Origin of the sequence: Arcicella aquatica (assembly GCF_034928825.1) — a bacterium.
In the GTDB taxonomy this organism is placed as follows: domain Bacteria; phylum Bacteroidota; class Bacteroidia; order Cytophagales; family Spirosomataceae; genus Arcicella; species Arcicella aquatica.
In genome coordinates this window covers 115,343-173,013 of record NZ_JAYFUL010000003.1, presented here as the reverse complement: position 1 = coordinate 173,013, position 57,671 = coordinate 115,343, and the positions used below count along the sequence as shown (strand labels likewise).

The window sequence follows — 57,671 nt, the reverse complement described above, 5'->3', positions numbered from 1 at the left end:
ATAATTATCTTTGGACGATTTCGACATTACAACAAGTTGGGAATATTTTCTGGGCGATGCTTTTGTTTTATAGTGTTTGCTTTTTCTCACCAAAATACTTTTGGATTTCCATAATATTAGTCTTAGTCTTGACATTTACACATGGGAATGGCTTGTTTAGTTTTCCCGTAGTTGCCTTAATACTTCTTTTTCAAAAAAGATTTAAGCAATTAATTATTTGGATATGCCTAATGATTTTTGTCGCAATGATTTACTTTTGGGGCTATCAGAACGGACAGAACTCAAATCTAGCAGGTAGTTTAAGCGACCCAACGAGGTTAGCCTTATGTTTTGGTGGTTTTTGGGGAAGTTTTGTTTCTATTATTTCACACAGATTAGAAACATATTATCAAGCAATCACACTTGGGTTTATTGTATTTGTCACCTTGCTATTTTTTAACCTAAGATTGACCTATCACGAAACGTTAACTTTATTCAACAAAAAACACTCAACTATTCAAGCAAAGGAATCATCAGTAAATGGTCATTTTTTGTTAGCATATTTTATATTCTTTACCATCACAGCACTTTTGGTCACTTTGAGTAGGTCGTGGTCGGGACTGGAATCTAGTTTTGCTAATAGGTATTTACATAACTCATTTATTCTTTTTGTGTTATTCTACTGTACCTTATTGTATTACTTACCTACCTTTAAAAGATCAATTGTTGGTAGTTTTTTAATCTTAGGGATAGTCTTTAATGCTTTCTCTTGGTATCAAAATTTCGACAGAATCATCTATATAAAGTATTTAAATCAAGCTGAAGCATTCAATTATCAACACGATAAAATCACAGTAGAAAACGCAGCATCATTTAATAGAAATATCAGAGATGTTTTGGCACAATCTTTCCAAAATGGTGTAAGTGTTTTTCCCGACAACTTTTTACAACCAAGCATTTTCAATGCTGCTAACCAAATACCAGATTTTTCAAGTCAATATAACCTTGTGATATCAAAAGATTCGTTATTAATGTTAGATGCTAAAGAATCGCATTACTTACCAAGAGTAATGTTAAAAAATACTACTCTACCCTATGACGGTCAGGCTTTTGTGGTCTTCAAATCTTCCAAAAATACGTATATTTATCCTGTCCTTCATCAAAAGTCTGGCAGACGAAGATTCATGCAATTGGAACCTTACTTCACAAAAGGGTTTAGTACTTCTGTCTTGCTCGATTCTTTTGAAAAAAACACTTATCAAATAGGTATTATTCAAAAAATAAATAATCAACTGGTTTGTCATTTTACCCCTCAATCTATTAATGTTCGGTAATTTTCATCATTAAATCTAGGTTTCTTAGCTTATTCCAGCACAATTAGGCGGTAATATTTATCATCTGTTATAACCTTTCACTTATATTAATTCATTGATGTTATCAGTATCAGATGCTTTTTCTTAGCTTTTTTTATGTAAATTAGGGTTTTGAAATACCACAAAATACGTAGAGAAGTAAAATAAGTGTCAATGGAAAACGAAAGTCTGCCTGAAAATTTAGAAGAGAACACAAACGATAATCCCCAAGACGATGCCCTTCATCAGCAAGTCGCTGTAGCAGGATTGTATGAAAACTGGTTTTTAGAATATGCTTCTTATGTAATTTTAGAAAGAGCTGTACCTGCAATTGAGGATGGATTAAAACCTGTTCAGCGCCGTATATTACACGCCCTAAAAGAAATGGACGATGGTCGTTTCAACAAAGTGGCAAACGTAATTGGACAAACGATGCAATATCACCCTCATGGTGATGCTTCTATTAATGAAGCCATGGTTAACCTAGGTCAGAAAGATTTAGTATTTGATTGTCAAGGAAACTGGGGAGACTACCGCACTGGCGATGGTGCTGCTGCTGCTCGTTATATCGAAGTTAGGCTCTCAAAATTTGCCCTTGATGTAATCTTTAACCCTCAGACGACCGACTGGCAACTTTCTTATGATGGTCGTAAACGTGAGCCAGTTGCCCTTCCGGTAAAATTCCCTTTACTTTTAGCACATGGCGTTGAAGGTATTGCTGTTGGGCTTTCAACCAAAATTATGCCTCATAATTTTGTTGAATTGATTGAAGCCTCCATAGCGATTCTAAAAAACAAACCTTTTGAAATATACCCTGACTTCTTGACAGGCGGGTCAATAGATGTTTCCAATTATCAGGATGGTCATCGTGGTGGGAAAATTAGGGTAAGAGCCAAAATTGAAGAATTTGATAAGAAAACCTTAGTCATTAAGGATATTCCGTTCTCTACTACTACCACCAATTTGATTGAGTCTATCATCAAAGCGAATGATGCGGGGAAAATAAAAATCAAAAAAGTAATTGATAACACTGCCAAAGAGGTAGAAATACAAGTACAGCTTGCACCAGGGGTTTCACCAGATGTCACGATTGATGCTTTGTATGCTTTTACCGATTGTGAGATTTCAATCTCTCCGAATGCCTGTGTAATCATTGCCGATAAACCTCACTTTGTGGGGGTTTCTGAAGTGTTAAAAGTTTGTACCCAACAAACTGTAAAGCTGTTAGAACGTGAGTTAGAAATACGTAGAGATGAATTGATGGAGAAGTTATTATTTAGCTCTCTTGAGAAAATCTTCATTGAAAATCGTATTTATCGCCAAATTGAAGAATGCGAGACATTTGAAGATGTAATTGCTACAGTTGATAAAGCGTTGGACCCTTACAAACCCGAATTTTACAGAGAAATAGTTGAAGAGGATATTTTAAGATTATTAGAAATCCGTATCAAACGTATATCTAAATATGATGGTTTCAAGGCAGACGAAGCCATGAAACGCTTGCAAGAAGAATTGGCGGAGGTATTGGATAACCTTGCGAACATCATTCGCTACTCCATTGATTATTTCAAAAATATCCTGAAAAAACACGGTAAAGGTCGTGAGCGTAGAACTGAAATCAGAAACTTTAATACCATTTCAGCGGCAGTTGTGGCAGCAGCCAACCAGAAACTATATGTTGACCGTGTCGGTGGGTTTATTGGTTATGGTTTGAAGAAAGAAGAGTATGTGATGGATTGTTCGGATATTGATGATATCATCGTTTTCAGACAAGACGGACGCTGTATGGTGACCAAAGTACAAGAAAAGGTATTTGTTGGAAAAGACATTATTTATGTATCTGTTTTCAAAAAGAATGATGATAGAAAAGTATATAATTTAGTCTATTTTGATGGAAAAACAGGGATTTCGTATGTAAAACGCTTCAAGGTTACGGCTGTTACGCGTGACCGTGAATATGATTTAACGGCAGGTAATCCTAAGTCAAAAATTCTATACTTCACAGCCAATGAAAATGGAGAGGCAGAAACCATTCAAATAAATTTGACGGCCTCTAGTACTGCTAGAGTCAAGCAATTTGAATATGATTTCAAAGAGTTGCTTATCAAAGGGCGTGATTCGATGGGTAATTTATTAACGAAATATCCTATCAGAAAAATCACCTTAAAATCTGCTGGGCTTTCCACTTTAGGTGGCGTAGATATCTACTACGACGAAAATGTAGGGCGACTCAATCGAGATGAGCATGGTAAATATTTAGGTAATTTTGATGCCAAAGATAATATCTTGGTTATCTACAAAGATGGGCAATATGAATTGACAAATTTTGAGCTAACAAACCGCTATGAGTCAAAAGATATTGTTTCGTTGACCAAATTTATTCCAGATGGTATTATTACGGCTCTTTACTATGATGGTGGGTCTAAATTGTATTATGTAAAACGTTTCAGGATAGAGACAACCACGATTGATAAAAAATTCTTGTTTATTTCGGATGAAAAAGGTTCTAAGCTGACTTTTGCTAGTGTTGACGTATATCCACGCATCGAAATGTCTTATAAAAAAGATAATCAATCTGGAATTATTAAAGAAGAAGTCAATCTGGATGAAATAGCAGAAGTAAGAGGTTGGAAAGCCATGGGAAGTAAATTATCTACTTTTAAAGTTCAGCATATTACACCTTTGGCACCCAAAATTGTAGAAACGCCTGTGAAACAATTGGATGAACCTTCGGCTAATAAAGACGCTAGCACACAACCGCCGAAGCTGATAGCGCCAGAAGAAATTGATTTTCCAGAATCTGGTGACGGCACAACAGGGGAGCAATTAGGATTATTTTAACATTTGAAAAAAACCTAAATTTTCATTTTTCCATAAAAAATACAACAATTACTGATTATAAATACATTAAAAATAGTTTTTGGATATTTTATTTTGTTAAAAGTGATTTTAACGAACCACTTATTTTTAAATCTACAAATTAGTTAATATATTTATAATCAGTAACTTCCACAATAAATGATTATTACTACTGAAAAATACCTATGAAATATCATTGACAGAGCCATTCGATTTCACTACATCAGTAAAATGGTTCTTTAAAGGAATCATCGCATTGATTTTCTTTGCGTTGATTGGTATTTTAGTGTGTAATATTTGGATTGTCTATTCTACTGAAGATAGAAACTTTTACAGTCTCGACAAACTTCCCTCAAATGACATTGGATTGGTATTGGGTACCAGCAAAGCCGTACAAGGTGGCAAAGCAAATTTATTCTATAAATATAGAATGGAAGCCGCAGCCCGTTTGTATAAAGAAGGAAAAGTAAAGTTTTTGATTTTGAGTGGTAATCACGATTCAATTTTCTATAATGAACCAAACGACATGAAAAAGTCTTTGATGCGTTTAGGTGTTCCAGAAAATGTGTTGATACTTGATTATGCAGGCTTTCGTACTTACGATTCTATCATTCGTTGCAAAGACGTATTCAGTCAACGTAAATTCACGATTATATCTCAGCCTACCCATAATGCCAGAGCATTATTTTTAGCTAATCACTTAGGGGTTGATGCTGTGGCCTTTGCGGCACAAGATGTACAGTCGGGCTATAAAACTTATCTAAGAGAGTATTTGGCTCGCCCAAAAGCCATTCTTGACGTATATATTTTTGAAAGAGCTAAATACCAAGAATCAGCGGGGGAATAGTATTGATAATATAATTTTCAAAATCCTTTCTTTTCTTTCTATTAGGGGGTGGTCACCCCCTAATAGAAAGAAAAGAAAGGATTTTAATTTAAAGGGCATTTTCACGAATGAACTCAATGTTTTTCTATAACAAAGCTCTATCTAAATGCGTATAGCCACCGTCAACATAAATTAATTGACCTGTTGTATGGCTTGAACGTTTTGACATTAAAAATGCTACCATGTTCGCAATCTCCTCTGCGGTAGTCATACGCTTTCCTAAAGGTATTTTATCTGTAATTTTTGCTAACGTCTCTTCCGGATTAGGCAATGTCTTAATCCAACGGTCATACAATGGTGTATAACATTCTGCTACGATGACAGCATTAACACGAATACCATAAGGCAATAATTCAACCGCCCATTCACGTGTAAGGGCATTTCTACCTCCGTTTGATGCTGCATAAGCAGAAGTACCACCTTGTCCTGTCTCAGCAGTTTTTGAACCTATATTTACGATTGCTCCCTTAGATTCTTTCAAGTATGGCAAAGCGTGTTGTGCTAACAAATAATAGTGAATTAAATTGCTATGCAATGAAACAACAAAGCGTTCGTAGTTACCACTTTCTAGTCCAACGCCATCATTTACACCTGCATTGTTTACAAGTCCATCAATTCGTCCAAATTTAGCTACAACCTCATCTACAGCTTTTTTACATTCTTCAGGCTTCGATAATTCAGCTACAAACGACCATGCTTGTCCGCCTGCTGCCTGAATTTTCTCAATTGCTTTCTGATTATCAGCATCATTTCTACCTACGATAGCAACATACGCTCCTTCAGTAGCTAATACGCCAGAAATACCTTCACCAATTCCTTTTGCACCGCCCGAAACGATGATTACTTTTTCTTTGAGTCCTAAGTTCATATTAAATTTTTACACAAAGCAATAATTACATAGAGCTGAGGTAAGGTTTAAATATTATAAAATTTGAGAGCGTTTCCTCCCATTATCTTTTTCTTTTCTAAGGTCGAAAATGTAGAAAAATACTCATTTACAATCCCTAATTGTTCTTCATATTCAGCAGCAACTAAGCAAACTGGCCAATCAGAGCCGTACATTAGGCGTTCGGTGCCAAATGCTTTTACTACCGTATCCAAGTATATTTTAAAATCGGACACTTTCCAATCGTTCCATTCGCCCTCAGTAACCATTCCTGATAATTTACAATATACATTTTGATGTAAGGCTAGTTTCTTGATATTGGTTTGCCATTGGGTATATTCGCCAGATTTTATATCGGGTTTGGCGATATGGTCTAAGACAAACTTTTGGTCGGGGAACAACTTTGCCAATTGAATGGCTTGGTCTAGCTGATAATGATAAATCAAAATATCGTAAGTGAAATCAAATGCTCCTAAGGCTGTAATTCCAGCCTTGAATTTTGGTCTAAGCATAAATTCAGTATCCGCTTCTCCTTGCACTACGTGCCTAAAACCTTTTACAATAGGCAATTCAGCATAATGTTCTAAAATATCATCAACATCGTCTGCACGTAAATCTACCCAACCAACTACGGCTTTTATAAAAGCATTTTTGTTGGCTAATTCAATCAAAAAATCAGTTTCTGCTAAAGTTTGGTCAGCTTGCACGGCTACACAACCCGAAATGTTATTTTTTGCTAAAATTGGAGCAAGATCCTCAGGCAAGAAATCTCGCTGAATTACCTTCATTTCATCTGAAATCCAATCATGTCGTTGTGCATCGTACTGCCAAAAATGTTGATGTGCATCTATGGTCATAAGGTTTGTTTTTCTTTAAAAATTGAAAATAGTTTGAAAATTTGAAAAGAGGTAAGTATTAAATTACCTAAAGATAAGACACAGCTCGCAAAAAAACTGACTGTGCCTTTCTCAATTTCAAATTTCCAAACTACATAACTCATTTTTAAATAAAAAATTATGCTTTCCAGTTTTTAGCCGTTTGCTTTTGTGTACCCAAACCTTCGATACCCAATTCAACTACGTCTCCTTCTTTCAAGAAAACTGGAGGGTTAAAGCCTAAACCAACACCTGGAGGCGTACCCGTAGAAATGACGTCGCCTGGTAATAAAGTCATGAATTGACTTAAATAAGAAACCAAGGTAGGTATTTTAAAAATCAATTGGTCGGTATTACTATTTTGTACGGTCTTTCCATTGACAGAAAGCCACATTTTTAAATCGTTCTCATCTTCAATCTCTTCTGTAGTCGCTAAGAATGGTCCAAGTGGTGCAAATGAATCACAGCCTTTTCCCTTGCTCCAGTTTCCTCCTCTTTCAATTTGGAATTCTCTTTCTGAAACATCATTGTGTAAGCAGTAGCCTGCTACATAGTTCAGCGCATCAGCTTCGTCTACATACTGTGCTTTTTTACCAATGACAAATGCTAATTCTACTTCCCAGTCAGTTTTTACTGAATTTCTAGGAATAATAATATCATCATTTGGTCCAGAAAGTGCCGTAGTTGACTTAAAGAAAATAATAGGTTCCGGTGGAATGGCTGCGCCTGTTTCACGAGCGTGATCGGCAAAGTTCAACCCAATACAAACAATTTTAGAAGGACGAGCCACACATGAAGCAATACGGACACCTGTAGGAATCTCTTGCAATTCATTTTGTTTTTCAACCAATAATAAACTTAGTTTATCTAAGCCATCATTCTCAAAAAAAGATTCGTTATAATCTTGAATATAAGCCGAAACATCTAGCCATTTTTCTTCTAAGATTACACCAGGTTTTTCATTACCTACTTCGCCAAATCTAAATAATTTCATAACAATTTATTTTGTAATTAAAGGGAATAATTTATCGGCAACAAACTGATTTCCAAGCTCATTCAAATGAACTCTATCGGTAGTTAATATGCCTTTATCTTTATTTTCAGGATTATTATTCAAATTATGCGCTAAGAACTCTTTTCGTAAATCACACAAAGGAATATTATTCTTTGTCGCCAAATTTCTGATAAAAGTACTGTATTGATTCATATCACCATCCTGTTGATTACTGAAATCGGTTTTTTCTCCGATAGTAGCAGGTGTACATAAAATCAATTTTGCACCACTTGCTTGAATCTTGTTGATTAAAGCTTGATAGAATCTAATGAATTTATCAGGGTCAGTACCAGTACCTGATGTTGCTTTGTGCCAAACGTCGTTGACACCAACATAAATCACTACCAAATCAGGCTTTTTGCTCAATACGTCATCTTCTAAGCGTAAGTATAAATCATAAACTTTATTCCCTCCAATCCCTGCACCAATCAATTCATATTTAGCTTTATCGCCTTTCTTGTCAATCATCTCTTGCAACTGCGAGATATATCCTTTTGGTTGTACGCCAGCTTGGGTGATAGAGTCACCGAAGAAAATAATTTTTTTAGGTTTTCCCTCTTGAATAAATGAGGTCATCGTCCAGAATAATACAGAAAACAGGACTATTTTTTTCATAAGTATTGTTTAAAATTTAGTTGTTTAATCTAATAAATCCACCATCAATTGGGTAATCAGAGCCAGTAACGAAGCCAGCTTCATCCGAACATAAATATAGTGCAAGAAAAGCAATTTCTGATGGTTTAGCCATTCTTCCTATGGGCTGAGTAGCCGAAAGTTTCTCAAACATTTCCTCAATATTATTCGGATAGTTCTTTGCTAAAAAGCCATCTACAAAAGGAGTATGAACACGGGCAGGAGAAATGCAGTTACAACGTATATTCTCTTTGATGTAATCTTTGGCAATAGATAATGTCATGGTAAGAATGGCACCTTTCGACATTGAATAAGCAAAACGATCGGCAATGCCTACAGATGACGCTACAGAAGCCATGTTTAATATTACCCCTCCTTTGTTTTCCTTCATCATCGGAACGGCAACGTATAAACAATTGTAAGCTCCTTTTACATTTACATTATAAATTCTATCGAAATCTTCTTCTGAAGTTTTTTCGAGGTTACCCACATGTGCAATACCAGCGTTGTTTATCAAAATATCAACGCGACCGATACTCGCAAAAACTGTTTTAACAGCCTCTTGACTCGTTACATTACAAGCATAAGCATTAGCTTTTCCTCCTTCTGCACGAATTTCGTCAACAGTCTCTTGCGCAGCTGTTTCATTGAGTTCTAAAATATTTACTTCTGCTCCTTGTTTAGCAAATAATAATGAGATTGCGCGACCAATTCCTGAACCTCCACCTGTTATTACGACTGACTTGTTAATTAATGAAAACATTGTTTTGATTTTTTTCTTGATTGTTTAGTCCTTTGTATGAAAAAAGTAATCAGGATATATAAGTAGTTTATTAAGGAAACATACCCTAAATTTTTAAAAATATTATTCATAAAATAAAAATAGACGGCAGAAATAGCCGTCTATCTATGTTAAAACCCTAATTGACAAATCAAATTGTATCAATTAGGTTAAAATTATTTAATATTTTTTTCATTTTAATTTCCTCCACTCTTTACGCTACTCTTGTTCTCTTCCGTTGGCGTTTTTCTGATAGTTGGATAGGTAATTCCTAACTGTTCCATGTATGTTTTATATTTCGATGGGTCGTAATATAATTTCTTCATTTCTGGTCTAAACTTAGCCATTATCTGCTGATTAAGATTAATAGCAGGCTTATCGTTTGGTGAAATCAATGGTTCATATTTTACATCCTTCGTTTGCTCGTTTTTATAATAATCCCATGCTTTGGTTAATAAATCAGGTTTTACTAACATATCTAACAAAGTTAATGCTTCTACTTTCGCACCTGCCGTTACACCCTTGTGTGCAATCGGTGTAGCCATGCTAATAGCATTTGCCCAATGATGCCCCGGTAATCCAGGAATATTAGAAGGATAACGCAAGACTACAGTCGGCAAATTCCATGAAATATCAGCAATATCATCCGAACCACCACCCATACTTACCAAGACAGGCTCGATGGTAGTATCTATTTTCATCGCTAAACCTTTTTTCTCGGGCGACTTTAATTCTGCTTGTAATGAAGTCGCTAACAATTGGTCTTCCTCACTCCATTTAGGTAAACCTACTTTTTTGATGTGTTCAAAAACATTTTCTGCAATAGGTTTATTAAAGTGTCCGGGCCAAGCACTACCCAATACCTCGTAAGTCATCGTAGTACCCGTCATCATCGTTGCTCCTTTGGCAATTGCTACGCCTGCTTCATACAACTCCTTAATTTTCGGATATGTTCTTTCACGGAAGTAATACCATACAGATGCTTTTGAAGGCACAACATTGGGTTGGTCTCCCCCATCTACAATGACATAATGCGAGCGTTGAGAAGGATATAAATGTTCTCTTTTGAAATTCCATCCAATATTCATTAATTCAACTGCATCCAAAGCACTTTTCCCTCTCCAAGGTGCACCCGCTGCATGAGCAGCCTCACCTTCAAAATTGAATTTTACAGAAACCAATCCATTATTTCCTGCATCACCCCATTGTACGCCTAAATTATTCGCTACGTGCGTAAATATACAAGCATCAATATCTTTGAAATGACCATCACGTACAAAAATAGCTTTCGTTCCCACTAATTCTTCTGCCACACCCGGCCATAGCACTAATGTACCTGCGATTTTCTCACGCTCCATAATTTTTTTAATCACCAAAGCGGCAGTGATATTAAGTGCCTGACCAGAATTATGACCTTCACCATGTCCGGGAGCACCATCAATAATTGGGTCATGATATGCTACTCCAGGCTTTTGAGAGGCCTTAGGAATACAGTCAATATCAGAGCCTAAAGCAATCACAGGCTTACCACTCCCCCATTTGGCAATCCATGCCGTTGGAATACCCGAAACACCCTTTTCGATGGTAAATCCTTCTTTTTCAAGAATGCTTGTTATATAATTAGAAGTTTCATATTCTTGGAAGCCAAGCTCGCCAAAACTGAAAATCATATCGACCATCTGCTGAGAAAACACTTGTTTCTTATCAATTTCCTCAATAATTTCTTTTTGTAATTTTTCTATTTTCTTGGCATCAATCAGTGTTGTTTCTAGTTTAGCTGCTACTTTTTTGGACTGAGCAACCACAGAAATTTGACTCACTAACAACAATAAAAGAAGGAAAGGTAAACAGTAAAAGGTTTTTTTCATGTTATTGATATTAAGATAGTTTAGTTGAATGAATTGTATTATCTAATTTGTTCAAATTTTCATTTCAAACAAAATATGAGCTTACTTATTTGTCAATAAAAATGATAACACCTAATAAAATAAGTACTCTTTAGCAACATTATAAGTAATTATAGCTAGAATGAACGACTATCAATGTTTAAAAGTAGCTGTTTTTTATTTCTCAAATATCTTCAGTTATTCTACTTGCCACTCTTAATCCTATATAACCAACCAAATTAATATTCTTATCAGCCTTCTCTTTTAGGCGTCAAAGTTTGTAACTTTGACATTCTTTTGAACACTAAACAGTTTTTATGGATTTTTTGCATCAGATTTTTGGAAATGATTTAGGGGCAGCAGCCTTAATAGTTGGTAATTTAATATTGATAGAAAGTCTTCTTTCGGTTGATAATGCAGCGGTACTCGCAACGATGGTAATGGATTTATCGCCAGAGAAACGAAAAAAAGCCCTTAAATATGGCATTTTTGGTGCATATTTTTTCAGAGGTATTTGTCTTTTATTCGCATCTTTTTTGGTAAAAGTTTGGTGGTTAAAGCCCATTGGTGGTTTATATCTATTATATCTTACTTATGATTATTTCAAAAAAGAAGCTACTCCATCAGAAAGCGATGATTTGCTAGACAAAAAAAGTAATTGGTTTTATCGCATGACCTTAGGAGCATTAGGACCTTTCTGGGCTACTGTTTTTTTGGTAGAAGTAATGGACTTAGCATTCTCTATCGACAATGTTTTTGCGGCAGTAGCTTTTACAGATAACCTATATTTAATCTGTATCGGAGTATTTATAGGCATTTTGGCGATGCGTTTTGTGGCACAAGCTTTTGTGAAGTTGATGGAAAAATATCCTTTCCTAGAAACAGCAGCATTTTTAGTGATTGGTGTACTTGGTTTAAAATTAACCTTATCGTTATTAACGCATTTCTTACCAGAAAACCCAATTGCTAAATTCTTAGAAAGTGAAGAAGCAGACGCTTATATCTCTGCCATTACAGTAGCAATTTTTGGAGTGCCTTTACTAACGTCTTATTTCTTCAATTATCCGCATCATGCTAGGAAGAAGTAATCTTCCTAGACTATAACAGATGGAGTAGTTTAGTTATACTCTATTCCATTTGTTTGCTACATTCAAAGTATTTCCTACCCTTTTCTTTTCCTCCTCAATCAATTTTATTGCTTTAACCTAATATTTTTCAATTCCACTTGGTACAATTAAAAGGGAAAGTAATCCGCCAATCATCCGTTTTTTCAGCACTGTTTCAATTCCACTTGGTACGATTAAAAGCAGATTTATCAGAAGTAATCACCATTCTATTAGCTGGGTTTCAATTCCACTTGGTACGATTAAAAGTGTAACGCCTAACTCGTCTAAATCTTTCAAACGGGGTTTCAATTCCACTTGGTACGATTAAAAGTAAATCTCTATTTATCTATACAGGAGAGGGAGCAATGTTTCAATTCCACTTGGTACGATTAAAAGAAGTAAAAGTTATTGGCAACATTGGTAGACAAATGTGTTTCAATTCCACTTGGTACGATTAAAAGGACTGAACCCTTCTATTTGTTTTAGTGGGATTGCAAGTTTCAATTCCACTTGGTACGATTAAAAGAGAATAATGGCAGTTAAAAGGCTTCAAGTAAATGTGTTTCAATTCCACTTGGTACGATTAAAAGGCTAAAACTGTTACTATATGCCAGTATATCGCTATGTTTCAATTCCACTTGGTACGATTAAAAGCAAAGATAAGGAGTATAGAAAATCACAAAAAAAATAGTTTCAATTCCACTTGGTACGATTAAAAGAGTACCTCCCTTTAGACTTGTCAGACCTTCCCACGTGTTTCAATTCCACTTGGTACGATTAAAAGTTACTTTTGTATCTAAACCTATTACTCCATTTACCTGTTTCAATTCCACTTGGTACGATTAAAAGAGTAATGAAGATGGTGATAATTTAGGTACTCTTTAGTTTCAATTCCACTTGGTACGATTAAAAGCAGAATCTGTTGTATCACTTTGTTTCCAGTTTAATGTTTCAATTCCACTTGGTACGATTAAAAGAAGGTGAAAACTATTGGTGTAATGTTTTCCCGCCACCGTTTCAATTCCACTTGGTACGATTAAAAGGGAATCGCCTCAGCGAGTGCCTTATTTGCAAGGGCAGTTTCAATTCCACTTGGTACGATTAAAAGTGAATTTATCTAGCAATTCAAAAGGCACTTGCAAAGTTTCAATTCCACTTGGTACGATTAAAAGGTACATACTTCCATCTTCCTCATATTTGTAGCACGGTTTCAATTCCACTTGGTACGATTAAAAGAGTCTAGGGGTTTGTTTAAACTCGTAATCTTGATAAGTTTCAATTCCACTTGGTACGATTAAAAGCAGAATCCTCAGCGCTCAATAATCTGTACATATAGTTTCAATTCCACTTGGTACGATTAAAAGTTTGGCAGAGTTTGGGAATTAATCGCCTTCAAATTCAGTTTCAATTCCACTTGGTACGATTAAAAGCAAGGCGGTTGAATGCTTTGCGTGTAGCCTATCTCTGTTTCAATTCCACTTGGTACGATTAAAAGGGCTACACCAATAGAACCGACAAGGTTATCAGGGCTGTTTCAATTCCACTTGGTACGATTAAAAGAATAAAAGAAGATGCAAGGAAAAAGCTTGCAGAACTGTTTCAATTCCACTTGGTACGATTAAAAGAAGAATATCTTTGGGGTCTTTTTCTTGTGTTTGCTCGTTTCAATTCCACTTGGTACGATTAAAAGGATAATAATATCGGCTTTCTCATCAACGGGTATTTCTGTTTCAATTCCACTTGGTACGATTAAAAGCATAAGAAACTCTCACCCGCTCCTTCATTTCTTCCGTTTCAATTCCACTTGGTACGATTAAAAGAACAAATTGTTTACTTTGCTGTTTGTTGGCCTGAACTGTTTCAATTCCACTTGGTACGATTAAAAGCAAAGCGATTTAGGTAATATTACAGATGTTACCATAAAGTTTCAATTCCACTTGGTACGATTAAAAGGATGAATTTAGAATTAAAAAAACCTCTTGCATTCCTGTTTCAATTCCACTTGGTACGATTAAAAGTTTATCGTTAAGCATTTTATTAGCTGTAGATCTTCTGTTTCAATTCCACTTGGTACGATTAAAAGAAGCCACGGAGCTGTACTAACAGCAGTCTATCATGAGTTTCAATTCCACTTGGTACGATTAAAAGTATACCAAAGCGGTATCTACAGAACAGTTATCTACGTTTCAATTCCACTTGGTACGATTAAAAGCACAATTGCAGCCGAGGACGAACGCCTAATTATGCCGTTTCAATTCCACTTGGTACGATTAAAAGAGGAAAAACACAAGTAAGATTTACTAGAATTGCTAGGTTTCAATTCCACTTGGTACGATTAAAAGTTGGTGTTGGACATTTGGTGTAGTAATATTAACGAGTTTCAATTCCACTTGGTACGATTAAAAGAAGGCAGCAATTTCCTTTTTGTCAGTACTTGCTTCGTTTCAATTCCACTTGGTACGATTAAAAGTTGTTAGAGCAGCTTCAGGCATTGTTACTGCTCCAAGTTTCAATTCCACTTGGTACGATTAAAAGTGGAAATTAAGTTTACTTTCTATTCGCTAACTGGGTTTCAATTCCACTTGGTACGATTAAAAGAGCAATGGAAAGCAACATCCACGCAATACGATTGGAAGTTTCAATTCCACTTGGTACGATTAAAAGTTTTTACACGGGAATTGGTCAACATACTAACATTTTGTTTCAATTCCACTTGGTACGATTAAAAGGTTGCTTTCTTCAAGTTCCTTCTTTTTAAAGAATAAGTTTCAATTCCACTTGGTACGATTAAAAGTAAAATGTGAAATGTTTTCACCTATGAAAGGTGAGTTTCAATTCCACTTGGTACGATTAAAAGTTCATATCGTCGGTATAACTCATTAAAACGGTGTACAGGTTTCAATTCCACTTGGTACGATTAAAAGAATCAAGTTAAAGGGGCTTATTTACCGTCGAAAGTCGTTTCAATTCCACTTGGTACGATTAAAAGAGTGGCTACAAAAGTAAAGCGTAGCCCAAATCCAGAGTTTCAATTCCACTTGGTACGATTAAAAGTTTGGAGGGGGGACACCTCAGAACCCTTTTGAGTTGTTTCAATTCCACTTGGTACGATTAAAAGTTTGCCATCAAAACAAGTTCACCACGATAATTATCGTTTCAATTCCACTTGGTACGATTAAAAGTAAGTGTCGTATCATGAACATAAGTATCAATGCCCCGTTTCAATTCCACTTGGTACGATTAAAAGAGTTTTGTCCGTACAGGTGAACGGCTTGCTGAGTAATGTTTCAATTCCACTTGGTACGATTAAAAGTTTTCTCTAAGTCGGTATAAGTCCCAGTAAATGGTTGTTTCAATTCCACTTGGTACGATTAAAAGCTAGTGTATGCTCCGTATTTCTATCAGGCGTATATTTATGTTTCAATTCCACTTGGTACGATTAAAAGTCACACTGGAAAACTATTTCTTCATTATCATACCAGTTTCAATTCCACTTGGTACGATTAAAAGTTTTCAATCGGGATAGGGCTATATAATTATATTTCGTTTCAATTCCACTTGGTACGATTAAAAGCTTGTTGGTATTCCGATTAGTGGTGTACCGCTGTAGTTTCAATTCCACTTGGTACGATTAAAAGAAAAACGGTTCAGATGATTTCTTTCAATACGTAGAAAGTTTCAATTCCACTTGGTACGATTAAAAGTGCGAAGAATGCGGAGTAAGTTTAAGAGCATCAAAAAGTTTCAATTCCACTTGGTACGATTAAAAGTACCAGGGGAAATTAACCTTAAACTATTTAACTAGTTTCAATTCCACTTGGTACGATTAAAAGAAAGGTAAGTCTGTAAAATCTGCAACCAAATCAGGAGTTTCAATTCCACTTGGTACGATTAAAAGATTTTACCGAAATGTAAACGAAATTACACTGAAAGTTTCAATTCCACTTGGTACGATTAAAAGCAAAAGCATTCGTGGGACTAGATGAAGCCATGATGTTTCAATTCCACTTGGTACGATTAAAAGAACAACTGGTAAGTATATTAATTTTGCTGGAACTGGGTTTCAATTCCACTTGGTACGATTAAAAGGAGCTAAAAAGTTCAATTTTAGGGGGAGTCCTAAGCTGTTTCAATTCCACTTGGTACGATTAAAAGGTTAAGGATATCGTTAACATCGTATTGGTCTCTAAGTTTCAATTCCACTTGGTACGATTAAAAGGATGAGCAGCTTAATTTGTACAATACTAAAACATCCAAGTTTCAATTCCACTTGGTACGATTAAAAGTATTATAACGAGTGGGACGGTGCAATTAGCAGGGGAGTTTCAATTCCACTTGGTACGATTAAAAGAAGCTTTAAAAGACGTTGAAAGAATTCAGCTTGAAAGTTTCAATTCCACTTGGTACGATTAAAAGAGAAGATGACGACGATAAATAGGAAAGTATTTTTTGAGTTTCAATTCCACTTGGTACGATTAAAAGGCCGATACTCTTAATCCGCATCATGTCAAAAAATCGTTTCAATTCCACTTGGTACGATTAAAAGTAAAAAAATAATATATTTTCATTTTGATATTTTTTGTTTCAATTCCACTTGGTACGATTAAAAGTACAACAAGAAAAGCCAGGCGTACAAATATATCCTGAGTTTCAATTCCACTTGGTACGATTAAAAGCCGTTTAAAAAATGGCTATTTTAGCTTAATTTAGCACTTTTTATCCATAAAGTTTGCTTTTAAAATCGTCTACCTATAATAATAGTTTTTAACTCGTACTTCGACGACCATTGATTATCAATCATTTGCTCTAAACATTCCCATTTTATCAAAAAAAATATATAAAATAAATCTATCGTTGCTATAATCGACGATTATCGTCCTTTATTAAAACGTTCTTTATCTTACATATTTTCTATATAAACCTTTCGATGATTACTTCAACAAATTATTCTCTCTTCTTATAAGCCCTGCCATATTTCTTTTTCATTTCCGCAGCATGGTTTCTTCTTACGTTTACTTTGCTGTTTTTCTCTGATTTTTCATGAAATGCCGCACCACCTTCTTCTTTTTTAGGAGCTTTCACTTGAATGGTTTTCATGGTTACTCTTTCAGTTTCCGCAGGCAAAATTTTCGTTGATAATACCAATTCCTCTGGCAATCCTTGCTGAGGAATCAAATAATTCATCAGGTTTTCTATCTCTGAAAGATATTCTTTCTCTTTCTCAACCACAAACGATATCGCTATGCCTTTACGCTCTTTTCGCCCTGTTCTACCTATACGGTGTATGTAGTTTTGTGGCGTTTCTGGTAAGTCAAAATTTATTACATGGGTTACTTCTGCTACGTCTAACCCTCTGGCAATAATATCTGTAGCAATTAATACTCTACACTCTCCAGATTGAAATTTATCTACACTATCAAAACGATGTTTCTGAGCTTTATTCGAGTGAATTACTCCTACTGCTTCTCCATATACGGGACTAACCTCCTCAAATAGTACATCAGCTAAGTGTTTGGTTGAAACAAAGACTAATACTTTTGTCATTGTCTCGTCTTTGGCTAATAACAAATTCAAGAAATTCACTTTTGAGTAAAAGTTGGGTACTTCGTAATAAGATTGGCTAATATTTTCAAGAGGCGTACCTACAGGAGTAGCTTCTACCCTTACTGGACTATTGAAATAGTCTTCTATCAACTGTTCTACTTCTTCATTAAGGGTAGCAGAGAAAAGTAAATTTTGTCTTCTTTGAGGCAATTTGCCAAAAACAATCTTTAACTGTGCTCTGAAACCTAAATTCAACATTTCATCAAATTCATCAATCACTAATTTCTTGACTGCTTTACCTGAAAAGGCACCTACGGAAATTAAATCTACTAATCTTCCGGGAGTTGCCACTAATATATCTGCTCCTTCTAACAATTCTGCTACTTGCAATTTTGTATTTACGCCTCCATAAACGCCTAATACCTTAAAGCTCATGTAGGTCAATAACTTCTGAGCTTCTTCTACTATTTGTACTACCAACTCGCGAGTAGGCACAATGATTACTAATTGTGGGTCTTTTTCTTTTGAAAATTTCAACTGACGAAGGCATGGCAATAAATAGGCATACGTTTTTCCTGTTCCTGTTTGTGCTATTCCACATACATCTTTCCCTGACATTACTACAGAAAAAACTTTTTCTTGGATAGCTGTTGGTGAAGTAAAGCCCAAATCCTCAAGGGCGTTAAGTAATTGTTTATTAAGATTTAATTCTTCGAAAGTCATGACTATAAATTGATTATTACTACAAAGGTAGCTTTTATCTTTCTGAAAGATAAATTAATAGCCCATAATCGTCTGTTTATTAAGTAGATTAGTCATTGAGGTATAGGTTTAAAGTTAGCTTTCGGTCGTCAGATTTCAGCTTTCGGATGATAGATTAGTCATTAAGGGATAGATTTAAAGTAGTTGATAAATTAAGAATACTCAAAACAAAAAGTCCCCAGTTACTTAAAACTGAGGACTTTTAATCATTTGCTGAAAACTAAAACTTCGATTTACAAAGCCCTATAGTTCACAATTATTTCAACTCACCTTTTTTCAAAGCATCAACGGCATAAGCGGCTGCTCTTGCTGTTAAAGCCATATAAGTAAGCGATGGGTTGACGCATGAAGCCGAAGTCATGGCCGCACCGTCAGTTACAAAAACGTTATCAGCACCCCAAACTTGATTATTTTTGTTCAAAACAGAATTTTTAGCATCCGTTCCCATTCTGGCTGTTCCCATTTCATGGATACCGATTCCCAAGTGTTTAGTTTGGTCATCATAAGGAGTAACGTTTTTCAACCCTGCTTTTTCTAACATTTCTGCTGCATCGTTTTTCATATCGACACGCATTTTTAGTTCGTTGTCACCATAAGCTGCATCGAATACTAATAATGGCATTCCCCACTTATCTTTTTGGCTAGGGTCTAATGTCATTCTGTTTTCAGGATTTGGTATTACTTCACCAAAACCACCGATATTGAATGTCCATTTTCCTGGGTAACTCAATGCATCTTTAAAGTCTGCTCCTAAGCCTTCTTGACCAGCACCACGACCCCAATCTTCACGAGAAGCTCCGCCTTGGTAACCAAAACCACGTAAGTAATCACGTTTGTCAGTTCCCCAATTGCGGTATCTTGGTATATATATACCATTAGCACGACGACCATAGTAATAGTCATCTTCTAGTCCTTCAAATTCACCTCTTGCACCAACTGCCAAATGGTGGTCCATGATGTTACGACCTAGTTGGTCTGACTCATTTCCTAATCCATTTGGATGGCGTTTAGATTTTGAATTCAACATAATGCCAGTACTTCCGAAAGCAGAAGCATTCAAGAAAATGATTTTAGCAAAATATTCAATTGACTGTAAGGTATTTTGGTCAACTATTCTTACACCTATTGCTTTGCCTATTTTGTCATCATAAATAACCTCTTGAACGATAGCATCAGGGCGAAGTGTTAAATTTCTCGTTTTTACCGCTGCTGGAAGCGTTGATGACTGCGTAGAGAAATACCCTCCGTAAGGACAGCCCATCATACAACGGTTACGGAACTGACATTGCGAACGTCCTAAATCATAAGCAATTTTAGATTCTCCCGTTAAGTGTGCAGTACGCCCCATGATAAAGTGACGAGAAGAGAATTCCTTTTCAATTCTTTTCTTTAGTTCTTTCTCTAAAGCATTCATGTTCATCGCTGGTAAGTAATGGTCACCATGCGGTAACACATCAATACCATCCTTATTACCGCTGATACCTGCAAATTTCTCTACGTGGTCATACCAAGGAGCTAAATCTTTGTAACGAATTGGCCAATCGGTACCAAGACCTTCTTTAGCATTTGCTTCAAAATCCTTTTCATTTAAACGATATGATTGACGACCCCACATCAAAGAGCGACCGCCAACATGGTATCCACGAATCCAGTCGATTGGTTTTTTCTCAACAATTGGGTTTTCTTTATCATTTTCAAACATATCTCTCCAAGGTTCATTTACAGTATAACCTGTACGAACACCAATGAAATGCTCTTCCGCAGATTTATTATCTACTCTACCACGGTGTTCGAATTCCCATGGTGCTTTAGTAGCATTCGGATAGTCTTGAATATGTTTGATATCACGCCCTCTTTCAAGCATGATTACTTTTAAACCTTTTTCACACAATTCTTTGGCAGCCCAACCGCCTGATATTCCTGAGCCAACTACGATGGCATCGTAAGTATTTGCTTTATTTCCTGTTCCTGTAATTTCCACTTTGATATTGATTTGAAATTAATGAATTATTTGTGACATCTTTTCTAAAAAACAACTAGCTCATTGCCCAAGCTTTTTGTCCTTTTTCTAATTTAATGGGCTCATATTTACCCGGAACTTCCAAATATGCTAGTGCTTTTGTTGCACCTGGCTCAGAAGTAAAGTATCCCAAAATCGTCAAATCCTTCATTGTTTTCCAAAACTCAGAGCGCTCTTTTGCTGAATCTTCTGCTTTAATCAACGCTAATTTTTGTGCTGGTGTTGCTTTTGAAAATTCAGTACCATTGGCTTTTTTAGAATCCTCATCTAATTTAGTTAAGCCTGCAAAAAAAGCTTTTTGTTGGTCTTCTTTATAACAGTCCTTCACCATCATTTGGATAAACTCTGGTACTTTAGCATCAATTGCTCCTGGTGTTTGTGTACGGGGTAAAATAATCTCAGCAATTTCTGCAATCATTGCACTTTCCTCAGGCGAAAAACTTAGGGCTGTTGCTTCTGCCGAGCTGCTTGATTTACAGCCTTCCAAAACTGTTGCCAAAGTACTTGCCGAAAGGATTCCTCCCATCGCCAAAGCCATTTTAGCAATTGCGTCTCTTCTTTTCATGTATTTAATTTAAGTTTTGTTTATAATTCAGTATTGAACGTAAAATTACATTTATATTGCAAAAAATTGCATTATTATTTGCTAAACTACTTATTAGCCACCATGTAAGTCAGTGCAGTAATAAATAGTATGATAAAAAATCCAAATCAAAGTAAATTAAAAATAAATATCTTAAAAATACAATTATTTATTTTTAAGAAAATCGATTCTCAAGGCAATTGCATTCTTTTTAGTTATTCTAAAATATTTTGTCAATCAAATCATTGTAAAATCTTTAATTTTAACTATCTTTGCACTCCAATTTACAAATACCATAACCGAAGGACGGGTTCCTTCACTAAAACGTAAATAAAAAATGGCTGTTAAAATTAGATTAGCACGTCGTGGACGTAAAAAATTAGCGATGTACGACATCGTTATTGCTGACGCAAGAGCTCCACGTGACGGTAAATTCATTGAGAAAATCGGAACGTACAATCCAAACACAAACCCTGCTTCAATCAACTTGAACGAAGATAGCGCTTTGAAATGGGTTTTAAACGGTGCTCAACCAACAGATACTACTCGTGCAATTTTGTCATATAAAGGTATATTGTTGAAAAAACACTTGCAAGTGGGTGTTAACAAAGGTGCTATTTCTCAAGAAATTGCTGACTCTAAATTCAACGACTGGAAAACTAGCAAAGATTTAAAAATCACTGGTAAAACTGACGGTCTTGAAGCTACTAAAGCTGCTGATAAAGCTGCTCGTATGGCAAGAGAAACTGAAATCAATGCTGCTCGTGCTGCTGCAATTGCTAAGAAAAATACTGTTGAAGAAGAAGTTGTTGCAGAAGAAACTGAAGCTCCAGCGGCTGAAGGAGAAGCTACTACAGAATCTGCTGAGTAATTTTCCCAAAGAAATTTCCATAAAAATGATACAAAACTCTTTTGATAAGCTGTTTTGTATCATTTTTTATTTTAACACATTTGTTCATTTTATCAAAGCAAAATCAAGTGTCAAGCCATCAAGTTGATACTGAATATATACCAATGACTAAAGAAGATTGTTTTGAACTAGGGAAAATCACAAAAACTCACGGACTAAAAGGCGAAGTAATCCTTTGGTTGGATGTTGATTTTCCTGAAGATTATGAAGATTTAGAAAGCCTTTTCTTGGAAGTAAAAGGAGAATTGGTTCCTTATTTTATAGAATCATACCGACTATCGGGTAATCGTGCTATCGTGCATTTTGAAGATGTAGACTCTTTTGAAAAAGCAGAATTAATGATTAACCTACAGGCTTTTTTACCATTAGAAGAACTACCAGAACTGGATAGCGACCAATTCTATTACCATGAAATCATTGGCTTTCAGATAATTGACAAAAATCTAGGAAATTTAGGTACTGTACAAACTGTCCATTCAATGCAAGCGCAAGATTTGTTGGTGATGGATTACAAAGGCAAAGAAGTGTTGATTCCGGTAATTGATGAAATTGTATTGCAAGCGGAAAAAGCGCAAAAAATCCTTCATGTAAATTTACCAGAAGGGTTGTTAGAAGTGTATTTGGAAGATTAATTTCAAAAAACTACCATGCGAATAGATATTATTTCTGTAGTACCAAAATTGATGGAAAGCTTTTTTGCTCATTCAATTTTAAAACGTGGACAAGAGGCTGGTCATGTAGAAGTTGTTTTACATGATTTAAGAGATTACTCTCTTTCTAAACAACGTCAAGTAGATGATTATGCTTTTGGAGGCGGTGCTGGCATGGTAATGAGTGTCGAGCCGATTGCACGTTGTATCAGACATTTGCAAAGCGAAAGACATTACGATGAAGTGATTTACATGACGCCTGATGGTGAAACGTTCAACCAACAAACTGCTAATCAACTTTCGCTTCAAGGCAATCTGTTATTTCTTTGCGGACACTATAAAGGTGTTGACCAAAGGGTTAGAGATATGTTTATCACCAAAGAAATTTCTATCGGTGATTATGTACTTTCTGGTGGCGAATTAGCAGCAGCGGTTTGTGCTGACGCTATTATCCGATTGATTCCGGGGGTATTGAATGATGAAACTTCAGCCTTGACTGATTCCTTTCAAGATAATCTTTTAGCACCTCCAGTCTATACACGTCCTGCCGAATTTGAAGGCGTTGGCGTTCCTCCTGTCCTTTTATCTGGTCATGAAGCTAAGATAAATGAATGGAGATTCGAGCAATCTATTGAACGAACTAAGACTAGAAGACCAGATTTGTATGCAAAAAGCGGTCTATAGTGCAAAATAAGAGCGGTTTTAGGGCTATTTTTTGTCTAAATGATGAAAAGAGAGGCTAAAACCCAAAAAAATAAATATTTCTTACAAATAATTGTATTATATGTTTATTTATTTGGATTTTTTATTATTTTTGTAACGAAGAGAAAAACAAGAGGGTGAAGCAATTAAAATAGAAAAACAAAGACAATAACATTAAATAAAGTAAGGATTATATTTAGAAAGCCTGATGTCTGTGGCATCGGGCTTTTTTGTGTCCTTGGTTTTCCTCTTCTCTATTAATACTTATTTCGTTGCTTTAATCGTTTCAAGTGGAATTGAAACATTATATTTGTATTCATTTTTTTGAATGTAGTCCATAAGCAATCACTTTTGATTGATAAGATTAAAATTTATCTAATCTTATTTAATCAAAAATAATTTTATGAAAATTTTCAACAACCCAGTATCGCATGGATGTTTCGGTTATCATTATTAATTATAAGTCAGCAGAATTAACAGTTAATTGCATAAGCTCTATTAAAAAATTTACGCAGGATATTAATTATGAAGTAGTGGTGGTGGATAATGATTCTCAGGACGCTTCAGAAAGTATTATTAAATCTGTTCATCCAGAAATCGTTTGGGTTGCTAGTAAATATAATTCAGGTTTTTCAAGAGGGAATAACCAAGGAATATCCGTTGCCCAAGGTGATTATTTTTTATTATTAAATGCAGATACGCTCTTATTCGACAATGCTATCTTTAAAGCTTGGCAATTGCTTAAATCTCAACCAGAAGTTTCTGTCATTGGAGGTATTCAAGTAACGGCTGATTTAGTAAAAATGCCTTATTTCAGGAATAGGAATGAGTTTTTGAAATTCTTGATTATTGCTCCTAATTCTTTTAACAAATATTTAGACAAACTATTTCCCGAACCTCAATTTCAAGACCCTAACCAATCAGAATTATGTTGTGGAGCTTTTATGCTGATTGCTCGCAAAACAGTAGAAAAAGTAGGCAAAATGGATGAAGATTTCTTTATGTATGCCGAAGATTTCGAATGGGCTGGTAGGCTAAGAAAAGCAGGAAAAATATGTTGTTCAGAAGACATTAAATTTATTCACCTCGAAAAAGATTCGCCTTTTAGAAGAACTAATATTTCGCCTATCAACCGATTTGGCACACAAATGCAGGTTTCTAATTTATTGTGGATTCGGAAAGAATATGGTATAGGCTTTTATCTTTTACTTATTTTACATTATGTAACGCTGGCTATCTTCTTTTACTTATGGAAGATATCCGTGAATATTTCTAAGCTTAGAAATCCATTTTCTGAATTGAGAAGTCAGAAAATATTTGCTTTAAAAACATTGGTCTTTCTAAAGTTTTTCTGGAAGACTATCTTCAAAATCAAAGGCTTTTATAAAATTAAGCCCAGCGATAATATTGATTTAATATTTCGCTAAGCCTAATTTGAATGATATTTTCAACCGTGAACTAAAGAGCATAAGCTAAAGTTCACGGCTGATTACAAAAGCTATTTGCTAAGTAAACCCAACGAATCCATCCAGTTTTTCACATTATCCATCCATTTCTCTTTGGTGGTTTTATTGTTCAAACCAAATCCGTGCCCCCCCTTAGGATAAATTACTAATTCAGCCAATACCCCATTTTTTTGTAAGCCTTGGTAAAACTCTAAAGAGTTTCTAACAGGCACCGCTGTATCATCACCAGCATGTACTAAAAAAGTAGGAGGCGTTTCGGCAGTAACATGCAATTCATTTGAATATTCATCAATCAAAGCTTGGTCAGGCGTTTTACCAATTAAATTGATTCTTGAACCTGCATGTCCAAAGTCCTTAAAAGTAATAACAGGATAACCCAAAATCATAAAATCAGGACGGACAGAAACTTCGCTCGTCACCTCTCCTACTTGTTTATTAAAATGTGTTCCTGCGGTTGAAGCCAAGTGGCCGCCCGCTGAAAAGCCCATTATGCCTATTTTACTAGGATTAATACCATACTTTGCAGCATCTTTCCGAACTGTTCTTAGTGCTTGTTGTGCATCTTGTAAGGGAGCAATCGATTTATCAATTTGTGCATCACTATTGGGTAATCTATATTTTAATACAAAAGCTGTTACACCCATTTTATTAAATACACTCGCCACATCTGACCCTTCGTGACTTGCAGCTAAAATAGTATAACCTCCACCCGGACAAATAATTACGGCAGTACCATTTGCTTTGTCGGCATCAGCAGGATAGACGGTTAAGGTAGGAACGGTTACTTCTGAAATTCTAAGTACACAGTTTTTATCAGTAACAGATTTTTGGGCATTAGGTACTTGTTTCGAATTCGGAACACCATTTGGATACAATGGCATTTCTTGTTGTGCCTGTGCGTACTTCATGCAGCATAAAAAAGAAAATGTTAAAATGATTTTTTTCATACGATTGGTTTTGAAAGGTAAAAATTTGATAATGATGTTATGTATTTTTTGTAATAGCTTTGTTTTTGGCAGTAGTAATCAAAATCACAGCTGTAATAATGATACCCCCTGCCAAAAGCATTAATGGATGTAGGCTTTCGCCTGCAAACAATGAACCCAATACCATGGCTACTAACGGATTGACATACGTATAAGTAGCAACCAAGGTTGGAGAAGTTACTTTTGATAACCAGTTAAAAATTAGAAAAGCCAAAGTAGATCCAAAAACTACTAAATAAATAAAAGATAAATATGCTTTGGGTTGGATATTGGTAATATCAAAATGACTAAATTCTCCTAATCCTAAGCTGATAATCAAGGAAATAATCCCCCCCGTCATCATTTGCATTCCCGAAATCTGGGAAGCGTGATAATTAAATATTTTTGCTTTTTTGACGATTACCACCCCTATATTCCAAGCTGAAGTAGCCAAGAACAGGAATAAAACGCCTAATCCATAATATTGTTCAAAGCCTTTTAGGGCTAATGTTTTCAAACTCATCAAGATTCCTACACCAACAATGCCCAACAATGCCCCGGCAATTACTTTCGGTTTTGGTTTTTCATGATTGAATACCCAAAGTAAAGAAACCAACATAACAGGTCCCAAGGCTGAAAACAAGGCTGAGTAGCTTGAAGGCATCCATTTGGCAGCTATGGTGAATAATCCATTACCAAAGCATAGCATCAAAAAGCCAGTAAAAAAGCAAGTGACCAACATTTTACGCGAAGGCTTCTGATACTTTTTACTAACGATAGAAAAAAGAAAAAGTATAGTGCCCGCTATTAGATTTCTAAAACCAGAGGCCATCATTGATGGAACGGTTTCTACAACAAACCGCAACGCTAGATAAGTAGAACCCCAAACTAAGTAAAGCGTAATTAGTCCTGCCCAAATTTTAAGTGGTTGATTTTGATTATTCATGACACAAAATTGGCGTTTTTTTACGATATTTAAACTGTAAAAACAAACTATTCATCAATCAACCTCCATGAAAAAAAATGTCATTATTTTACTTTTACTTTCTCTGAGTACATTTGCTCAAAAAAATAGTAGTTTAACATTTGAAGATTACCTGTCTTTACGAAATGTAGCGAATCCTGTTATTTCACCAGATGGGAAAAATGTTGTTTTTTCGGTTACAACAGCAGACTGGAAAGAGAATAATTATGACACAGAGTTGTGGTTATCTAAAAACAAGCAAACGCCCTTTCAATTAACCAGAACACTAAAGGGGAATAGCGTAGCTGCTAGTTGGTCGCCTGATAGTAAATGGATTGCTTTTTTAGCAGACAGAGGAGATAAAAATCAAATTTATGTCATCAGAGCTGACGGTGGAGAAGCACAACAAATAACCAAAGAAGATGAAGGAATTAATAGCTTTAGCTGGTCGCCAGATGGTAAAACTTTGGCGATTTCTATCACCGAAAAAGATTCAAAAAGCCTAAAATCAAAAAAAGAACGATATGGGGGCTTTGAGGTAGATGATGAAGAATTTAAACTTTCTCATTTATGGCTGGTAGATTTTTCAACAGATTTATTTCCGTCACCCAACGAAAAGCCTTGTTATGATTCAAAAGATTCGACTAAAACTTGTATTACCCTACCTAAACCTCGCAGATTAACCCAAGGCGATTTTACGGTAACCTATTTCAAATGGTCGCCCGATGGTGCTAAGATTGCTTTCACACATCAACCCAATCCTTTAATTCAGTCAAATGCTCATGCAGATATTTCTTTTATAGACGTTTCTACTAAAAAGAAAAGCCTTTTAGTAAGTAATGTTGGGGGAGATTTTTTAGAAACATGGTCACCAGACTCTAAAAGCATTCTTTATGCTACTTCGCTAAGCGACACTATTTCTAATTACTATAAAAACTCAAAAACATTTAGTATTGATTTAGCGACAAAAACATCAAAATCATGGGTTTCTGATTTTGATGAAAACATTAATGTAATAGAATGGGCAAATGAGGGCATTTATTTTACAGCTTCACAAAAGACCAAAATGAAATTGTTTTTGGCAGATAATATAACGGGCAAAGTAAAAGAAATTCAGGCTAAATTTGATTTGATAGCTAGTCCAAGTTTTTCAAAAGATGCTAAACAAGTTGCCTTTTTAGGGAGAAATTATGATAGCCTTTTTGATATACAAATTGGTGAAATAGCTGATTTGAAATTTACAGCATTAACTAACATGAATGCTCAGATTGCTAGTTGGCAAACGGCTAGTAGTGAAGTAATAAAATGGAAAAGTAAAGACGGGGCAGAGATTGAGGGTATTTTGCATAAACCCAAAAATTATGACCCTACCAAGAAATATCCTTTATTAGTATTGATTCATGGTGGTCCAACGGGCGTTGATGTGCCTACACCAACACCAGGTGGAAGCGTTTATCCTATCTTGCAATTTCTGGAAAAAGGCGCTTTAGTACTTCGTCCGAATTATCGAGGTTCTGCTGGATATGGTGAAGCTTTTCGTTCGTTGAATGTTAGAAATTTGGGTGTTGGCGATATGTGGGATGTAATGTCGGGTGTTGATTATTTAAAAAGCAAAGGCATTGTTGATACCACTCGGATGGGGTCAATGGGTTGGAGCCAAGGTGGATACATTTCAGCATTTTTAACGACCAATACCAATGTTTTCAAAGCCATTTCGGTAGGTGCAGGCATTTCAAATTGGGTAACATATTATGTGAGTACTGACATTCACCCTTTTACAAGACAATACCTACAATCAACCCCTTGGAGCGATAAAGACGTTTACTTAAAGACGTCTCCGATGACCAACATCAATAATGCTAGTACACCAACACTGATTCAGCATGGAGAATTAGATAGAAGAGTACCGATTTCAAATGCTTATGAGTTATTACAGGGTCTTCAAGACAGAGGTATTCCTTCAAAACTGATTGTTTACAAAGGTTTCGGACACGGAATTACTAAACCCAAAGAACGCCTAGCGGCGATGTGGCACAACTGGATTTGGTTTAACAAATATATCTGGAAAGAGGCAGTAGAAATGCCTTTAGATAAATAAAAGCTTTTATATTATTTACTCACTTAATTTAATTTTCATCAACTTATTACAATTCAATGAAAAAACTACTTTCCATTACTTTATTGTTAATTTTCTTTCAAGGCTATGCCCAGAAACTGCCCACTATTGCTGAAAAAACGGCTTCCTTCAAAAAATATGAAGGTTTTATGAATTATTGGTGGGATGAAGACAATGGCAAAATTTGGCTTGAAGTCGCTAATCTCAATCAAGAGTTTCTATACATTACTTCACTTCCTGCGGGTTTGGGTTCAAATGATATTGGACTAGACCGTGGCCTCTTAGGCGATGAAAAAGTGGTATTTTTCAACAAAGTAGGTAGAAAGATTTTATTAATTCAGCCCAATTTAAAGTATCGTGCTATCACAAACGATGCCAATGAGAAACGTGCAGTTATGCAATCTTTCGCACAGTCTACTATTGCAGGTTTTACCGTTGAAGCCGAAGAAAATGGCAAATATTTGGTAGACATCACCGACTTGCTAATGCAGGATGCCATGGGTGTAACCGACCGTATTAAGGGCATGGGCGAAGGCTCTTATTCATTAGACAAATCTCGTTCAGCCATGTATTTTGAACGTACTAAAAATTTTCCACAAAACTCTGAATTTGAAGTAAGCCTAACCTTTACTGGTGGAAGTGACGCAGGAAGATTTGTAAGATCGGTTACCCCTTCGTCAGATGCTATCACTTTAAGAATGCATCATGGGTTTGTGCAATTACCAGATAATCAATTTGAGAAAAGAGAATTCGACCCACGTTCTAGCTTTAATGCGATTTCGTATTTTGACTATTCGACTCCTGTAAGCGAACCTGTTGAGAAATACTATACCGTAAGACATCGTCTAAAGAAAAAAGACCCTAGTGCTAAGGTATCAGAGGCAGTAAAACCCATTATTTATTATTTAGACAATGGGACTCCAGAACCTATTCGTGCGGCTTTGTTGGAAGGTACCTCTTGGTGGAATCAGGCTTTTGAAGCCGCTGGATATAAAAATGCTTTTCAAGTAAAACTATTGCCAGATGATGCCGACCCAATGGATGTTCGTTACAATGTAATCAACTGGGTACATCGCTCAACGCGTGGTTGGTCGTATGGTGCTTCAGTGATTGACCCACGTACTGGCGAAATTCTGAAAGGGCATGTTACTTTAGGTTCATTACGTGTTCGTCAGGATTACCTCATTGCGCAAGGCTTACTTTCTCCATTTGAAAATGGCAAAAAATTAGACCCAGAAAAAGACCCGATGCTGAAAATGGCTTTGGCTCGTCTTAGACAATTGGCTGCCCATGAAGTGGGTCATACGTTAGGTATTATGCACAACTATTCAGCAAGTACGAATGATCGTGCTTCGGTAATGGATTATCCTCATCCACGAGTAACCTTGAATGCCAAAGGTGAAGTTGATATGTCTGACGCTTATGCTGTGGGTATTGGTGCATGGGATAAAGCTTCTATTGCTTTTGGTTACCAAGATTTCCCTAAGGGAACTGATGAAAAAGCGGGGTTAAACAAGATTCTGCAAGAAGCTAGAAATAAAGGTTTATTGTTTTTAACCGACCAAGATGCTCGTCCAGCAGGTGCAGTAAGTCCGAATGCTCATTTATGGGATGAAGGTAAAGACCCTATTGAAGGGTTGACAACACTATTGAAAGTAAGAGAAAAAGCGTTAAGTAATTTTGGCGAAAAAACGATTCGTGAAGGGGTGCCAATGGCTTTTTTAGAAGATGCTTTAGTACCAGTTTACAACTTACATCGTTATCAAATAGAAGCCGTTGCTAAAATTGTAGGTGGGGTAGACTATCGTTATGCTTTACGTGGTGACGGACAAACTCCAACGATTTTGGTTTCAAAAGAAACACAGCAAAAAGCCTTGACAGCGGCCATTAAATGTTTAAGTCCAGAAGTATTAACGCTTTCAGAAAGCATTATCAAATTGATTCCTCCTCGTCCAGCGGGATATAATGCATCAAGAGAATTGTTTAAAAAGAGAACAGGTTTAGCATTTGACGCTTTAGCAGCAGCGGAATCTGCGGCAGATTTTCCTTTGCAGTTCTTATTACATCCAGAACGCGCTTCAAGAATAGTAGAATATGCATCTCGTGGTGAAGGCTTAACGTTGGATGATTTGACCAGTCAATTAATAGAAGGAACATTTAAAGCCCCACGTCAAAAAGGTTTAGCCCTTGAAGTACAGTATCAAACAGAGCAAATTTTGTTGACACATTTATTGGCTTTAAGCGTAAACGAAAAAGCTAATTATCAAGCCAAAGCATTGGTTGCTAAAAGTTTAAAAGACTTAAAAGCTTACATAGAAGAAAGTAAAAAAACAGTAAAAGACTCAGGATATTTAGCACATTTGGATTATGCCTTAGAACGCATGAAAAGTCCATCAGCAGCCAAAATAGCGGTTCACAAAGAGTTACCTCCAGGTGCACCAATTGGTTGTGAAGACGAGTTTTAAGAAAGTTTATAAAGATGAGTCATCCCGAATTTAAAATCAAAAAAAGGTCTAAAACTAATTTAAATCACTTTTTTGTAATTGATGGATAACGAATTCCTACTGTTTGAGCGGAGCGAGTTTAGGAATTCTTGATTTTTTTGTTACTTTTTGCATCAAGGCAAAAAGTAAGGACGAGAATGAAATCTAAAAACTCTGAAATCTTTTAAAGCTCACTATTTAATCAGAAAAATTCGGGATGACTCATATTTAAGTCTCTAATACAGATTACATGAGTCCAATTGACACTAACTGTAATACAAGTAATATTTTTCATTATATTTGATTAAAAATAAAGGTTATGGTAGTTGCTAAAAATATCAAAGAAGCCATACTATCTGAGCTTAACACTCAGCAGTTGGTTCGAATTCCAGCTTCAGAGGAAGAATATTTCTCTGTCGTAGCGGATTTGCCTTTTAAAATAGAATATCATGAAAATGAGATTATTACGATGGGATTAGCATCTTTATGGCATGAAGCCATTATTATGAATCTGGGTAGAATATTCAATATACTCTTTTTCAAAAACGAAGATATTCTGGTTTTAGGAAGCAATTCTGGTGTACAAATTCCAAAGTTTGAAGGTGGATATTATATGCCTGATGTGATGGTTGTAAAAGGTAGCCCTGTTTTTAAAGCAAACTCCCGAGCAATCATTACGAATCCTTATATCATTGTTGAAGTACTTTCTCCAGCCACCAAAGCCTTTGATTTATCAGAAAAACTATCTGAATATAAATTATTGAGTAGTCTTCAACAAGTGATTTACATCAATCCTGAGAAAGTAAGTGTTTCTACTTTTATTCGTTCTGATAATCCAAATACTTGGATAAATCAAGACTTTTATTCTCTAGAAGATTCAATCACTGTAGAAGAGAATAGTATTTTGGTATCAGATATTTATCATAAAATTAAGTTTGAGGAGTAACCATTTTGATTATTAAGCATAAAGCCCAATTGTTCCTTATGAATGATTGGGCTTTGGTTTTATTTTGAAATCAGGCATCATTTCGTTAAGTTTGTTTATCAACCAAACTAACCCAAAGTCCTTCAATGGAAAAAAACACTTCCCCTACTTCATCACAAGAACTTAAAAAAGAACTCAGCCTAATTGATGCCACTATGATTGTGATTGGCTCAATGATTGGTTCTGGTATTTTTATTGTTTCAGCAGACGTTACTCGTAACCTTGGCTCACCTGGTTATTTATTATTGGCTTGGATTATCACAGGTATCATTACCTTAATTTCAGCCCTCTCTTATGGCGAATTGGCAGGTATGATGCCTAACGCTGGCGGTCAATACGTTTATTTAAGAGAAGCCTATAATTCCTTAACGGGTTTCTTGTTTGGCTGGACAACCTTTTTAGTCATAGAGACTGGAACTATTGCAGCAGTAGCTGTGGCTTTTGCCAAATATACAGGCGTATTATTGCCACAATATATCGGTACTGAACACAAACTCTTATTCTTTGATACGCAACAACTCCTCGCTATTGCCCTAATTCTTCTACTTACTTTTATTAATATTCAAGGGGTAAAAAATGCCAAATTGGTACAATTAATCTTTACTGTTACCAAAATTGGGGCATTGTTGGGTTTAGCAGTTGTAGGAATCATTGTAGGCTCCGACCCTAAAAAAGGAATGTGGGCAATTAATTCAATTGACTTCTGGAGTCCAGTAAAAATCATTTGGGAAAATGGAAAAATCATGGACTATGAATATTTGTCGGGTATAGGTTTATGGTCGGCAATGGGTTTAGCCTTGATTGGTCCTTTGTTTTCTTCATCAGCTTGGAACAATGTTACTTATACGGCGGGAGAAATGAAAAATCCTAAACGTGATATTCCACTAAGTTTACTATATGGAACATTGACGGTAAGTGCTTTATATATTTTAGCCAATGTTGCTTATTTGATGCTTTTGCCTGTACAGGGACATCCAAATGCGACAGATACGCTTTCAAGAGGAATTATGTTTGCGAGCAACGACCGTGTAGGAACGGCAGCTGCTGAAATGATTTTTGGAAATCCTGCAACTATCATTATGGCAGTTTTTATCATGATTTCTACTTTTGGCTGTAATAATGGTATTATTTTATCAGGAGCCAGAGTATATTATGCCATGGCAAAAGATGGACTTTTCTTCAAAAAAGCTGGGGAATTAAACAACAAAGGGGTTCCTGCCTTTTCGTTATTAATTCAATGTGGATGGGCCTGTTTGCTTTGTTTGACAGGAACTTATGGAGATTTATTAGATTATACCGTTTTTGCTATTCTAGTATTTTACATCCTTACTATTGTAGGTGTATTTATCCTGCGTAAAAAACAACCTAATGCACCAAGACCTTACAAAGCTTTTGGGTATCCTGTAATTCCTGCAATTTATCTTTTATTTGCTACAGCACTTTGTGTTAATCTTCTGATTTACAAACCTATCCCATCTTGGGCAGGTGTTGGTATTGTAGCCTTGGGCGTTCCAGTTTTTTATTTATGGAAAAAGAAAAAAGTTTAGTCGAACTTCAAGTTATCTCTTAATGTTACTCTAATGCGAATTGCCTTGTTCGTTTCATGTCAGGATGAAGAACAAGGCAATTCTTTTTCATAATTACTGAAACAAACTTATTTTTTAAATCAATGACAAACATTATCAAAACAGCTCTTATCACAGGAGGCTCAAAAGGAATAGGCTACGGCGTTGCGGAAGCCCTAATTAAAGATGGCATTAAAGTAGCAATCACAAGTCGTACACAAAGTAGTGCAGACGAAGCGGCTACAGCATTAAATAAAATCAAAGAAGGTTTTGCAATTGGTATTGAATCTGATGTAAGAAATTTAGCTTCACAACAAAGTGCTGTTGATACCATTATTGCTACTTGGGGTAGACTTGATTATGTTATTGCCAATGCAGGGGTGGGTCACTTCGCTCCTATCCAAGACCTTACGGCTGAACAATGGCAGGAAACCATTGACATTAATTTAACGGGAACTTTCAATAGTATTAAGGCTGCTTACACTGCATTGAAAGAAACTCAAGGATATTTTATTACGATTTCTAGTTTGGCAGGTACCAACTTTTTCGCAAATGGTGGGGCATACAATGCTAGTAAATTTGGCGTAGTAGGTTTTTCTCAAGCCATTATGATGGATTTAAGAAAAGATGGCATTAAAGTTACAACCATCATGCCAGGGTCAGTAGCTACCCATTTTAACGGACATGTTCCTTCAGAAAAAGATGCTTGGAAAATTCAACCAGAAGATATTGGACAAATTGTAGCAGATTTAATCAAAATGCCTGCAAGAACGCTACCTAGTAAAATAGAGGTTCGTCCTACAATGCCTGCTTAATTTAATGGTGAGTTAGTGAATTGTGAATGAGTGATTTTTTTTAGAATAAGCATCCTCTCAATTACAATTCACTAACACCAAACTAAATAAACGCCTTTGTTGCTTCTAAACTTTTTTCCCAACACCATTCAACACTTTCTGGAGTGATACCACTATTGAAGGTCGAAGCTGGTTTTGATTTTGTAAAATAATACCCATTTCTGAATCTTAAATCCTGAATATCTGTAGTAGCCAAATAGATAGAAGTAGCCGCACCTTTTTCAACAGAAATCATGAATGGACGAGCTAGCGCAAAACCTATTTTTAGTAAGCCATTCATATCGCTTCCAAAATTTGACTTTACTACTCCCGGATGCACACTATAAGCAGTAATTGAAGAATCTTTATAATACTTAGCAAGACCTTTGGTAAACAAAATGTTGGCTAGTTTACCATCACCATAAGCACCCATATCCGATAATTTTGTATTATTTTTCTCGAAAAGACGCGTTACTTTTCCCAAAGCATGCGCCGCAGAAGAAAGATTAATCACCCTACTTTCTTTTGATTTCTTCAATAAATTAATCAAATTCATCGTCAATACAAAATGCCCTAAATGATTTGCCACAAAAGATTTTTCATATCCATCTTTCGTAAAAGAAATTCCCACAGGTGAATATCCAGCATTATTAATCAAGCGGTCGATTATAGTATATTTTGTTTTAATCTCATCTGTAGCTTTTTTAACAGAAGCTAAATCTATTAAATCAGCAATAATAAAAGTCATTTTAGTTGTGGGCGCAACTTTTAAAATTTCAGATTCCGTAGCCATTGCTTTCTCGTGACTTCTAACTAGCAAAATCAATTCAAATTTGTCAATAGCCAAAGCCTTTGCTGTAGCTAACCCAATACCAGAATTTGCACCTGTAATCAAAGCTATTTGCATATTTTTTTTATTCTAAAGGTTATAAATTAAACGAGCAATCATTTTTAAAACAGATGGCATGACTTAGTGAGCCATGCCATCTATTTTAATTTCTTTGAAGATAATATTACTCCTCTTTAATTATAAACGAACTCTACTTGATAAAGTTGCTTTTGTTTTTTCTTTAGAGGAGGAATCGTATTGATTTTCAAGGTAATAAAATCAGCATCCGTCGAAGAACTATAGTTAACATCAGTATTACTTTGTTCTGTCCAGTTTCTAGTAAGTACTTGCAATTGTTTTTTTAATGTTTCAAAATAAGCCTTTACATCTGCTTCATTCTCACTTTCTAGCAAAATACTTTTATAATTAGCGGTTTGTCCCCCATTATCTTGAAAAATAAAAGCAGACTTCCCAGCTACCAATTCAAAAGATGTTTTAAAGCTTTCTAGTCCAGCACTTTTATCTTTCTTCTCCTCCTTTTTATCCTTTTTAATTTTTTCGCCAGTAATATTTTTAAAGTTCACCTTCTTAGATTTCTCAAGAGCTTTAAATTGATTAGCAAAACTCTGGTCTAGTCCAGCTTCTATTACCGAAGGCGTTGTTATCGTTTTTGTAATTTTATACCTCCCAGTTTGTCCAGCATCCATTGAAGTAGCCAACAAAGTATATGTCCCAGTAACAGGCACAACATAATGGAATTTATTAATACTATTTCCATTAAAAGGTTGAGAATCGTAGCTAAGCTCCTGTTTATCCTTAGCAGGTGTTTTCAAGCTAAGCATCACTCTAAAATTTGAAGAAGAATGTTCTAAAAAAAGCTCTTCACCCGCATGAAGCAATAATTTATAAGAATCATAAAAACGTTTTTCTCCATTTTGATTAGCTGTTAAATCCTTGCCAGTTAGACTAGCCTCGACAACATCATTTGCTTGTTGAACACCCACCTTTAGAGGATTTTTATTAAGTAGCTCAGTAGAATCAATTTTTGAAACTTTGACAGGAGGAGCCTTCTTAGCAGGTTTTTTCTTTTGGGCTAAAGTAGTAAAACAAAAAGTTAGAGAGATAAAAAAAAATAACAACTTAGTTTTCATTTTATGGGAATTTTGTGATTTCACGCAAGAAGGCACAGAAAAGTAAAACATGCAAATTTTGAAGAGATTTTGAGCAAAATTAATATCGCATAAAAGGCTTCTGTTATATCCTTAATACAATCAGAATTAAATCTCAGCCATAAAATAACGATTAAGTTTAGCTCCTTATTTCAATCCCTTTTGGTGCGATTATAAGTTCCGTTTATCCCATGAAAAATCGATATCAAAATCGGCATTTCAATTCCACTTGGTACGATTAAAAGGTAATGTTCAGTAAGATTAGGCATTACAAAGATAAATTTCAATTCCACTTGGTACGATTAAAAGCTATTACCATCGCTCAGGATGCACACACTAAGGAGCATTTCAATTCCACTTGGTACGATTAAAAGAAACACTTATCTTTGTGTACTTAAACATAATAACAATTTCAATTCCACTTGGTACGATTAAAAGTGAAGAAATGTTTATTGGATTCAACTATTTTGAAGACAATTTCAATTCCACTTGGTACGATTAAAAGATATACCGCTTCAACCAGCAATAGACCTTTCACAGTATTTCAATTCCACTTGGTACGATTAAAAGAAGGATAATAGATTTGAAGAAATTATACTTTGCAGATTTCAATTCCACTTGGTACGATTAAAAGTAGAGGATTGCGGTATGAAAACGAGGATGGTAATCATTTCAATTCCACTTGGTACGATTAAAAGTTAGGCAATATGTTAGGGTCTGAAACCAAAATAGGTATATTTCAATTCCACTTGGTACGATTAAAAGATCATCATCCCAGTGACCTCCAGCAGCACTACCACCAGATTTCAATTCCACTTGGTACGATTAAAAGATTCTGAATGTTGACATTGAAGATTTAAGCGACTATATTTCAATTCCACTTGGTACGATTAAAAGGCTCAAAGAAAACTTACCATTTATGACCCTACGTGATTTCAATTCCACTTAGTACGATTAAAAGCAGTATGCAGACAAGACAGTAACCTTTTTAGTGGAACATTTCAATTCCACTTGGTACGATTAAAAGTCTAAATAATAACCGTATGTTCTTGTTACTGTTTGATTTCAATTCCACTTGGTACGATTAAAAGATGATATTAAGGGCAAGTTCCATAGCAGCTTTAGAAGATTTCAATTCCACTTGGTACGATTAAAAGCATTTCAGAATTCAGCAATACAAGCTGTGCCTGAAGATTTCAATTCCACTTGGTACGATTAAAAGATAGGATTGATACAATTGCCTATTACCGTGTTGAGATTTATTTCAATTCCACTTGGTACGATTAAAAGTACTGATAAAATCTATGTGACGGGACAGGTAACAGGCGAATTTCAATTCCACTTGGTACGATTAAAAGTACTGATAAAATCTATGTGACGGGACAGGTAACAGGCGAATTTCAATTCCACTTGGTACGATTAAAAGACTTAACAAAATCGAAGGATTACGCTCTAGTAAAATTTCAATTCCACTTGGTACGATTAAAAGAAAACAAAGAACTACACGCCGATATTGTTAGTCTTATATTTCAATTCCACTTGGTACGATTAAAAGTTTTTTGTCTCGTAATTCTCGTATTCTTTCTCCAATATTTCAATTCCACTTGGTACGATTAAAAGCATCCAAAACGGATATATATAATACATTGGCATCCGATTTCAATTCCACTTGGTACGATTAAAAGAGTAAGTTAAAGCTAAGTGCCAAGCCACTAAGACAATCATTTCAATTCCACTTGGTACGATTAAAAGGTATGTGGCAGATGTATTGACAGATACACGAACTTAATTTCAATTCCACTTGGTACGATTAAAAGTGTAGTAGATTGGATTTCTATTACTAGAATTTCGGTATTTCAATTCCACTTGGTACGATTAAAAGAAAGCTTAGAGGTTATTTGCGACGGTGCCGAACCTAATTTCAATTCCACTTGGTACGATTAAAAGTAGGATAATGTTGCACCCGTTTCGTACCCGAAAAAAATTTCAATTCCACTTGGTACGATTAAAAGGAATTAAAAGGCGAATGCGGTTGTGTGTTGGTAGGTACATTTCAATTCCACTTGGTACGATTAAAAGTGTACACCGTCTATATGGCAAACGACGGGTCGTAATTTCAATTCCACTTGGTACGATTAAAAGACGCTTAGAAATTTGGGACAAACCGAGCCTTTTCTGGGCATTTCAATTCCACTTGGTACGATTAAAAGTAAGTAACATAGCTCGGTTAGTGTAGTCAAGTGGATTTCAATTCCACTTGGTACGATTAAAACAGAAGTACTTTCGTTTTTAGAAGTGCTTTCTATGTCTATTTCAATTCCACTTGGTACGATTAAAAGAAGTACTTTCGTTTTTAGAAGTGCTTTCTATGTCTATTTCAATTCCACTTGGTACGATTAAAAGTGGAAGCACAAGAAAAAACATTTGAAGAGTCAGTAACATTTCAATTCCACTTGGTACGATTAAAAGTATTTGAAGATGATGTACCAAAGGTTTATAACGAAGATTTCAATTCCACTTGCTACGATTAAAAGATAATAAAAAAACCTTAATGATTGCACCCGACGAACATTTCAATTCCACTTGGTACGATTAAAAGACAAAAACTTTTATCGAAGAAGTGTTTGTCGATAACGTTATTTCAATTCCACTTGGTACGATTAAAAGAGCTTCATTGCGTGTTTCGGGAGAGTCATCCTCTAGATTTCAATTCCACTTGGTACGATTAAAAGTATGAGTGTCCTGATGGCACTGTAGAGGTAGACTCATTTCAATTCCACTTGGTACGATTAAAAGCAGTACTTGTTAATCGAATCCTTTTAGGTGCAGATGGATTTCAATTCCACTTGGTACGATTAAAAGTTGACAGAGAATTCAGTAAAAGAGTAAATGCAGAACCATTTCAATTCCACTTGGTACGATTAAAATGACTTTGTAAAACGTGCTATTCAGGAAGGTTCATTTCAATTCCACTTGGTACGATTAAAAGAATGGTGGGTCATATATGTACCGATTATTGAGCGCATTTCAATTCCACTTGGTACGATTAAAAGTAAAATTAAGTTCATTGATTCGGAAGGGAATTACAAATTTCAATTCCACTTGGTACGATTAAAAGTACGCTAAAAAAGCCATACACTACTAAAGAGATTGCATTTCAATTCCACTTGGTACGATTAAAAGTAACACGGAGGTATGGCAAGGTTTGTATTTAACAAATTTCAATTCCACTTGGTACGATTAAAAGTTGGGAAACTTTCGGCTGCTGAAAGTAGCCTACAAAAATTTCAATTCCACTTGGTACGATTAAAAGTCCAGACCTGACAAATACCTCTACTGTCAAATACCGATTTCAATTCCACTTGGTACGATTAAAAGATACGATATCCAATCGATGCGAGCTTTGCCAGGTGTATTTCAATTCCACTTGGTACGATTAAAAGATTTGCCGAAGTGAGAAACCACCAATAACAATTAAATTTCAATTCCACTTGGTACGATTAAAAGGGTTTGGTTGGGCATCATCTGCTGATATTACGGATAGATTTCAATTCCACTTGGTACGATTAAAAGGATTTGAATTTGTTCCATTTGATTAGAATTGATTAAATTTCAATTCCACTTGGTACGATTAAAAGGCGAATCTCTCTCCATAGTGCTAGATTCCTTCCCATATTTCAATTCCACTTGGTACGATTAAAAGTCGTGTAGGATTATGGCTAGGAAGCTGGTGGAGCTAGATTTCAATTCCACTTGGTACGATTAAAAGTACAACTACTTGGCTAAATGGCTTTGTTCCTGCGGAATTTCAATTCCACTTGGTACGATTAAAAGCCGTTTTCGTGAATAGCACGAGAAGCCGCATGCTTTTTATTTCAATTCCACTTGGTACGATTAAAAGCCACCAACTGGAAAAATTTTCCGCATAATAATACCTTCATTTCAATTCCACTTGGTACGATTAAAAGTGCTCCAACATTAGTCTTTAACAAATTGACTCGAAGATTTCAATTCCACTTGGTACGATTAAAAGACTAGTCAAGATATGACTGTACGACGTGTGCAAATTCCATTTCAATTCCACTTGGTACGATTAAAAGATCAATTTATCATTTGAAATAACTGGAAAAGACTAAATTTCAATTCCACTTGGTACGATTAAAAGGGCTCTATGATGTTGTGGTTTGGAACTTCATTGACATTTCAATTCCACTTGGTACGATTAAAAGCGAACAGGAAGTGTTACGAGTATAGTTACACCCTATTTCAATTCCACTTGGTACGATTAAAAGATCTAAGTCTTCTTTCCTTGCCGCTTTATTCATCAATATTTCAATTCCACTTGGTACGACTGTGCATATTCTGCTATTTCAATTCCACTTGGTACGATTAAAAGAAAAAGGTAAGATTAAAGCTCCGTTTACTCGGTGATTTATTTCAATTCCACTTGGTACGATTAAAAGTGGGAGGGTCGTTTCTTCTAAGGACATGAATAGAATATTTCAATTCCACTTGGTACGATTAAAAGTGAAGCCCCAAAAGCGATTCAGGAACAGAAATACGAATTTCAATTCCACTTGGTACGATTAAAAGTGATTCTGAAAATAATGATAAACTGCTGAAAATTAATATTTCAATTCCACTTGGTACGATTAAAAGCCTAATTTTTGCTAATTCTTTTTCCGATTTTGTTTCATTTCAATTCCACTTGGTACGATTAAAAGACAAAGAAAAATACAGGACGCTTACCGCTTCCTGTATTTCAATTCCACTTGGTACGATTAAAAGTAATTATCAGAAAGCTTATAAATTGCCCAATATCTATTTCAATTCCACTTGGTACGATTAAAAGTGACTCGCTGAAATTGAAAAGTAACGACATCTGGAATTTCAATTCCACTTGGTACGATTAAAAGAGAAAGCTTGCAAACGAGCAAGTCACTTTGTAAGGATTTCAATTCCACTTGGTACGATTAAAAGATGAGTGTCCTGATGGCACTGTCGAGGTAAATTCATTTCAATTCCACTTGGTACGATTAAAAGCCAAGCCGCTGGCTCATTGCCATAAAAGCCGGAATATTTCAATTCCACTTGGTACGATTAAAAGTGCAATTAATCAGGAGTGACCAATCGGCTTCAATTAATTTCAATTCCACTTGGTACGATTAAAAGTCAGAAACGAAGCTTTGCAAGTGCCTGGCGCCATCTTATTTCAATTCCACTTGGTACGATTAAAAGTTTTATAAACAGCCAAATATATACCGCTTCCATTTGTCATTTCAATTCCACTTGGTACGATTAAAAGTTTAATTGATTATTTGCTGTTTTATTAGAATTGTCTCATTTCAATTCCACTTGGTACGATTAAAAGCCCGATTGAGAGCGATTAAAAGGCGTTGCCCTACCGTTATTTCAATTCCACTTGGTACGATTAAAAGTTTACCTGTTTCGCTGTCTTTCTTTGTGATATAGTACAATTTCAATTCCACTTGGTACGATTAAAAGATTTGTATTCCTTTTAGCCAATTGGGTGAATACCGATTTCAATTCCACTTGGTACGATTAAAAGTTTGAATTATTACCATAGCGATAAACCATTAAAACAATTTCAATTCCACTTGGTACGATTAAAAGGCGGTGTGGATATGTTTAAGAATCCTATGCGCTACCAATTTCAATTCCACTTGGTACGATTAAAAGAATGCGAGCGCCTGCAAACGCTTCCCGACGGGTGTACATTTCAATTCCACTTGGTACGATTAAAAGGTGTAATTATGGTGACCCTATTAGTTTAGTTAGTTCATTTCAATTCCACTTGGTACGATTAAAAGAAGAGGGGATTAAACTTTAAGACGATGCAAGATAAATTTCAATTCCACTTGGTACGATTAAAAGAATAATGAACTGCGTTTTGGATTCTGCGATTAGCATTTCAATTCCACTTGGTACGATTAAAAGAGAAACAACGATTCGTCATGGTCTGCACAGCAAAATTTCAATTCCACTTGGTACGATTAAAAGTTAACTGAATTGGATACTAGTCAATTTGCGAATACTATTTCAATTCCACTTGGTACGATTAAAAGCGTAAAACATCCAACAAAATGCACTTTGAAATTTTCACATTTCAATTCCACTTGGTACGATTAAAAGAGCCACCACGATAAACGGGCAAGCAACGCGCGACTAATTTCAATTCCACTTGGTACGATTAAAAGAGAATACTGGTGAAGGTTGAAAATTAGGCTTGCCAGCAATTTCAATTCCACTTGGTACGATTAAAAGGTGCCAAATAAACAATATTCAAGCCTTTACATTGAAAATTTCAATTCCACTTGGTACGATTAAAAGATAAAGTCACGAAATACTTATACAAAAGTATTTAAATTTCAATTCCACTTGGTACGATTAAAAGAGTCGAAAAAGGCACATCAGCAAAGTCTTATAAATCGATTTCAATTCCACTTGGTACGATTAAAAGGACGTGCCAATTTTGGGAAACAAACCAAGGTAGTATTTCAATTCCACTTGGTACGATTAAAAGCAGGCAGTACATAGAACATATCGATTTATGCAAGCATTTCAATTCCACTTGGTACGATTAAAAGTAATTATTTTAAAATTGTCACTGTCACTATTATCAAATTTCAATTCCACTTGGTACGATTAAAAGAAGAACGCCGAATATTCCAAGTCACCCGCTTCGTCGAATTTCAATTCCACTTGGTACGATTAAAAGCCCTATCGCATTATGGGAACAGTGCAAGCAATGTTATTTCAATTCCACTTGGTACGATTAAAAGTTCAGAAATACATGGGCTTCTGAAATGGCAAACATTACATTTCAATTCCACTTGGTACGATTAAAAGAGTTCAGACCCTTTGCAAGTAGGAACTCCTTTTAATGATTTCAATTCCACTTGGTACGATTAAAAGTAGCCAACACAACCGAAAATCAACTAAAGAAAACAAAATTTCAATTCCACTTGGTACGATTAAAAGAGGTAATATCTACGGATGCGAAAGGGGTTACTTCATTTCAATTCCACTTGGTACGATTAAAAGCTCGAAAGATTCTATTTTTGTTGTAACTGCTGTATTATTTCAATTCCACTTGGTACGATTAAAAGAAAACGATAAAAATTCTAACGGTAATTCTTTTACTATTTCAATTCCACTTGGTACGATTAAAAGCCACCTAAACCCATATTTTTACTCCCTAAAACAACAATTTCAATTCCACTTGGTACGATTAAAAGAATGTCTTTAATCTTTGGCTATAAAGTCAGAAATATATTTCAATTCCACTTGGTACGATTAAAAGGCGATTTAGCAGAAGAATCTTTTAGCGTACCGATTTAATTTCAATTCCACTTGGTACGATTAAAAGCTTGAAGTTTCAGAGAAATCTATCAGAAATTCAAATTTCAATTCCACTTGGTACGATTAAAAGTTTTTAAAGAAAACCCTTTCATGTTTCCAATAGATTTATTTCAATTCCACTTGGTACGATTAAAAGAAGGAGTGGGCGGATGGTAGAGTAAGATACGACACATTTCAATTCCACTTGGTACGATTAAAAGCTTCCAGACGTTAAACACTCTATTTCACGTTTTGATGCATTTCAATTCCACTTGGTACGATTAAAAGGATTTCCAGAGTAATAAGATGCAATGAAATTAGCTTATTTCAATTCCACTTGGTACGATTAAAAGTTTGTTAAGACCCAAATTTACAAAGCATTTATGGCGTATTTCAATTCCACTTGGTACGATTAAAAGTCCCTTTGGGTAGACAGCGGAGGCGCCACCGTAACGAATTTCAATTCCACTTGGTACGATTAAAAGAGACACCTACGGCATAAGGTGCGCAAAAGGGTACGAATTTCAATTCCACTTGGTACGATTAAAAGTCAAAACCACTTAATGGTATTAATCCAGTCACTGGATTTCAATTCCACTTGGTACGATTAAAAGAAAACGCACCATATCTACTTGTTTTTGAAAGTAATATATTTCAATTCCACTTGGTACGATTAAAAGAAAATCAATCAATCATTTTTATTAATACTCCCCAAAAAATTTCAATTCCACTTGGTACGATTAAAAGCAGTTGAACTCTTTCGCCCGACGCTTTGATAATATAAATTTCAATTCCACTTGGTACGATTAAAAGCTTCATTTGCATAAGCCGTAAACTGCATATTCTTAGAATTTCAATTCCACTTGGTACGATTAAAAGAAAATTCATTTGCTTGAGGTTGAGCGATTGCTATAGCATTTCAATTCCACTTGGTACGATTAAAAGGGAGGTGTAATGCCAGGAATTGTTGGGTTACCAAGATTTCAATTCCACTTGGTACGATTAAAAGCCTGCGACCTCCGTTTCGTAAAATCTTCTAACCTAACATTTCAATTCCACTTGGTACGATTAAAAGAGGTAGAGGAGATGGCAACGACAAGAGAACAATTAATATTTCAATTCCACTTGGTACGATTAAAAGCCCTTTGTCATGACATTTGCAGCTGTTGCCTGAGCCCATTTCAATTCCACTTGGTACGATTAAAAGGTGTTGTTTTCTTGGATATTGAGGTTGCGGGTCTAAAATTTCAATTCCACTTGGTACGATTAAAAGTTTAGGTTCTTTTGTCTGTCAATCTTCAATACAATATTTCAATTCCACTTGGTACGATTAAAAGATACATCTTTTTCAAAAACAAAAATTACAAATACAAATTTCAATTCCACTTGGTACGATTAAAAGGATTATCTATTGGATAAGAATAGAGCTTTTTCGACTGCATTTCAATTCCACTTGGTACGATTAAAAGGGAAAGACTATGCATTAATAAACGAAAACAGCTCTTTATTTCAATTCCACTTGGTACGATTAAAAGCCTATGCCATCATGGTTTATTTTCGATCATGGCAGAAAATTTCAATTCCACTTGGTACGATTAAAAGTACAAGAAAACTGGTAGAAAAGTCTATGTAAGCGTATTTCAATTCCACTTGGTACGATTAAAAGTTTAAAAGTATGCCTTATTTTCCTACAATATCTCATTTCAATTCCACTTGGTACGATTAAAAGTTAAAAAGGAGTAAAATACTTCTACCAACAGAACCATTTCAATTCCACTTGGTACGATTAAAAGAAAGTCTTTGGGAAGGAACAATCAATGAAACACCAACATTTCAATTCCACTTGGTACGATTAAAAGCTGACTCGCTAGAAGAGTGCATACATTTGATAAATCCATTTCAATTCCACTTGGTACGATTAAAAGACTTAGATTTATACCATTTATATAAGTATATACATCATTTCAATTCCACTTGGTACGATTAAAAAGGCTATTTGAATGTGTATTTGTCCGAAGATAATATAAATTTCAATTCCACTTGGTACGATTAAAAGACTTTCTTAATCGTGGATAATATCGGTATTAGGTTTTAATTTCAATTCCACTTGGTACGATTAAAAGACAAAATCTTGGTTACAAAATTAAAAGGTTAACTACTATTTCAATTCCACTTGGTACGATTAAAAGCGTCGCCGACCAAATTAAAGAATGTTTGAGCTGTTTATTTCAATTCCACTTGGTACGATTAAAAGTAGAGAAGTCCTTTTCCATATCTCACTACATTACTTATTTCAATTCCACTTGGTACGATTAAAAGAAGAAGATACACGATTAATGTGTGTCTAATACCTACATTTCAATTCCACTTGGTACGATTAAAAGGTCTCCTTTTACAGCTTCATAAACACACCGATTTCCTATTTCAATTCCACTTGGTACGATTAAAAGAAGGATGACCGAAGAAATTACAGCTCAATTTAAAACATTTCAATTCCACTTGGTACGATTAAAAGAACGATTATGATAACAGTTTAAAAGATTTATCCAAATTTCAATTCCACTTGGTACGATTAAAAGGTTCAGTAGCCAACTGCCCCAGATGCCTATATTTTACAAATTTCAATTCCACTTGGTACGATTAAAAGATCAGATACGCAAGAATATGCTGTTGTCATTGATATATTTCAATTCCACTTGGTACGATTAAAAGTAAATGATATTGCTGGTGGTGAAGTGACGCTTATATTTCAATTCCACTTGGTACGATTAAAAGACACACCGTCAAACTTAAATTCATCATGCTCAGCACATTTCAATTCCACTTGGTACGATTAAAAGCGAAATAAGATTCTTGTAGAAATCCACCTTTTCGTCCATTTCAATTCCACTTGGTACGATTAAAAGTCCAGACCAAAAGATTATTTACATCAATCAAGTAAGAGTATTTCAATTCCACTTGGTACGATTAAAAGTTCTTCTTCTGTAATTTATGAGGCTTTTGCTCAATTATTTCAATTCCACTTGGTACGATTAAAAGTAATATTTCGTTTGAGATTATCTCTAGTAATGAAAAATTTCAATTCCACTTGGTACGATTAAAAGCAAAGCAAGCAGTATCAGGAGGGCGGTGTCTCAGTTAGATTTCAATTCCACTTGGTACGATTAAAAGCTAAATCAGATTAAAGAGGATAAAGAAAAGGCTTTATTTCAATTCCACTTGGTACGATTAAAAGACCCGAAAATATCAGTTTTAGTTTTAAGGATTTTACTCATTTCAATTCCACTTGGTACGATTAAAAGAATCGGTATTGCAGTTGGATTGTTTTGGGCGTACAGATTTCAATTCCACTTGGTACGATTAAAAGAAAACACAACGACGAAGTAACTAGGCAACTTATTGAAAATTTCAATTCCACTTGGTACGATTAAAAGTGGGGCTTCTAAAAGGATGGCAGTAAAAGAAAGCATATTTCAATTCCACTTGGTACGATTAAAAGTTTACAGGGGATGCAAGTGGGAACTCAGGGAGTGCATATTTCAATTCCACTTGGTACGATTAAAAGTAAGCGTGCTAGACTTTCTGCAAAAGATAAGATTGTATTTCAATTCCACTTGGTACGATTAAAAGATGGAACGGTATAGTGGAGAATGGAACGCATATATATTTCAATTCCACTTGGTACGATTAAAAGTTTTTCTTGTTTAACAATATCTTTAATATGTCTAAATTTCAATTCCACTTGGTACGATTAAAAGATATTAAAAAGAAGGATGTGAAATTTTTAGAACACTATTTCAATTCCACTTGGTACGATTAAAAGGCACTTACTTTATTATGTGTACTATCTGCATTATTCAATTTCAATTCCACTTGGTACAATTAAAAGAGCACTTACTTTATTATGTGTACTATCTGCATTATTCAATTTCAATTCCACTTGGTACGATTAAAAGGTCAAAATTTGAGAGAACATTTTAACAATCATAATCAATTTCAATTCCACTTGGTACGATTAAAAGACAGAGTTCAAAAATCTACTCATTCGCACAGCTGAATTTCAATTCCACTTGGTACGATTAAAAGAGCTGAACAAAAAAAGGCTAATGACCAAAAACTTTAATTTCAATTCCACTTGGTACGATTAAAAGCACGGTGTGAAGAATACTGGGAACAACATCATGACGAATTTCAATTCCACTTGGTACGATTAAAAGCAGCCATTCGGGTGCTAGACATCACTGTTCCATCTGCATTTCAATTCCACTTGGTACGATTAAAAGCTGTCGATTCATCTGATACATCAAACTGCACATAAAATTTCAATTCCACTTGGTACGATTAAAAGTGGAAGCCCTCAAATTATCCCTGTTTCTGTCCCTGCTTTATTTCAATTCCACTTGGTACGATTAAAAGGGGTAAAACTTGGGGGGTCACAGCTCGCAAAGCTTACAATTTCAATTCCACTTGGTACGATTAAAAGAGCTATTCTCTTATAACTATAATTCTCTTGCCAATGGATTTCAATTCCACTTGGTACGATTAAAAGTTTTGAGTTGATGTATAATGTGTATCACTTCATCATTATTTCAATTCCACTTGGTACGATTAAAAGACCTTTCAGTTTTTTTTGTATGGCTACTGCCGATAAATTTCAATTCCACTTGGTACGATTAAAAGAAAAACGCCCTATACGTGATGTAGAGGGCGTTTTTATATTTCAATTCCACTTGGTACGATTAAAAGAAAATAAGGCAGATTACAACGAATGGAATGCCAAACCATTTCAATTCCACTTGGTACGATTAAAAGCTTAATTTAATCCCTAAACTCAAAATGCGTTCATAGCCATTTCAATTCCACTTGGTACGATTAAAAGTACTTAAAATCCTTACATACCCCTCAAACTCTGTTATTTCAATTCCACTTGGTACGATTAAAAGTATAAATACAGACATCTTGCACTTAAAGCCATTCAATTTCAATTCCACTTGGTACGATTAAAAGTTTACAAACTCTCGATGGCCTTCATATACATCATGGCAATTTCAATTCCACTTGGTACGATTAAAAGACCCGTATGGAATGTTAAACAAAGCCGTACCACAATTTCAATTCCACTTGGTACGATTAAAAGGGCGACTGGGAGCTTCATTTAAACAGGCTTCTGAATTTCAATTCCACTTGGTACGATTAAAAGGCCATAGTCGTTCTTTAATCGGTTGTTGTATTGTAACATTTCAATTCCACTTGGTACGATTAAAAGACGAATCAGCCTCCGCATAAAAAAAGCCCTTCAATCAATTTCAATTCCACTTGGTACGATTAAAAGAGTGTGCAAGACTTTGCAGATTTCTTCGAGCAGACGAATTTCAATTCCACTTGGTACGATTAAAAGGACAAAATACATTATTTGCACCCTGTTAGCTTTGTCGCATTTCAATTCCACTTGGTACGATTAAAAGGAGTTCCCCTAGGGCTTTGTCCTGCTCCTAACGCTCATTTCAATTCCACTTGGTACGATTAAAAGCAACAGTACAGGTATATAACCCTACGTCAGCAGTGCTATTTCAATTCCACTTGGTACGATTAAAAGTCTGTAAGAATCAGAAAGTCAGCTAATAAAGTATTATATTTCAATTCCACTTGGTACGATTAAAAGGATAGGTAGTGTTGATTGATTGAGCAGTATATTTGAGGATTTCAATTCCACTTGGTACGATTAAAAGAACGATATGAAAGAACTTTCAATATTCCGTCTGGATTTCAATTCCACTTGGTACGATTAAAAGTATATTCGAGCATGGTCGCAATGATAGTTATGCAAGATTTCAATTCCACTTGGTACGATTAAAAGTGTAAATCCTTATTTACCTCTTGTTTTCCTTCTTTTACGATTTCAATTCCACTTGGTACGATTAAAAGATTACGGTCGTGGGTTTACACAAAACACATGGTTATTTCAATTCCACTTGGTACGATTAAAAGAAAGAATCAGAGCTTGCATTAATCAAAGTGATTCTTTAATTTCAATTCCACTTGGTACGATTAAAAGAATGGCAAGAAGAATATTAAAAAACGAAAACAACGATAATTTCAATTCCACTTGGTACGATTAAAAGGACTTTGTATCTACATAAGCTTTAGAAGCGGCTTGCGATTTCAATTCCACTTGGTACGATTAAAAGAGAAGTTCTTATCATCCTAAATCATCAAAATAATCATATTTCAATTCCACTTGGTACGATTAAAAGTAATACGCTGGCATCGTTTAATATCGTAACTATTGCATTTCAATTCCACTTGGTACGATTAAAAGCAAAACTACTGCTACTCACTAGGACAAACATTAGCATTTCAATTCCACTTGGTACGATTAAAAGTCAATAATTTTCTATAACGCATTAATCAAAGCAACAAAATTTCAATTCCACTTGGTACGATTAAAAGACGTGCTAAATTAAAAAACGGTGGATACTCTAATTTATTTCAATTCCACTTGGTACGATTAAAAGAAAAACAAAATCGGATGAAATTGCAAATGTATTTTGATTTCAATTCCACTTGGTACGATTAAAAGATTTTTAAATTATAGAACTTTCACATTTGAAAACACATTTCAATTCCACTTGGTACGATTAAAAGTTACTAGAGCAATGCCGGCGTATGTTCAGAAAATTATATTTCAATTCCACTTGGTACGATTAAAAGTTCAAAGTTTAGTAAGGCGACTTTTGCATTATAATTAGATTTCAATTCCACTTGGTACGATTAAAAGGAAAATGAGCAAACAATCAAAACCAATTGGGGACGCTAATTTCAATTCCACTTGGTACGATTAAAAGACGGGCGAACCGCTAGACATTTACGGCGCCCCTATTTCATTTCAATTCCACTTGGTACGATTAAAAGTGATTCAAGCCGCTTACCTAGGTCTTCCGTTACAACTATTTCAATTCCACTTGGTACGATTAAAAGTTTACTCGCGGTAAAACTTTCAAACGAAATTGAGGAAAATTTCAATTCCACTTGGTACGATTAAAAGTCGGTAACGCTTTTGAACTCGCTTTGATGGATTGCGATTTCAATTCCACTTGGTACGATTAAAAGCATTCCCTATATAATCTACTCCGCTAAGTGCCGTATAATTTCAATTCCACTTGGTACGATTAAAAGCCAAAGGGCTTGCGAGCCTACAACCAAGTTTTGCGATTTCAATTCCACTTGGTACGATTAAAAGGCACTATCAGAAAAAACAAAAAAGGCTATTGAATTGCAATTTCAATTCCACTTGGTACGATTAAAAGTGTTAGCCTTAACAAGCAATTTTTGTAATTATTTTATTTCAATTCCACTTGGTACGATTAAAAGAAAAAATGCTTAAAAAAACTAAAACAAACAAAATCAATTTCAATTCCACTTGGTACGATTAAAAGAAAAAAAGGCTTAAAGAAGTTTTCAAGAAAAACGGATTTCAATTCCACTTGGTACGATTAAAAGGAATTTTTGGATAGCGACGGCCACGAAAGAATTTTTATTTCAATTCCACTTGGTACGATTAAAAGTTTACTAAACTCATTTAAAAGGAATTCCATTTTTTCAATTTCAATTCCACTTGGTACGATTAAAAGGTCCGTTCCATCCCTTTTTAAGAGGTTTTACAGCCATTTCAATTCCACTTGGTACGATTAAAAGAAAATGTCCCTTTTTGAATTTCTTTCTTTTTCAATATTTCAATTCCACTTGGTACGATTAAAAGCTCAACTGTTCTTGGAAGCTCTGGATGTGATTCTAACATTTCAATTCCACTTGGTACGATTAAAAGTTGAATGAAGTTTTTTTAATTCATCCTGTTCTAATCTTATTTCAATTCCACTTGGTACGATTAAAAGGTGTTGCTTTAAGTGATTATCAACAGCATGAAATTGGATTTCAATTCCACTTGGTACGATTAAAAGACTCTTCTTTGAAGAAAAGCCCTCAAAAGAGATTATATTTCAATTCCACTTGGTACGATTAAAAGGCATACATATAATTTTCCCAAGCCAAAGCATTATAATTTCAATTCCACTTGGTACGATTAAAAGGTTTTGCTTATTCCGAACCCGACCTAAAACCCGCAAATTTCAATTCCACTTGGTACGATTAAAAGAAAATTACATTAAACCCTCTTACTACGAATTTATAATTTCAATTCCACTTGGTACGATTAAAAGCAATAACTAGGGAAATAGACGAGTATAGCGCCGACGATTTCAATTCCACTTGGTACGATTAAAAGTAAAATCTTACGTAGGCGGGGACAGCATAAGTTTATTTCAATTCCACTTGGTACGATTAAAAGGTAAAAATTTTATACAAATGGCTGATATGATTAACATATTTCAATTCCACTTGGTACGATTAAAAGATATGGGCGGAGGCTAAACACTTTTACCAAACAGGATTTCAATTCCACTTGGTACGATTAAAAGGAGGCAGAGGACAACGCGCGCAAGTCAGCAATTGCTCCATTTCAATTCCACTTGGTACGATTAAAAGGAAGGTACTTTTAGCGCAGGGCAAACAGTTAACGGGGTATTTCAATTCCACTTGGTACGATTAAAAGGACGTTGCTAGCTTGCCTTTATACCAAATGTATGGATTTCAATTCCACTTGGTACGATTAAAAGTTGCGCTGTGCTAGGTCGTCCGCCTCTGTGTCTTGCGATTTCAATTCCACTTGGTACGATTAAAAGGGACTCAATGAAGAAATAAACCCTATTTATCAATTGTATTTCAATTCCACTTGGTACGATTAAAAGACTTTACAGGGGATGCAAGCGGGAACTCTGGGAGTGCATATTTCAATTCCACTTGGTACGATTAAAAGAGCTTTTGCGTTTAATAAAGCAAAAGAATTTATCAAATTTCAATTCCACTTGGTACGATTAAAAGATGCAAGTAGAGATTATTACTAAACAAGCAATAGACATATTTCAATTCCACTTGGTACGATTAAAAGACCAAATAGCCATTAATAGTGCAAGAACTCCACCAAAAGATTTCAATTCCACTTGGTACGATTAAAAGTACTCTATAGAAGACGCAATAGCCGAATTTTTAAAATTTCAATTCCACTTGGTACGATTAAAAGCGGACGAGAATTTTATTTGTGTTTACCAATATAGGCAATTTCAATTCCACTTGGTACGATTAAAAGACTTTTGGGAAATGCGACCAAAAGACCTGTTTTTGAATTTCAATTCCACTTGGTACGATTAAAAGTCTGCTATCCAATCTCCTAACACGTGCAATCCTCCATTTCAATTCCACTTGGTACGATTAAAAGTTACCAGAACTAACAAGCTATCAAAAAAAGATTAAGAAATTTCAATTCCATTTGGTACGATTAAAAGGTTGGTATTGATTCCGACTATCAACCTTTTTCATTAATTTCAATTCCACTTGGTACGATTAAAAGTGGTAATTGATAGTTCTCTAGCTTCCAGTGTCTTCTATTTCAATTCCACTTGGTACGATTAAAAGAAAGGACAATTAGGCGTTTTAACCATTGGCTTAATATTTCAATTCCACTTGGTACGATTAAAAGAAAGATTCAGAGCTTTCAATTATCAAAATGATTATGCAATTTCAATTCCACTTGGTACGATTAAAAGCCCAAAAGGTGAAGAATTACATTATCATGTTGTTATATTTCAATTCCACTTGGTACGATTAAAAAAGTTAAGGCTTGAAGGTTTGATTGCCAGTGGTGCAAAATTTCAATTCCACTTGGTACGATTAAAAGAATGTATCTGTTAGTAATGTACGTTCTTGCGTTATTCCATTTCAATTCCACTTGGTACGATTAAAAGCAGTCCCATATTTTTCGCTCTTTCATTTGAATAATAGATTTCAATTCCACTTGGTACGATTAAAAGCCCTATTACCCTAAGCGACCAAGATTATATATATTTATTTCAATTCCACTTGGTACGATTAAAAGCTTGTGCCATATCGTTAATAAGAATTTAAAATCGATTTCAATTCCACTTGGTACGATTAAAAGAAATGGCACGGAAGCCATTGTTTGCAAAATACCTATTTCAATTCCACTTGGTACGATTAAAAGCGCTAAGATGTCGGCAAATCATTTTTTAGATAAGAAATTTCAATTCCACTTGGTACGATTAAAAGGAAGTTTTGTCAAATTTAGAAAGCAAAATTTTATTAAATTTCAATTCCACTTGGTACGATTAAAAGAAGAGAAGTGCAATAAAGGCGATTACGGACACGTTCTATTTCAATTCCACTTGGTACGATTAAAAGGTATGGTTTTAAGGATGAGGCTTTATTGGCTAAATAATTTCAATTCCACTTGGTACGATTAAAAGGCCTACCCCCCCTTGGTTCCGACCCCTCGTTTTTCATTTCAATTCCACTTGGTACGATTAAAAGCCAACGCTTCTGTTAACCCTCTTTATCGTTGCCAATTTCAATTCCACTTGGTACGATTAAAAGGTTTTACCTTATCTGAACGGCACTTTACCAATGCCATTTCAATTCCACTTGGTACGATTAAAAGTACAAAAAATGGATAGAAATTATAAACAAATAAACGCAATTTCAATTCCACTTGGTACGATTAAAAGAGAAGGTAAAATTAGGTGGTTAAATGTATGAAAGGCTAATTTCAATTCCACTTGGTACGATTAAAAGCACAAGACTTGCTTTGGTATTTAGTGCAGGATGATAATTTCAATTCCACTTGGTACGATTAAAAGCATTACATCAGCAGTATTGACAGAATCCTTACTTAATTTCAATTCCACTTGGTACGATTAAAAGACGTCTATTTGCACATTGCTAGAAGCTCTTTCGACATTTCAATTCCACTTGGTACGATTAAAAGATTTCCTAAAATTGGTAAACCAACATAGCTACCAGTCATTTCAATTCCACTTGGTACGATTAAAAGTTTATGTCATCAACACGACAGGAAACGTGAATATGTAATTTCAATTCCACTTGGTACGATTAAAAGATTACATGTCTATTTGGGAATCAAAATACAAGCTATCATTTCAATTCCACTTGGTACGATTAAAAGACATTAATCGAATCAAAGGTTAATGAAAGAATGAAAAATTTCAATTCCACTTGGTACGATTAAAAGTTTAATGAATCAAGCGAAAAGCTTACAGCAATGTTATTTCAATTCCACTTGGTACGATTAAAAGTATTAGAAGAATATGAAGAATTATTTGATTCACATAAATTTCAATTCCACTTGGTACGATTAAAAGAAAAAATGCTTAAAAAAACTAAAACAAACAAATCAATTTCAATTCCACTTGGTACGATTAAAAGGAAACGACTGGTGTCAAATCGTTCCTACAAAAAATCAATTTCAATTCCACTTGGTACGATTAAAAGAGTTCGCCAATTCACAGAAAACGGTGTACCTCTTTAATTTCAATTCCACTTGGTACGATTAAAAGAACAATTGAAACAACTACAAAAAATACGGTTGATTATTTCAATTCCACTTGGTACGATTAAAAGGATGCACAATTACAAAATATTCGTGCATACTATGCATTTCAATTCCACTTGGTACGATTAAAAGGAGGTACCGATATTTCAAGATAAGATATTTCTCTCATTTCAATTCCACTTGGTACGATTAAAAGAAGAAACACACAACAGAGTATCAAGATTAGATTTACATTTCAATTCCACTTGGTACGATTAAAAGATAACGAAGTCATTCAGCATAGTTTTAATTAGAAAATTTCAATTCCACTTGGTACGATTAAAAGCCAAAAAAGCAACGGTAAAATAGCCTATCAACGAAATTTCAATTCCACTTGGTACGATTAAAAGAAAGGCGGATTTGAATTGATGTACCGTTCTTATAAAGGATTTCAATTCCACTTGGTACGATTAAAAGAGAGAACAAACCATCGTCAGATTTGCCAACACAAGAATTTCAATTCCACTTGGTACGATTAAAAGGTTGCAACACATCCGCAAAATAGGACGTTTCTTTGCATATTTCAATTCCACTTGGTACGATTAAAAGAAAGAATACAGGTGAATTATTGATGCTTGTTGTTTCATTTCAATTCCACTTGGTACGATTAAAAGGAAGAGATTTCAGGGCTTAATAAACTAAAAGTTGGGCAATTTCAATTCCACTTGGTACGATTAAAAGAATGCCTATTATTACTATTCCGACACGATTCAACCTATTTCAATTCCACTTGGTACGATTAAAAGCGCAAAGCCTGTAATTCTTCCTCGTCCTTAGTTTTATTTCAATTCCACTTGGTACGATTAAAAGTCTCATAGGGATGTGGCGTTGTGGGTTCCAGAAGGATTTCAATTCCACTTGGTACGATTAAAAGAACGCCATTAATCGTAATAGATAGTACGTTAGATTTATTTCAATTCCACTTGGTACGATTAAAAGGGTCTGTATAAGTAACATTTCGCCCGTTCTCACCCATTTCAATTCCACTTGGTACGATTAAAAGAATACGATATATCAAAGAAAACATTTGCCGTTAACTCATTTCAATTCCACTTGGTACGATTAAAAGAGAAGGACGTTTATTGCTACTCCTTACCCTCCGTAATTTCAATTCCACTTGGTACGATTAAAAGTCTCGTAAAGCCACCTCCGTATCTATCCCTTGCTTTATTTCAATTCCACTTGGTACGATTAAAAGGATATTGTGTTTACCGCTTTGATGCAGGCACAATAATTTCAATTCCACTTGGTACGATTAAAAGCGCAAAATTCAGCTTACTTATATAATCATAAAACATTTCAATTCCACTTGGTACGATTAAAAGAGGAGGTACAATAATGGCACAGGAGATAACAGATATATTTCAATTCCACTTGGTACGATTAAAAGTTGAATGAAGTTTTTTAAATTCCTCCTGTTCTAATTTTATTTCAATTCCACTTGGTACGATTAAAAGTTCTTTTAATGAATCTACAATTTTTTGATGTTCCTATTTCAATTCCACTTGGTACGATTAAAAGCCCTTGACAAATTTACCTTTTGAATCAACGATTGCAATTTCAATTCCACTTGGTACGATTAAAAGTTGAAAATAAAGGCACTTGTGATGGAACAGGTGTCGAATTTCAATTCCACTTGGTACGATTAAAAGAAGAAGCAGTATCCAAACGGAAAAGCTTGTATGCATTTCAATTCCACTTGGTACGATTAAAAGTGTTTACTATACCCATAAATTTCAGGCCGTGCTCTTATTTCAATTCCACTTGGTACGATTAAAAGAAAATCCTGATACTTGTCTCGTCATGCTGTAGCGACATTTCAATTCCACTTGGTACGATTAAAAGTCTTGAAAAAAGGATTCAAGAAAGAATAGATTTTCTATTTCAATTCCACTTGGTACGATTAAAAGCAAAAGAATCAGGTGCAAGCGAAGCGGAACTTGATTAT

General features: G+C 35.1%; 26 protein-coding genes and 3 CRISPR repeat arrays (2 of these 29 running past the window's edge). Of the genes, 13 read left to right on the top strand and 13 right to left on the bottom strand.

What is annotated here, in order from left to right:
- The 3 genes from VB264_RS03810 to VB264_RS03800 form a co-directional block, all read left to right on the top strand.
- Positions 1 to 1,313, top strand: partial view of a hypothetical protein gene (locus tag VB264_RS03810; protein ID WP_323246904.1) — the 3' portion only. It extends 415 nt beyond the left edge of the window; only the last 1,313 of its 1,728 coding nucleotides appear in the window; its start codon lies beyond the left edge, outside the window; its stop codon occupies positions 1,311 to 1,313.
- Positions 1,314 to 1,505: 192 nt separating this feature from the next.
- The gene (locus tag VB264_RS03805; RefSeq protein WP_323246902.1) at positions 1,506 to 4,172 is read left to right on the top strand and encodes a DNA gyrase/topoisomerase IV subunit A; all 2,667 of its coding nucleotides are present in this window, start codon (positions 1,506 to 1,508) and stop codon (positions 4,170 to 4,172) included.
- A 214-nt stretch (positions 4,173 to 4,386) separates the two neighbouring features.
- The gene (locus VB264_RS03800) at positions 4,387 to 5,037 is read left to right on the top strand and encodes a SanA/YdcF family protein (RefSeq protein WP_323246900.1); all 651 of its coding nucleotides are present in this window, start codon (positions 4,387 to 4,389) and stop codon (positions 5,035 to 5,037) included.
- Positions 5,038 to 5,161: 124 nt separating this feature from the next.
- On the opposite strand, the gene VB264_RS03795 is transcribed toward VB264_RS03800, so the two are convergent.
- From VB264_RS03795 to VB264_RS03770, 6 genes are all read right to left on the bottom strand, one after another.
- A complete protein-coding gene (locus tag VB264_RS03795) occupies positions 5,162 to 5,944 on the bottom strand; it encodes an L-fucose dehydrogenase (RefSeq protein WP_323246898.1) in 783 nt (260 codons plus the stop codon).
- Between the two features lie 47 nt (positions 5,945 to 5,991).
- The gene (locus VB264_RS03790; protein ID WP_323246897.1) at positions 5,992 to 6,819 is read right to left on the bottom strand and encodes an amidohydrolase family protein; all 828 of its coding nucleotides are present in this window, start codon (positions 6,817 to 6,819) and stop codon (positions 5,992 to 5,994) included.
- Positions 6,820 to 6,976: 157 nt separating this feature from the next.
- Positions 6,977 to 7,831: a fumarylacetoacetate hydrolase family protein gene (locus VB264_RS03785; protein ID WP_323246895.1), complete on the bottom strand. Its 855-nt coding sequence runs from the start codon at positions 7,829 to 7,831 to the stop codon at positions 6,977 to 6,979.
- A gap of 6 nt (positions 7,832 to 7,837) precedes the next feature.
- A complete protein-coding gene (locus VB264_RS03780; protein WP_309916067.1) occupies positions 7,838 to 8,506 on the bottom strand; it encodes an SGNH/GDSL hydrolase family protein in 669 nt (222 codons plus the stop codon).
- 16 nt (positions 8,507 to 8,522) lie between these two features.
- Positions 8,523 to 9,287: an SDR family NAD(P)-dependent oxidoreductase gene (locus VB264_RS03775; RefSeq protein WP_323246893.1), complete on the bottom strand. Its 765-nt coding sequence runs from the start codon at positions 9,285 to 9,287 to the stop codon at positions 8,523 to 8,525.
- Between the two features lie 215 nt (positions 9,288 to 9,502).
- Entirely contained in the window at positions 9,503 to 11,173 is a 1,671-nt protein-coding gene (locus VB264_RS03770) for an amidohydrolase (RefSeq protein WP_323246892.1), read from the bottom strand.
- Between the two features lie 335 nt (positions 11,174 to 11,508).
- On the opposite strand from VB264_RS03770, the gene VB264_RS03765 reads away from it, so the two are divergent.
- Positions 11,509 to 12,279, top strand: coding sequence for a DUF475 domain-containing protein (locus tag VB264_RS03765; protein ID WP_323246890.1), 771 nt, complete (start codon positions 11,509 to 11,511; stop codon positions 12,277 to 12,279).
- 124 nt (positions 12,280 to 12,403) lie between these two features.
- Positions 12,404 to 16,973: a CRISPR direct-repeat array (repeat unit 29 nt; unit sequence GTTTCAATTCCACTTGGTACGATTAAAAG).
- 268 nt (positions 16,974 to 17,241) lie between these two features.
- On the opposite strand, the gene VB264_RS03760 is transcribed toward VB264_RS03765, so the two are convergent.
- The 3 genes from VB264_RS03760 to VB264_RS03750 form a co-directional block, all read right to left on the bottom strand.
- On the bottom strand, positions 17,242 to 18,564 hold the full coding sequence (locus VB264_RS03760; protein WP_323246889.1) for a DEAD/DEAH box helicase: 1,323 nt from the start codon (positions 18,562 to 18,564) through the stop codon (positions 17,242 to 17,244).
- A gap of 295 nt (positions 18,565 to 18,859) precedes the next feature.
- Complete coding sequence (locus tag VB264_RS03755) at positions 18,860 to 20,584, bottom strand: GMC family oxidoreductase (RefSeq protein WP_323246887.1); 1,725 nt, start codon at positions 20,582 to 20,584, stop codon at positions 18,860 to 18,862.
- Between the two features lie 55 nt (positions 20,585 to 20,639).
- Entirely contained in the window at positions 20,640 to 21,188 is a 549-nt protein-coding gene (locus VB264_RS03750; protein WP_309916031.1) for a gluconate 2-dehydrogenase subunit 3 family protein, read from the bottom strand.
- Positions 21,189 to 21,543: 355 nt separating this feature from the next.
- Between VB264_RS03750 and VB264_RS03745 the strand changes: the two genes are divergently transcribed.
- The 4 genes from VB264_RS03745 to VB264_RS03730 all read left to right on the top strand — a co-directional run bounded on the left by VB264_RS03745 (position 21,544) and on the right by VB264_RS03730 (position 24,895).
- A complete protein-coding gene (locus VB264_RS03745) occupies positions 21,544 to 22,077 on the top strand; it encodes a 30S ribosomal protein S16 (protein ID WP_323246884.1) in 534 nt (177 codons plus the stop codon).
- Positions 22,078 to 22,220: 143 nt separating this feature from the next.
- On the top strand, positions 22,221 to 22,748 hold the full coding sequence (gene rimM / locus VB264_RS03740; RefSeq protein ID WP_323246882.1) for a ribosome maturation factor RimM: 528 nt from the start codon (positions 22,221 to 22,223) through the stop codon (positions 22,746 to 22,748).
- A gap of 15 nt (positions 22,749 to 22,763) precedes the next feature.
- Positions 22,764 to 23,450 (top strand): tRNA (guanosine(37)-N1)-methyltransferase TrmD, encoded by a 687-nt coding sequence (gene trmD, locus VB264_RS03735; RefSeq protein ID WP_323246881.1) that lies wholly within the window; start codon positions 22,764 to 22,766, stop codon positions 23,448 to 23,450.
- A 449-nt stretch (positions 23,451 to 23,899) separates the two neighbouring features.
- On the top strand, positions 23,900 to 24,895 hold the full coding sequence (locus VB264_RS03730; RefSeq protein WP_323246880.1) for a glycosyltransferase family 2 protein: 996 nt from the start codon (positions 23,900 to 23,902) through the stop codon (positions 24,893 to 24,895).
- Between the two features lie 71 nt (positions 24,896 to 24,966).
- On the opposite strand, the gene VB264_RS03725 is transcribed toward VB264_RS03730, so the two are convergent.
- Together VB264_RS03725 and VB264_RS03720 are read right to left on the bottom strand one after the other, a co-directional pair.
- On the bottom strand, positions 24,967 to 25,881 hold the full coding sequence (locus tag VB264_RS03725; RefSeq protein ID WP_323246879.1) for an alpha/beta hydrolase: 915 nt from the start codon (positions 25,879 to 25,881) through the stop codon (positions 24,967 to 24,969).
- A gap of 37 nt (positions 25,882 to 25,918) precedes the next feature.
- Positions 25,919 to 26,845, bottom strand: a complete 927-nt coding sequence (locus tag VB264_RS03720; protein WP_323246878.1) for an EamA family transporter — start codon at positions 26,843 to 26,845, stop codon at positions 25,919 to 25,921.
- 67 nt (positions 26,846 to 26,912) lie between these two features.
- Between VB264_RS03720 and VB264_RS03715 the strand changes: the two genes are divergently transcribed.
- From VB264_RS03715 to VB264_RS03695, 5 genes are all read left to right on the top strand, one after another.
- Positions 26,913 to 28,961 carry a S9 family peptidase gene (locus VB264_RS03715; RefSeq protein ID WP_323246876.1) on the top strand — a complete coding sequence of 683 codons (2,049 nt, stop codon included), beginning with the start codon at positions 26,913 to 26,915 and terminating at the stop codon, positions 28,959 to 28,961.
- A gap of 56 nt (positions 28,962 to 29,017) precedes the next feature.
- A complete protein-coding gene (locus VB264_RS03710) occupies positions 29,018 to 31,444 on the top strand; it encodes a zinc-dependent metalloprotease (protein ID WP_323246873.1) in 2,427 nt (808 codons plus the stop codon).
- Between the two features lie 337 nt (positions 31,445 to 31,781).
- Positions 31,782 to 32,408, top strand: a complete 627-nt coding sequence (locus VB264_RS03705; RefSeq protein WP_323246871.1) for a Uma2 family endonuclease — start codon at positions 31,782 to 31,784, stop codon at positions 32,406 to 32,408.
- Positions 32,409 to 32,533: 125 nt separating this feature from the next.
- Positions 32,534 to 33,994, top strand: a complete 1,461-nt coding sequence (locus VB264_RS03700) for an APC family permease (RefSeq protein ID WP_323246869.1) — start codon at positions 32,534 to 32,536, stop codon at positions 33,992 to 33,994.
- A 122-nt stretch (positions 33,995 to 34,116) separates the two neighbouring features.
- Entirely contained in the window at positions 34,117 to 34,827 is a 711-nt protein-coding gene (locus VB264_RS03695) for an SDR family oxidoreductase (protein WP_323246867.1), read from the top strand.
- A gap of 82 nt (positions 34,828 to 34,909) precedes the next feature.
- Here VB264_RS03695 and VB264_RS03690 read toward each other — a convergent pair whose 3' ends face one another.
- Together VB264_RS03690 and VB264_RS03685 are read right to left on the bottom strand one after the other, a co-directional pair.
- Entirely contained in the window at positions 34,910 to 35,752 is an 843-nt protein-coding gene (locus VB264_RS03690; RefSeq protein ID WP_323246866.1) for an SDR family NAD(P)-dependent oxidoreductase, read from the bottom strand.
- A gap of 116 nt (positions 35,753 to 35,868) precedes the next feature.
- Positions 35,869 to 36,825, bottom strand: coding sequence for a hypothetical protein (locus VB264_RS03685; RefSeq protein WP_323246864.1), 957 nt, complete (start codon positions 36,823 to 36,825; stop codon positions 35,869 to 35,871).
- A 167-nt stretch (positions 36,826 to 36,992) separates the two neighbouring features.
- Positions 36,993 to 41,135: a CRISPR direct-repeat array (repeat unit 29 nt; unit sequence ATTTCAATTCCACTTGGTACGATTAAAAG).
- A 74-nt stretch (positions 41,136 to 41,209) separates the two neighbouring features.
- Positions 41,210 to 57,671: direct repeats of the CRISPR family, unit length 29 nt; unit sequence ATTTCAATTCCACTTGGTACGATTAAAAG (it continues 6,568 nt past the right edge of the window).

Bases quoted from the DNA above. Each gene is read 5' to 3' on its own strand.
- VB264_RS03805 (WP_323246902.1), top strand. From the start codon at position 1,506: ATGGAAAACGAAAGTCTGCCTGAAAATTTAGAAGAGAACACAAACGAT.
- VB264_RS03685 (WP_323246864.1), bottom strand. From the start codon at position 36,825: ATGAAAACTAAGTTGTTATTTTTTTTTATCTCTCTAACTTTTTGTTTT.
- VB264_RS03700 (WP_323246869.1), top strand. From the start codon at position 32,534: ATGGAAAAAAACACTTCCCCTACTTCATCACAAGAACTTAAAAAAGAA.
- rimM (WP_323246882.1), top strand. From the start codon at position 22,221: ATGACTAAAGAAGATTGTTTTGAACTAGGGAAAATCACAAAAACTCAC.
- VB264_RS03770 (WP_323246892.1), bottom strand. From the start codon at position 11,173: ATGAAAAAAACCTTTTACTGTTTACCTTTCCTTCTTTTATTGTTGTTA.
- VB264_RS03775 (WP_323246893.1), bottom strand. From the start codon at position 9,287: ATGTTTTCATTAATTAACAAGTCAGTCGTAATAACAGGTGGAGGTTCA.
- VB264_RS03760 (WP_323246889.1), bottom strand. From the start codon at position 18,564: ATGACTTTCGAAGAATTAAATCTTAATAAACAATTACTTAACGCCCTT.
- VB264_RS03790 (WP_323246897.1), bottom strand. From the start codon at position 6,819: ATGACCATAGATGCACATCAACATTTTTGGCAGTACGATGCACAACGA.
- VB264_RS03765 (WP_323246890.1), top strand. From the start codon at position 11,509: ATGGATTTTTTGCATCAGATTTTTGGAAATGATTTAGGGGCAGCAGCC.
- VB264_RS03730 (WP_323246880.1), top strand. From the start codon at position 23,900: ATGGATGTTTCGGTTATCATTATTAATTATAAGTCAGCAGAATTAACA.
- VB264_RS03710 (WP_323246873.1), top strand. From the start codon at position 29,018: ATGAAAAAACTACTTTCCATTACTTTATTGTTAATTTTCTTTCAAGGC.
- VB264_RS03690 (WP_323246866.1), bottom strand. From the start codon at position 35,752: ATGCAAATAGCTTTGATTACAGGTGCAAATTCTGGTATTGGGTTAGCT.
- VB264_RS03725 (WP_323246879.1), bottom strand. From the start codon at position 25,881: ATGAAAAAAATCATTTTAACATTTTCTTTTTTATGCTGCATGAAGTAC.
- VB264_RS03715 (WP_323246876.1), top strand. From the start codon at position 26,913: ATGAAAAAAAATGTCATTATTTTACTTTTACTTTCTCTGAGTACATTT.
- trmD (WP_323246881.1), top strand. From the start codon at position 22,764: ATGCGAATAGATATTATTTCTGTAGTACCAAAATTGATGGAAAGCTTT.
- VB264_RS03780 (WP_309916067.1), bottom strand. From the start codon at position 8,506: ATGAAAAAAATAGTCCTGTTTTCTGTATTATTCTGGACGATGACCTCA.
- VB264_RS03720 (WP_323246878.1), bottom strand. From the start codon at position 26,845: ATGAATAATCAAAATCAACCACTTAAAATTTGGGCAGGACTAATTACG.
- VB264_RS03745 (WP_323246884.1), top strand. From the start codon at position 21,544: ATGGCTGTTAAAATTAGATTAGCACGTCGTGGACGTAAAAAATTAGCG.
- VB264_RS03795 (WP_323246898.1), bottom strand. From the start codon at position 5,944: ATGAACTTAGGACTCAAAGAAAAAGTAATCATCGTTTCGGGCGGTGCA.
- VB264_RS03705 (WP_323246871.1), top strand. From the start codon at position 31,782: ATGGTAGTTGCTAAAAATATCAAAGAAGCCATACTATCTGAGCTTAAC.
- VB264_RS03750 (WP_309916031.1), bottom strand. From the start codon at position 21,188: ATGAAAAGAAGAGACGCAATTGCTAAAATGGCTTTGGCGATGGGAGGA.
- VB264_RS03695 (WP_323246867.1), top strand. From the start codon at position 34,117: ATGACAAACATTATCAAAACAGCTCTTATCACAGGAGGCTCAAAAGGA.
- VB264_RS03785 (WP_323246895.1), bottom strand. From the start codon at position 7,831: ATGAAATTATTTAGATTTGGCGAAGTAGGTAATGAAAAACCTGGTGTA.